Genomic DNA, 56,764 nt, shown 5'->3' on the forward strand with positions numbered 1-56,764 from the left:
GGTGCGCGTTTTGCAGCAAATGTTGCCGACGCTGCCTGCCGATATCACCCTGGTGCGCCCGAGCGATCTGCTCAATGAGCCGCAGGTCGATACGTCCACACCTAACGGCGGACAACAAACCGCCCCTGCGCCGCGAAATCCGTTCCGCGGCGTGAAAAGCTGTGCGCCGAAAAAACCGCTTGAGCCGGTCAATGCGACCCGCTTCTTTGCGGTCATCGGGGAAAGCGTAAGCCAAAGCACGCTGGTGAAATATGTTCAGCACCAGTGGCAGGGCTGGAGTAGTAACACTTCAGTGACAGGCAATTAAGGTAGAAAGATGCCGCAAAAATATAAAATCCTGCTCCTTGATACCGGTAAAGAATGGGGCGGAGGCACCAACAGTATGCTCGAACTGTTAAAGCGTATCGATCGCGATAAGTTCGACATTACCTGTTGTTTTTACAGCGACTACAGCCGGGCCGAAGGCCAGACGATTGGGCAGGTACTGAAAGGTATCGATATTCCTCTGATCGTCATCCCTCAGCGCAAACAGCCCGTCTGGGCGAAGGTGGCGAAAGAGCTGGGCCGTAGCCTGCTGTTTTTCTCGCGCAGCGCCCGGGTGGCGTTTACGCGCCGCATTGATACGCTGTGGCGCATTCAGCCTAACGTTCGCCGCATTGAGGCTCTCTTCAGGGAAGGGGGGTTTGATACGCTGTACATGAACAATCAGCCCGGCTCCAATGAAGAGGGATATCTGGCGGGCGCCAGACTGCAGGCGCGCGTCATTCAGCACTGCCGCATTGAACCCGTTCTGACCCCGCCTCTGGTTAAGCTGGTGAATGCCCATGCCGATAAAATTATCGCCGTCTCGCATGGCGTCGAGCGCGTTTTGCTGGAGCATGGCGTTCGCCCTGAGCTTTGTACAACCGTCAATAACGCGATCGATATCCACCAGCCCTTGCCCGACCGCCTTGCCATGCGCCATCGCCTGCACCTGGAAGATGACACCTTTGTGTTTGGCAGCATAGGGTCGCTGATCCCGCGTAAAGCGAATCACCATACGCTGGAAGCGCTGGCGACCTTTAGCCGCAAGCATCCTGAGGCGAAATGGAAGATGGTGCTGGTTGGCGAAGGCGCTGAGCGCCGCGCGCTTGCCGCACAGGCCAGCGAACTGGGTATTGAACGCAACGTGATTTTCACCGGTTTTCAGAATACGCCATTTGATTACCTCGCCACGTTTGACGCCTTTATTTTGGCCTCGAAGAGCGAAGGATTACCGCGCGTGGTACTTGAAGCCATGCTGCTCAAGATCCCGGTGATTGGCTCGCAGGTGACGGGGACGGCTGAACTGATTGACCACGGGTCGACAGGTTTGCTGTTCCCCTGGAGTGATGTTTCGCTGCTTGCTGAACATCTGGAGAATATCTGGCACGATGCTGGCCTGCGCGCCCGACTGGCTGCGGCTGCGCATGAGAACGTTTGCCAGGCCTATGCAATCGAAAGCTATGTTAACGGTGTCGAAGCCGTCCTTGGTGCGCAATAACCCAACGAGATGAACATGTTTAAATTCCTGAATGCTCGCTACCGCCATATCACCGGGCGACACAACATTCCCTACGCCTCCCTGCCTGTCAGCAGCAGCCATGTTACGGTGGATTCCATCGTGATCCCCTGCACCGGCGCAGATTTTGTTGAAGAGGCGTTACTGTCGGCCACCTTCGCCGAGCGTTATGCCACCGGCGTTAGCGAGATCGTTATCGTTAGCGATCAGCCAGAGTCCGCTTTTGGCGAACTTCCGCCAAAAACGCGCGTTGTCACGCTCACGCTTCCCGTGCGCGAAGCGCATTATCGCTACAAGCAAATCTACCTTAGCCGTCTGGTCAAGCTTAACGCCCCGCTGCAGGCGCGCGGTGAAGGCGTGTTAATGATCGACTCCGATCTTAATCTGCTTAAGATGCCTGAGATCAGCATGGCCGACATGCATATCTACTCCAGCTTCCGTCAGGGCAAGATGATCGCCAAACTCAACGGCGCACCCGCGGAGAAAGTACCGGCGTATTACAAAGAGACGGTGCGCCCGTATCTGGTCGATCACGTTAACGGCGCCTTCCTTGCCGCCACCAAAAAGACCTGGCGACGCATCTGCCCGCTGTGGTTGACGCTGTTCCAGGATACCTGGGAGCTGATGGATGATACGCAGCCGCCGACCGATCAGTTGCCGCTCGCCGCGCTGCTGGACATGCTGGATGTGAAAACGGTCAATCTGGGTGACTGGATGAACTGGCCGGTCTCCAAGAAGATCGGCGGGCAGGAAGCCGTTGTGCCAAAAGAGGTGATTGGCGCGCACGGTGGTTTCCCTCTCTCCGAATGGCAGAAGTATCTTGAATCGCCGGATAACAAACTGCTGTTCAAAGGCCAGGATTACACCCGCAAGGTGCGCTACCTGACGGACGAAGAGAAAAAGAAACAGTAAAAAAGGGGCCTGAGGCCCCTTTTCTCTTACTTATCCCAGCTCAGGATGACTTTACCGGACTGGCCGGAACGCATCGCGTCAAAGCCTTTCTGGAACTCATCGACAGAGAAGTGATGGGTGATAATCGGGGTCAGATCCAGTCCAGACTGGATCAGCGCCGCCATCTTGTACCAGGTTTCAAACATCTCACGGCCATAAATGCCTTTGATGAACAGCCCCTTGAAGATGACCTTGTTCCAGTCGATAGACATATCCGACGGCGGAATACCCAGCATCGCAATACGCCCGCCGTGGTTCATGGTATCGAGCATGGTGCGAAACGCCGGTGGTGCACCGGACATCTCCAGACCCACGTCAAAGCCTTCGGTCATGCCCAGCTCGGCCATCACGTCGTTCAGGTTCTCCTTAGAGACATCCACCGCGCGGGTGACGCCCATTTTACGCGCCAGCGACAAGCGATACTCATTCACGTCGGTGATCACAACGTTGCGTGCACCCACGTGTTTTGCCACCGCCGCCGCCATAATCCCGATCGGGCCAGCGCCGGATACCAGCACGTCCTCACCTACCAGGTCAAACGAGAGCGCCGTATGCACTGCGTTGCCGAACGGATCGAAGATGGAGGCCAGATCGTCAGAGATGTTGTCCGGGATTTTGAACGCGTTAAACGCCGGGATCACCAGGTATTCTGCAAAACAGCCGGGACGGTTGACGCCCACGCCCACGGTGTTGCGGCACAGGTGCGTGCGTCCACCGCGGCAGTTACGGCAGTGGCCACAGGTGATATGACCTTCGCCAGAGACGCGATCGCCAATTTTGAAGCCTTTAACTTCCTGGCCGATACCGACCACTTCACCAACGTATTCGTGCCCGACAACCATCGGGACAGGAATGGTATTCTGCGACCACTGATCCCAGTTGTAGATGTGAACGTCCGTACCGCAGATGGCGGTTTTACGAATTTTGATCAGCAGATCGTTATGACCGACTTCCGGCTCCGGCACGTCGGTCATCCAAATCCCTTCTTCCGCTTTCAGTTTGGATAACGCTTTCATCATACGTCCTCAGGCAATTACGCCCAGCTGTTTACCGATGCGGGTAAAGGCTTCCACCGCACGCTCAATTTGTTCAGGTGAATGCGCCGCAGACATCTGGGTGCGGATACGCGCCTGACCTTTTGGCACCACCGGGAAGAAGAACCCGGTGACGTAAATCCCCTCTTTTTGCAGCTCGCGGGCAAAGTTCTGCGCCACAACCGCATCGCCCAGCATCACCGGGATGATCGCGTGGTCTGCACCGGCCAGGGTGAAACCTGCCGCACTCATTTTTTCACGGAACAGACGGGCGTTGGACCACAGACGGTCGCGCAGTTCGGCGCCGGATTCCACCATCTCCAGCACCTTAATGGAGGCGGCGACAATCGCCGGGGCCAGGGAGTTGGAGAACAGATACGGGCGGGAGCGCTGGCGCAGCCACTCGACCACCTCTTTACGCGCAGCGGTATAGCCGCCGGACGCGCCGCCGAGCGCTTTGCCCAGCGTGCCGGTGATGATGTCCACGCGACCCATCACCTCACAGTATTCATGCGAGCCACGGCCATTCTCACCCACGAAGCCGACGGCGTGAGAATCATCGACCATCACCAGCGCGTCGTATTTGTCTGCCAGGTCGCACACGCCTTTCAGGTTGGCAATCACGCCGTCCATAGAGAACACGCCGTCGGTGGCAATCAGCACATGGCGGGCACCGGCTTCACGCGCCTCTTTCAGGCGCGCTTCCAGCTCGGCCATGTCGTTGTTAGCGTAGCGGAAGCGCTTCGCTTTACACAGGCGCACACCGTCGATGATGGAGGCGTGGTTCAGGGCGTCGGAGATAATCGCATCGTCTGCACCAAGCAGCGTCTCGAACAGGCCACCGTTGGCGTCGAAGCAGGAGGAGTAGAGGATCGCATCTTCCATTCCGAGGAAGTTCGCCAGCTTTTTCTCAAGCTGCTTGTGGCTGTCCTGCGTGCCGCAGATGAAGCGCACGGAGGCCATCCCAAAACCGTGGGTGTCCATGCCATTTTTGGCAGCAGCAATCAGCTCCGGGTGATTCGCCAGGCCTAAGTAGTTGTTCGCGCAAAAGTTGATCACGTGGCTGCCGTCGGCAACGGTGATGTCCGCCTGCTGCGCAGACGTGATAATACGTTCTTCTTTGAACAACCCTTCCGCACGTGCGGTGTCCAGGTCGCTGTTTAACTGTTTGTAAAAATCACCACGCATTGCAATTCTCCAGACTCGGCAAATTTCGGCACATATTACCCAAACCTATACTTGATGACGAGATGACGCAGTATCTCTTGTCGTTTTTGCAGCATAAATCACGCGTAACCTTTTTAGACATACACAAAATCATTCACGTTGCATCAAGGCGGCAAGAGAAAAAATCCCCGGAAGCATAGATAACTATGTGACCGGGGTTTCTGAACGCCGCCAACGCCGAGGCAGCGTGAAGGATGAAGTGTATGTCGGTGAATGGCTGAAGACAGGGCATTGTGATGATATGATAAGAACATTAGCGTCCGGGATTGTCCCCGGGCTCCACAATTCAAAGGTTACAGTTATGATCATCGTTACCGGCGGCGCGGGCTTTATCGGCAGCAATATTATTAAGGCCCTCAATGACAAAGGCATCACCGACATCCTGGTGGTGGACAACCTGAAAGACGGCACCAAGTTTGTGAACCTGGTGGATCTGAACATTGCTGACTACATGGATAAAGAAGATTTCCTTATCCAGATTATGGCAGGCGAAGAGTTAGGCGACATCGAAGCCATCTTCCACGAAGGCGCATGCTCCTCCACCACCGAGTGGGACGGCAAGTATATGATGGACAATAACTATCAGTACTCCAAAGAGCTGCTGCACTACTGCCTGGAGCGTGAAATCCCGTTCCTGTATGCATCATCTGCGGCTACCTACGGCGGACGCACGTCAGACTTTATCGAATCCCGTGAATATGAGCAGCCGCTGAACGTCTACGGCTACTCCAAGTTCCTGTTCGATGAATATGTCCGTCAGATCCTGCCAGAAGCGAACTCCCAGATTGTTGGCTTCCGCTACTTTAACGTCTACGGACCGCGCGAAAGCCACAAAGGCAGCATGGCGAGCGTCGCGTTCCACCTGAATACCCAGTTGAACAACGGCGAAAGCCCGAAACTGTTTGAAGGCAGCGACGGCTTCAAGCGTGACTTCGTCTACGTGGGCGACGTCGCGGCCGTGAACCTGTGGTTCTGGGAAAACGGCGTATCCGGCATCTTCAACCTGGGCACGGGCCGCGCCGAATCCTTCCAGGCCGTGGCCGACGCCGCGCTGGCCTGGCATAAGAAAGGCACCCTGGAGTACATTCCGTTCCCGGAAAAACTGAAAGGCCGCTATCAGGCATTCACCCAGGCCGATCTGACTAACCTGCGTGCTGCGGGCTACGATAAGCCGTTCAAGACCGTTGCCGAAGGCGTAACGGAGTATATGGCCTGGCTGAATCGCGACGCGTAAGAAGTAAGCATGAAGATACTGGTGATCGGCCCGTCCTGGGTGGGCGACATGATGATGTCGCAAAGTCTCTATCGCACGCTCAAGGCGCGCTATCCCCAGGCGATAATCGACGTGATGGCACCCGCGTGGTGCCGTCCGCTGTTATCGCGTATGCCGGAAGTGAATGAAGCGATCCCGATGCCGCTCGGCCACGGGGCGCTGGAAATCGGCGAACGCCGCAAGCTCGGTCATAGCCTGCGCGAAAAGCGCTATGACCGCGCCTGGGTGCTGCCTAACTCCTTCAAATCTGCCCTCGTGCCTTTCTTTGCGGGCATTCCGCACCGCACCGGCTGGCGCGGTGAAATGCGCTACGGCCTGCTGAACGACGCGCGCGTGCTGGATAAAGAAGCCTGGCCGCTGATGGTTGAGCGCTATGTGGCGCTGGCCTACGACAAGGGCGTGATGCGCAGCGCGAAAGACCTGCCGCAGCCGCTGCTTTGGCCGCAGTTGCAGGTCAGCGAGGGAGAGAAATCCCATACCTGTAACGCTTTTAACCTCTCTGCCGAACGGCCGATGATCGGCTTTTGCCCCGGCGCAGAATTTGGCCCGGCTAAACGCTGGCCGCACTATCACTACGCGGAGCTGGCAAAACAGCTGATCGACGAAGGCTTTCAGATCGTCCTGTTTGGTTCGACGAAAGACCACGAGGCGGGCAACGACATTCTCGCCACGCTCAGTACCGAACAGCAGGCATGGTGTCGCAACCTGGCCGGTGAAACACAGCTGGAACAGGCGGTGATCCTGCTGGCCGCCTGTAAAGCCGTGGTCACTAATGACTCCGGCCTGATGCACGTCGCCGCCGCGCTGAACCGCCCGCTGGTGGCGCTTTACGGCCCAAGCAGCCCGGACTTTACCCCGCCGTTGTCGCATAAAGCGCGGGTCATTCGCCTGATCGACGGCTACCATAAAGTGCGTAAAGGCGATGCGGCAGAAGGCTATCATCAGAGCCTGATCGACATCACGCCCGCGCGCGTCCTCGAAGAGCTTAACGACCTGCTGCTGAGCGAAGAAGGATAACGGATGCGGGTATTGATCGTTAAAACCTCATCAATGGGCGACGTGCTGCACACGCTGCCGTCCCTGACGGACGCCGCGCGCGCCATTCCCGGCATCCGCTTTGACTGGGTGGTGGAAGAGGGTTTCGCGCAAATCCCGACCTGGCATGACGCGGTTGACCGGGTGATCCCGGTTGCCATTCGCCGCTGGCGCAAGGCGTGGTTCTCCGCGCCGGTTAAGGCCGAGCGCAACGCCTTTCGCGACGCGGTGCAGGCTCAGCGCTACGACGCCATTATTGACGCGCAGGGGCTGGTGAAAAGCGCCGCGCTGGTCACGCGTCTGGCGCACGGCGTAAAGCACGGTATGGACTGGCAAACTGCCCGCGAGCCGCTGGCAAGCCTGTTCTATAACCGTCGCCATCATATCCCGAAGCAACAACACGCGGTGGAACGCACCCGGGAGCTGTTTGCTAAAAGCCTCGGCTACAGCAAGCCCGAAACGCAGGGCGATTACGCGATATCGCAGCATTTCCAGCGTGACGCGGATAACCGTGCGACGCCTTATGTGGTGTTCCTCCATGCCACAACGCGGGACGATAAACACTGGCCGGAATCGCACTGGCGAAGATTGATTGAATTAATGCAACCTACCGGCATCCATATTAAACTGCCCTGGGGTGCTGAACACGAGCGCCAACGTGCAGAGCGGTTAGCGGCAGGTTTTTCGCACGTAGAAGTGTTACCTAAGCTCACGCTGGCAAAGGTTGCTGCAGAGCTGGCAGGTGCAGAGGCTGTCGTGTCCGTTGATACGGGACTGAGCCACTTAACCGCAGCATTGGATCGCCCCAATATCACGCTATTCGGACCCACCGATCCCGGGCTGATTGGCGGCTACGGTAAAAACCAACATCAGATGGTCAGCCCTACTCAGCAGACGAGAGACATTACCGCAGATGCTATTTTTTCATTTTTACAGAGCAACCATCGGCTTTCCAACAGGGATATTTAACCCATGAGTTACGTATTTCTGCTGATTTTACTTTTCCCGGTGAAACTCATCCGGAAGCTGTTTCGCAAAGACACGGGTAAGAACCTGGTCATTCAGACAGCCAAAATCGGTGACTTTGTTAATGCCACGCCTCTTCTGGCGTACCTGCAAAAAAGCGATGTGTTGATCAGCCGAAGCGTGGCTGCGCTGGCGAAGCATGATGACACTATCGATCAGATTTTTTTTATTGAGCAACAAAAGCGTAATTTGTGGCGTAAGCTGTGCTTTGCCTGCAGGATCATGAATGACTATGACAATGTGTATCTCCTGCAGCCCAACAGCGTGAATCTCTTTTTCGCCGCCGCCTGTAATGCCAAAAATAAACAATTCTTAAGCACCTATACCCGCCGGTGGTACCACGGTATTTTCTATGCCACTGCCGACGGCACCGTTGAGCACGGCAAAAAGACGTTGTCGGTCACCAACTACCTGAAGCTGGCCGACCGTTCGCTAACGTGGCAAGATTCCCCGAAGCACGCCACAAAGCCTCTGTTTAAGCCCGCCGTTTATCCGGAAGTCCTTGATAAACCCGGCGTCATTCGTATAGGCATCAGTATTGCCGCAGGCAATAAAGCGAAAACGGTCCCGCCGGTCATCTGGAAGCGTATTGTTGATAAGCTCGCCGATCTGCCGTGCGAGTTTTATGTGTTTGGTGCACCCAGTGAGCAAGAGTGGCTGGACGATATTACGCGTGCGTACGGTGAAATCCCTAACTTCATCAACCTTATCGGCAAGATTTCCCTTGAAGAGCTGCCGTGGGCAATCTCCAAAATGGATTGCTACATCGCGTCTGATTCCGGGAATATCTATATCGCAGATGCAGTCGGCGTGCCGGTAGTGGTGTTGTTCGGGCCTTGCTGCCACTATGAACAGCGTCCGCTGGGCAATGTGTTACTGATTGGCAACGACGACAATATCAACTCCTACGTCTTTGAAACGCGCTACTATTTCAGCCAGCCAAAAGAAGAGTTGTTTGCGGTAACCGAAGAATCCCTGCACCAGCTCAAACTCTTTATTTCGACTCTACAGACTGCTCGCACAACCGAACATGCCATTGATGCTCAAGGAAATTAATTTTTATGGCTTTTCTCAGCATCATTATTGCAGCGCATAATACCGAAGATACACTGGATGCCACCCTACATAGCCTGCGGGATGCAATTGCGGATGAGGGCGATGAGGTAGAGGTTATTCTCTTTAATGACCATTCAGACGATGCCACGCAAGATATTATTGAGAAGTGGTTGCCAGAATTTCCGAATGCGATATCGCGGAAAGTTGAGTATCGCAACGTAGGTCGTGTTCGAGACGCTGCTGTCTCGCTATCATCCGGCGAATACATCACCATGCTCGACAGCGACGACCAGCTTAAGCCTCGCAGTATCAGCGATGCCGTGGCGTTCCTGAAAGCACAGCGTCCTGATATGGTGCTGACACGCCTGCTGGAAGTTCGTGATTTACGAAAAATCACCGCCAACTGGCAGGGGTTTTCACCTGTCGCCTTGTCTCAACAGGATGCGATAAAACGCTTTTTGCAGCATAAAGATTTCCAGGCCCACCTCATCGGCCAGTTCATTCACCGCAGGCTTTACCAAAGCAACCCCATTCCTGCGATGATCTGCTACGAAGATTTTGCCGTATTTCCTGGCATGCTGATGCAATCGAACAAAATATTTTATCAGCGGCAGGGGCACTATTATTACATCAAGCGTCGCGACAGTTTATCGAGCCAACTTAACGCCAGTAAAATCGCTACGCTTGTTGAATGCACGCTGCAGATGGAAAAAACGTTTCCGCAGCAATTTACTCATCTTATTCAATGTCATTGGTTTGACATCTACAGCAACCATCGAAAATTATTGTCAGAGCATCAATTACAACTTGTGAAACAGCGGGTGAAATCACTTTATTCCTTGTCATTTTTCCTGTCCAGCGACGTTCGTTTCAGTTACAAAAAAAGGGTTATTGAGGCATTATGGAAAAAATAAAGCTCCGATTTTATCAATTGACGGTTATATTAAGCCTCATATCTCTTATGCTGGCATTGGTCAGTTCCGGTAAGCAAAGGGAGTTTTTTTATATCGCTATTTACGCCAGTATCATTGGCTTAGCCTTAGAATATAAAAAAATCACTCTGCGACCCTTCTCAATTGCACTGCCCATTTTGCTCATCGGGTTGCTTAATTTTGTCTGGTATATGGTGTATGAGTACCATAGCGAAGGCCTCAACCTGTACAGTGATTATCTGGGTGCCAGCAAAAAACTTATGCTAGCGAGTATCCTGATTTTTTATATTGATCGGTTTAAGACCTACATCGATAAAGCGGACTTCCATAAATACTTTTTATACGCGTCTGCTACAGGCTTTGTGCTCGCCACCGGTTATGGATTGTGGCAAGCCACACAGGGTATGGCGCGCATTGAAATGGCAATTAACCGGGCAACAGTTTCAGCCTATGTCTACTCTGTACTCTCATTAGCCTTCGTCTACAGCCTTTATCTCCAGCAGAACGTAAAGCTGTACGTTGTGGCAGGCTTAACCATTTTAATCTCTTATTTCGTTATTCTTTTAACGGGTACGCGCGCGGCAATGGGGCTTTATTTGCTTCTTGCCATTGTACTCACGCTTTACCATTTTAGAAAAATCCATCTCAAGTCTACGCTCATCTTTTTATGCATTGTGGCGGGTATCGTCATCGTTAGCTACAAGCCCCTCATTTCGCCGAAATTAACGCAAACACAAATTGAAGTGGAAAAATATCAAAGGGGAATAGACGATACATCACTGGGTGCGCGTTTTTCTATGTGGACGGTAGGTATGCAAAATGGTCTTGCACATCCTCTGGGACAGTCGCTTGAAGATCGTCAGGTATGGACGCAGCGTTATGTGAAGGAAGGGCATCCGCATCTGGCCGCCGCGCTCATCTATATTAACGTTCACCTGCACAACGAATTTATCGAGAAATACTCGCTACAGGGCATTCCCGGCGTGGCTATCCTGCTGTTTTTCTTTGTTTCTGTTATGGTTTACGCGCTAAGAAACAGAAACGGCCTGCTGTTAACCACAATGCTTCTGTTACTGCTTTATGGCCTGACGGATGTCATATTGCTGAGTTCAGAAGCGTTGATTTTCTTTATGACGCTGTTCGCGTTAAGCACGCCGTTCTCGCAACCAAAGCACCCGTAACCATCATGCCCGCCTGGCGGGCATTATTGTGTTTTGTGCTGATAAAACTCAGCCAGCGTCATCCCCACGGTCTTATCCGATAACCAGGTAAAGAGCGTTTCTAAATCCTGATATAAACCTTCGATCGCCGCATCGTCTTTAAACGTTGGGCTTCCGCCCGGCATAAATTCAGACGAGTGAAGCATAAATTCCACGTAGTCATTTCCCTGAGACAAACATTGCTGCGCAACCTGAATCATCTGCGAGGCATTGCCACCCGAAGGACGCAGCCAGTTGACGGAAGGCGAGCGGTATTTTCCGCGAAGGCGATCGTAGCCCTGCTTAACGGTGTTCAGCCAGGCGGGATGTTTATACTGAATGCTCATCGGGACTTCGAGTAATGGGCTGTTACCCGGCCGGGCAATGTTCTCGACGTCCATGAAGTAGGCATGGTCAGGAAAAGCCTGATAGTTCGTTCCGCCCTTTCCTTGCGGGGCACCTTTTGCATTGCGCCAGTTCACGCGCGGCGTGACGGAACAATCCACCTGATAACCCAGCTCGATCAGCAATTGGGCGTAACGGCTATCGAACGCCCAGCGCCCGGCACGATGGCTGAGCATTTTGGTCTGAAATGTCTCTTCCAGCAGCTCAGTCATGAACAACACTTTTTCGCGCATGACCTCGTCCGGGAATTCAATCAGATACGGCTGCCAGCGCCAGTCATCCCCGGTGAGATCGTGCTCCGGCGGGCTATTCCACGCATGAAGGTGCATACCCACCTCCCCCGCGCCGCGGGCGATAACGTCTTTAGCAAACGCGATGAAAACCGGTTCAATCGCCATCTCATAGTTCGTCAACCAGACGGGCTTAAAGCCAAAACGCTCGCAGAGCGACTGGAACCGAGCCAGGTAGCGTGCGTTTTCCGTTTTAATAACCCGATGGTTTTGCCAGAGATTATCGCCTTCAGTATCAATCGTGATGATAAACGCTGGTTTTTTCATAATGAACCCGTGAGACAGATAAGTTAGCGCTATGTTACGCACGCCACAAAGCTGGAGTAAACCCTTGCAAAGAAATTCCTGACATTATGGAGAAAGAGTGCAACTCGTTACCAGGTCTATTAGAATTGCCAACAGTACAACGCTGATAAGATGATGATGAATAACTTACCTGACATGCCTGATTTGCGCATTTTACTTATCAAACTTCGCCATCATGGCGACATGTTACTCACCACACCCGTCATTGATTCGTTACGCCAGGCATGGCCGCAGGCACAGATTGACGTGCTGCTTTATGAAGAAACCCGCGATATGCTCGCCGCGCATCCGGCCATCGGTACCATCTATGGGATCGATCGTAAGTGGAAGCAGCTGGGAACATTGAAGCATCTTCAAAAAGAGTGGCAGCTACTTTGCGCGTTAAGAGCGCAACATTATCATCTGGTTATCAACCTTGCCGATCAGTGGCGCAGCGCGATTGTGACGCGTTTTACCGGCGCACCTGTTCGTATCGGGTTCGCCTTCAATAAACGCAATACTGCCTTCTGGCGCTTTTGCCATACTGCATTAGCCCCCGTCACAAATCACAACGCGTTACACACCGTCGAACAAAATCTCTCCATACTTTCACCGTTACCGGTGGTTCCCCAGCCGGCCGTCACCATGGCTTACCGTTCAGAAGACTGGGAGAACGCACGTCAAAAGCTCGCGCAAACGGGTGTGGGGGATGACTACATCGTGATTCAGCCTACGTCGCGCTGGTTCTTTAAATGCTGGGACGAAGGCAAAATGGCGCAAACCATTACGGCGCTTCAGCAGGATGGTCACACCGTCGTGCTGACTGCCGGGCCGGATAAAAAAGAGATGGCGATGATTGAGCGCATTCTTGCCGCCTCGCCGAAAACCGGCGTCGTCTCGCTGGCGGGCCAATTAACGCTGCGTCAGCTGGCCTCCCTCATCGATCATGCTCGATTATTTATTGGCGTGGATTCCGTGCCGATGCACATGGCCGCCGCGCTGCAAACACCGTGTGTCGCGCTTTTTGGCCCGTCCAAACTGACGTTCTGGTCGCCGTGGCAGGTAAAAGGGGAGGTGATATGGGCAGGCGATTACGGCCCGCTCCCCAACCCGGACGCCATTGATACCAACACCAAAGAACGCTACCTCGACGCCATTCCTGTGGAAGCCGTCGTCTCCGCGGCAAGGAGATACCTGTAATGAAACACCATCGTCTGGCGATTGTTCGCCAAAAATATCGCCCGGACGGCGGGGCGGAACGTTTCGTCTCCAGAGCCCTTACCGCGTTAAGCAACCAAAACCTTGAACTCAACGTCATCACACGCGAATGGCAGGGCGAGAAGCAGGACGACTGGCATATCCACATCTGCGACCCGCGCAAATGGGGCCGCATCAGCCGCGAACGCGGATTTGCTCATGCCGCGCGCGCGCTCTGGCAACAGCAACAGTTTGATATTGTTCAAAGCCATGAGCGCATTCCAGGCTGTGACATTTATCGCGCAGGCGATGGCGTGCATCGGCGCTGGCTGCTGCAGCGCGCGCGTATCCTGCCCGCCTGGCGTACACACATGCTCATGCATGACCGCTATCACCGCTATGTGATGAACGCCGAACGTGAAATGTATCAGGCACCCGAGTTGAAAGCCGTTATCTGTAATGCGGAGATGATCAAGCGCGAAATCGTCGAAGACTTTGATATTGACGCAAAAAAGATACATGTGATTTATAATTCAATTGATTCGTGCCGCTTCGTTCCAGTAGAAGAGGTACAACGTGCGGCATTGCGTCAGCAGTTTGGGGTGCCCGCTGACGCGACCGTGTTCTGCTTCGTGGGCTCGGGGTTTGAACGAAAAGGGTTAGCCAGCGCCATACGTGCTATTGCGGGAACCGCGGCATGGCTGATTGTGGTTGGACAGGATAAAGCAGAGCGTCGTTATCGCGACCTTGCCCGGTCATTAGGCTGTGAAGGGCAAATTCGCTTTCTGGGTATGCAAAAAGAGACGCTGCCATTTTACCAGCTATCCGATGGTTTACTGTTGCCAACGCTGTATGATCCCTTTCCTAACGTCATACTGGAAGCGATGGCCTGCGGTTTACCGGTCATTACGTCGACCAGCTGCGGTGGGGCAGAATTTATTGAGCAAGGCCAGAACGGCTTTTCCTGTGACGCACTTGATATCAGCACATTGAAGGAGGCGATAGCGGCCACCCCTTCACTGAACAACAATAACAACATGGGGCTTGCGGCGCGTGAACGCGTGAAAGAGGCGACTCCCGAAAAACTTTCAAGCCAGCTTATTTCGCTTTATCAAAAATTACTGGATTAATAATGCGCATCCTAATGATTATTGATGGTTTACCCGGTGGAGGCGCCGAAAAAACGGTTCTCACACTCTCCAGCGGACTGATAGAAATGGGGCACCAGGTCTCCCTTTTCTCTTTGCGGAACGTGTGCGACTACGCCATTCCGGAGGGCATCGATTTTCAGGTTATTCAGGATACGTGCACCAAACCCTGGCGCAAGCTGACGGAGATCCCACGCCGTTCACGGCTGCTGGGTCAGGCGGTTGAGCGAGCCGAGCGCAGCGGTAAATTTGATGTGATTTTCTCCCATCTGCACAAAACTGACCGAATCGTGGCGCATTGCAGTGCGTTAGAGCGCGATAAGGTCTGGTTCTGCGTTCACGGCATGTTCTCCTTCTCCTACCTGCGCCATCGAAGCGGCCTGTCACGCTGGTTCAAGCATTTTAAAATTCGTCATACCTATGAAAACCGCAACGTTGTCGCCGTTTCGGCTGCCGTACTGAAGGATTTGTCCCAGACGCTGGCCATCGATCTTCGCCGCCAGGCGGTCATCCATAATCCGTTCGATATCCCCGAAATTCAGCGTCTGGCAGACGCTCCCTTTGAGATGCAGGGGCAGGATTACATCATCCACGTTGGCCGCTTCCATGAGCACAAACGTCACGATCGCCTGTTGCGGGCGTTCGCACTGAGCGGCCTGGATACCACGCTGGTCATGATGGGAAATGGTTCCGAGGCGAAAATTCAAAAACTGCAGCAGCTTGCCAGCGAACTGGGCATTGCTAACAAGGTCCTGTTCCGCCCGTTCGAGTCCAATCCCTATCCCTGGATCCATGGGGCACGCCTGTTAGTGCTCAGTTCCGACTGCGAAGGTTTTGGTAATGTGCTGGTTGAAGCAATCATCTGCCAGACGCCGCCCGTGAGCACTAACTGCCCAGGCGGCCCCGCTGAAATTCTCACGGGAACTTTAGCGCGCGGGCTGACAGAGATGAATGACGAATCACTGGCAAAAACGCTGGCGGATATTTACACCACGCCGCCGGCTGTCGATCGCGAAACGATAGCATCGTTCGGCATCAACGCCATTTGCCAGCAATATATTGCTTTGGTCGACAATCAATAATAATCAGGTTTTTTATGCAAAATTCAGTGCCATTATTAAGCGTAGTGGTTGCCGTTTACAACGGTGAAGCTTTCCTGGATCAGTTCTTTACCTGCCTTACGGATCAGCGTATCGACGATATGGAAGTAATCATCGTCAACGATGGTTCCACCGACGGTTCGATGCAGATCGTCAATAAGTGGCGCGAAAAACTGCCGCAGATGCAGATGATTGATCAGGCAAATCAGGGGGTCTCTGTCGCCCGTAACACCGGTCTGGCCATTGCCACCGGGCAATATCTTTCCTTCCCTGATATTGATGATGTCTTCAAGCCCGGCATGTACCAGCACCTTCTTGAGATGGCCGTCACGCAGAACCTGGATGTCGCCACCTGTAACGGGAACTACGTCTGGGAAAATAATAAAAAGCCTTCGCGTCCTATCTTCCCGGAAGACAAACTGGCCTCAACGGGGGTGATGACCGGGGCGGCATGGCTGAAAAAAGCGCTCGATTCCCGCAAGTTTTTGCATGTCACCTGGCTCAATATCTATCGCCACGACTTTATCCGCCAGAACGGCTTTCGTTTTGAACCCGGCCTGCGCCACCAGGATATTCCGTGGACCACCGAAGTGCTGCTCGCGGCTGAGCGGGTTCAGTACACCAGTGAACGTTATTATGACTACTACATTCACTCCGCATCGGTGTCGCACACACCAGACAATGACGACACGCTGATCCGTTCCGCGCGCCATTACATGAAAATCCTTCAGATGCTTGATGCCATTAATCAGCGCTATCCGGATAAAATCAAAAATATCCCCGCCTGCCACTGGCAAATTGCCAAAGAGGGGCTTGGGATTATTCATACCTTCGATAACATGAAGGATGAAAAGAAAAAGTCGATGATTATTAAAGAATTCTTCGATACAGGCATCTGGAAGCTCATCTGGAAAAGTGCAAAAAGTCCGCGACTGCGCTGGCGCCTGGGCCGACGATATTTCCGTTTGAAGCGGTATGTGGCATAAGAGATAGCTTTACCTGGCTTAAATGCTTAGAATTTGCCCGCCGAAACTGAAAAAACGGATAATCGCTTGGAATTGTTGTATACCGCCCTGCTCTACATCATTCAGCCACTGGTGTGGCTGCGACTGTTGCTTCGTAGCCGTAAAGCGCCTGCGTACCGTAAACGCTGGGCTGAACGCTATGGCTATTGCCTTAATAAAGTGGCCCCGGACGGTATTTTGCTGCATTCCGTTTCTGTCGGTGAAACGCTGGCGGCGATCCCGCTGGTTCGCGCCCTGCGTCACCGCTACCCTTCCCTGCCGATCACCGTCACCACCATGACGCCGACCGGCTCCGAGCGCGCCCTGTCCGCGTTCGGGAAAGACGTGCATCACGTCTATCTGCCTTACGATCTCCCGTGCGCCATGAACCGTTTCCTTAATACCGTTCGCCCGAAGCTGGTGATCGTGATGGAAACCGAACTGTGGCCGAATATGATTTCCGCCCTGCATGCCCGTAAAATTCCGCTGGTGATTGCCAACGCGCGCTTGTCTGAACGTTCCGCGAAGGGTTACGGCAAGCTGGGTAAATTTATGCGTCGCCTGCTCAGCAAAATTACCCTGATTGCGGCACAGAACGATGAAGACGCGGCACGGTTCACGGCGCTTGGTCTGAAACGCAACCAGCTTGCCGTGACCGGCAGCCTGAAGTTCGATATTTCCGTTACGCCGGAGCTGGCGGCACGGGCGGTGACGCTGCGTCGCCAGTGGGCACCCCGTCGTCAGGTGTGGATTGCTACCAGCACCCACGACGGTGAAGAAGAGATTATCCTCCAGGCGCATCGCAAGCTGCTGGAGACCTTCCCTGATCTGCTGCTGATCCTGGTGCCGCGCCATCCGGAGCGTTTCAAAGATGCTCGCGAAATGGTACAGAAAGGCGGTTTCAGCTTCACCCTGCGCAGTACCGGTGAGATCCCTTCCGGCAGCACCCAGGTGGTGATTGGCGATACCATGGGCGAGCTTATGCTGCTGTACGGCATTGCCGATCTGGCGTTTGTCGGCGGCAGCCTGGTTGAGCGCGGAGGCCATAACCCTCTGGAGCCAGCGGCGCACGCCATTCCGGTACTGATGGGGCCACACACGTTCAACTTCAAAGATATCTGCGCGAAATTGCAGCAGGCCGATGGCTTAATTACCGTGACGGATGCGGACTCGGTGGTGAAAGAGGTTTCAACCCTGCTCACCGACGAAGACTACCGTCTGTGGTACGGCCGCCATGCTGTTGAGGTACTGCATCAGAATCAGGGCGCGTTGACCCGTTTGCTGCAGCTTCTGCAACCTTACCTGCCTCAGCGGAGCCACTGATGTCTGCGCGTCTGTCGGTCGTCACGATCGCCAAAAACGCTGCCGACCTGCTTCCGGACTACCTGGCCTCCGTTTCATGGGCGGATGAAATCATCCTGCTTGATTCCGGCAGCACCGATAACACGGTAGAAATGGCGCGTGCGGCAGGCGTAAAGGTCTATGTCGACACCGACTGGCAGGGCTACGGTATCCAGCGCCAGCGCGCGCAGGCCTGCGCCACCGGCGATTACGTGCTGATGATCGATACCGATGAGCGCATTACGCCCGCGCTTCAGCAGAGCATTCAGGCCATCCTGGCCGCCCCACAGCCTGGCGCGGTCTACAGCATTGCGCGTCGCAACTACTTCCTCGGGCGGTTTATGCGCCACAGCGGCTGGTATCCTGATCGCGTTATGCGCCTTTATGAGCGCACCCGTTATCAATACAACGACAACCTGGTGCATGAGTCTCTGGCCTGTGAGAACGCCCAGGTTATCCCGCTGACGGGCGATCTGCTGCACCTCACCTGCCGCGATTTCGCCAGCTTCCAGCGTAAGCAGCTGAGCTACGCCACCGCATGGGCGCAGGAGCGCCACCAGCGCGGCAAGACAGCCTCGTTGACGGGCATCTTCACCCACACGCTGGGCGCGTTTCTGAAAACGCTGCTGCTGCGTGGCGGCGTGCTGGATGGCAAACAGGGTTGGTTACTCGCGGTGGTAAATGCCCAGTATACTTTCAACAAATATACCGAGCTGTGGGCGCTCTGCCGCGGCTACTCTGAGAAAACGTGAGCCATGAGCACAAAAGCGATTTATCCGGGTACCTTCGATCCGATCACCAACGGTCATCTTGATATCATCACGCGTGCAGCAAGCATGTTTGATAAGGTGATTCTGGCCATTGCCGCCAGCCCCAGCAAAAAACCGATGTTCGATCTGAACGAGCGCGTTGCGCTTGCCACCGATGCGATTTCTCATCTGCCGAACGTGGAAGTCGTAGGGTTCAGTGACCTGATGGCCAACTTTGCCCGCGCCCAGCAGGCCAATATTCTGATCCGCGGATTGCGCGCGGTGGCGGATTTTGAGTATGAGATGCAGCTGGCGCATATGAACCGCCATCTGATGCCGGAGCTGGAAAGCGTATTCCTGATGCCGTCGAAGGAGTGGTCGTTTATCTCCTCCTCGCTGGTGAAGGAGGTCGCACGTCATCAGGGCGATGTGACTCACTTCCTGCCGGAAAACGTGCATCAGGCGTTAATGGAAAAGCTGAAGTAACCGTCGCCCGGTGGCGTGGCGCTTACCGGGCCTGATATACGCTTATTTCTGACACTGACGGCAATAGAACGTGGCGCGCTGGGCGTGCTTCGTTGCAATAATCGGTGTGCCACAGACTCTGCACGGCTCGCCTTTGCGGCCATAAACCTGCAACTCCTGCGCGAAATAGCCAGGCTTACCATCGCTCTGCAGGAAGTCCTTCAGCGTTGTTCCCCCCTGCTCAATGGAGCGCAGCAGCACCGCCTTAATCACCCTGACCAGCAGTTCGCACTCCTGCGCCGAGAGCGACGAGGCCAGCCGATCGGGATGGATCCCGGCAGCAAACAGCGATTCGCTGGCGTAAATATTCCCCACGCCCACCACCAGCTTGTTATCCATTAGCCAGGGCTTAATCGGCGCTTTCTTCTTCACACACTTTGCTCTCAGGTAATCAGCGTTAAACGCCTCAGAGAGTGGCTCCGGCCCCAGATGCGCCAGCGCGCTATGGCCTTCCAGCTCTTTGGTCCACAGCCATGCGCCAAAGCGGCGAGGGTCGGTGTAGCGCAGCACTTTGCCGTTGCTCATGACAAGGTCAACGTGATCGTGCTTTTCAGCAGGCAGCTCTTCGGTGAGGATCCGCAGGCTGCCGGACATCCCCAGGTGGATGATGATCCAGCCGTCAGGCAGCTCCAGCAGCAGGTATTTCGCGCGGCGCTGCACGCTGATGACGGGCTTATCGCTTAACGCGTGAATTTCATCGGAAACCGGCCAGCGAAGACGACCATTGCGGACAACAGCATGAAGAATGGTCGCACCAACCAGATGTGGTTCAATGCCGCGGCGGCTGGTCTCTACCTCAGGTAATTCAGGCATGGTTCCTCCGTTGGATGCAGAATGCAAAAAACCCCGCAGTTGCGGGGTTTTTCAATACAAGGAATCTAAAATTATTTGATTTTAGCTTCTTTGTACAGTACGTGCTGGCGTACAACTGGATCGAACTTTTTCAGTTCCAGTTTTTCCGGCTTAGTACGTTTGTTCTTCGTGGTGGTGTAGAAGTGACCAGTACCAGCAGAAGAAACCAGCTTGATTTTCTCACGAATACCTTTAGCCATGATTTATTTCCTCTTTAAGTACTTAGTACTTTTCGCCACGGGCACGCAGTTCGGACAGAACTGTATCGATGCCTTTCTTATCAATAACACGCATACCTTTAGCAGATACACGCAGGGTGACAAAACGCTTCTCGCTCTCAACCCAGAAACGGTGAGAGTGCAGGTTAGGCAGGAAACGGCGTTTAGTCGCGTTCAGTGCGTGGGAACGGTTGTTACCGGTCACCGGACGCTTGCCAGTAACTTGGCAGACTCGGGACATGTCTATTCTCCAAAAATCAAATTAGCTCGAGCTTCGTATGGGGTATCGGCGCCTCGTCAGGCTTTACAGCCCGGTCATCGCATAGTTCTAAGTGAACTCTCGATTGCCAGGCCCAAATGCCAAACCCGAGATTCTCAAAGGTGGCGTAGTATACGCTGACTCGGCGGTGTGCTCAAGTCCCGAGCAGACAAAGATCCCAATGGATCGCGTAAAATGGTCTAAATCCAACCATGTTCTGCAAAAGAGAGGTACTCTCCGCGGCCAATTATCAGATGGTCCAGCACACGAATGTCCATGATTTGACAGCACTTGATAATGCGTTTGGTGATTTCTTTGTCAGCTCTGCTTGGTTCTGCACAGCCAGAGGGGTGATTATGCGCGAGGATCACGCCGGCTGCATTCACTTTTATCGCTTCCCGCACGATTTCTCGGGGATGGACCTCAACGTGGCTTAATGTACCCGAAAACAGGTGGCAATGCTTCAGCACCCGGTTTTTGTTATCAAGAAAGATCGCCATAAAGATCTCGCGCTCGGCGTCTGCCAGCTGGCTTTGCAAAAACTCGCGGGTCATTTCAGGGGTCAGGAGCGGGTCTTCTTCCTGCATACGCACAATGTAGAAACGTCGGGCAAGTTCGGCAATCCCCCTTAACTGGGCAAATTTCGCCACGCCAATGCCATCAACCTCTTTAAACGCCGCCATGTCGGCGGTCAGCAGGCCATACAGCGAACCGAAGTGGTGGATCAACTCGCGCGCCAGGACATAGACCGACTTCCCCTGAGTGCCGGTTCGCAAGAACAGCGCCAGCAGCTCCGCATCGGTAAGCGACGTAATGCCATAGCGCAGCATTTTTTCACGCGGTAACAGCGATAATACCTCATCCATGCCCTGTCTCCTTAGGTTTAACACTATGCTGCCACAGCTCTCCCCCCTGCTCGACGCCCATTTTTCGTTCCTGCGTAGCGCCTCGCAAAGTGGATAACGGACAAAATCACCCCGTTTTTGGGATTGTGATAAAATGCCGGCTCTCTGGTGAAACCCAACAGGAAAGAATCATGATGAGCCTGGCCGGTAAAAAAATCGTTCTTGGCGTGAGCGGCGGCATTGCTGCCTATAAAGCGCCGGAGCTGGTGCGCCGTTTGCGCGAGCGCGGAGCCGACGTGCGGGTCGCGATAACCGAAGGCGGCAAAGCCTTTATTACTCCCCTGAGCCTGCAGGCCGTGTCGGGATACCCGGTGTCGGATAGCCTGCTCGATCCGGCGGCTGAAGCCGCGATGGGCCATATCGAGCTCGGCAAGTGGGCAGACCTGGTTATCCTCGCCCCTGCGACGGCAGACTTAATCGCCCGCGTCGCGGCCGGTATGGCGAACGATCTGGTCTCCACCATTTGCCTTGCCACACCGTCTCCCGTCGCCGTCGTGCCTGCGATGAATCAGCAGATGTACCGCAACGCTGCCACCCAGCATAACCTCGAGACGCTGGCCTCTCGCGGCCTGCTTGTCTGGGGGCCGGACAGCGGCAGCCAGGCCTGTGGGGATATCGGCCCCGGGCGCATGCTCGATCCGCTGACGATTGTCGATATGGCTGCCGCTCATTTTTCGCCTGTCAACGATCTGCAACATCTCAACATCATGATTACCGCGGGCCCAACGCGCGAGCCGCTGGACCCGGTGCGCTACATCACCAACCACAGCTCCGGCAAGATGGGCTTTGCGATTGCTGCTGCTGCGGCAAAACGCGGCGCGAACGTCACGCTCGTCAGTGGCCCGGTGTCTTTACCGACGCCACCCTTCGTGCAGCGCATTAACGTGACCACAGCCCTGGAAATGGAGGCTGCCGTTCAGGCGCACGCCCAGAATCAGCAGATTTTTATCGGCTGTGCCGCCGTCGCTGACTATCGTGCAGAGACCATCGCAGATAGCAAAATTAAGAAACAAGGCGATGAATTAACACTAAAAATGGTTAAAAACCCGGACATCGTGGCCGGCGTTGCCGCACTGAAAAACCATCGTCCTTACGTTGTTGGGTTTGCCGCCGAAACAAATAATGTGGAAGAATATGCCCGGCAAAAGCGTACCCGCAAAAACCTCGATTTGATTTGCGCGAATGATGTCTCGCTGTCCACGCAAGGATTTAACAGCGACAGCAACGCATTGCACCTTTTCTGGCAGGATGGAGATAAAGTCTTACCGCTTGAGCGCAAGGAACTCCTGGGCCAACAATTACTGGACGAGATCGTTACCCGTTATGATGAAAAAAATCGACGTTAAGATTCTGGACCCGCGCGTTGGCGAGCAATTTCCGCTGCCAACCTATGCCACCTCCGGCTCTGCCGGTCTTGACCTGCGCGCCTGTCTCGATGACGCCGTAGCGCTGGCACCGGGCGAGACCACCCTGCTCCCGACCGGTCTGGCGATTCACATTGCTGACCCGTCGCTGGCGGCGGTGATCCTGCCGCGCTCTGGTTTGGGCCACAAGCATGGTATTGTGCTGGGCAACCTGGTCGGCCTGATTGACTCTGACTACCAGGGCCAGCTGATGGTCTCCGTCTGGAACCGTGGCCAGGATAGCTTCACCATTGAACCCGGCGAGCGGATCGCGCAGATGGTGTTTGTACCTGTTGTGCAGGCCGAATTTAACCTGGTGGCTGATTTTGACGCCACCGACCGTGGCGAAGGCGGCTTCGGCCATTCAGGGCGTAAATAGTCGCCCGTTAGACACGCATCTCACAGCGCCATAATGCAATAACAAACCGCAAACGTCAGTTTGCGGTCGCTGTGTGGATGCCAGCCTGGCAAGTGCTTATTTTCAGGGGTATTTTGTAACATGGCAGAAAAACAAACCGCGAAAAGGAATCGTCGCGAAGAAATACTTCAGTCTCTGGCTCTGATGCTTGAATCCAGCGATGGCAGTCAACGCATTACCACAGCAAAACTGGCGGCCTCCGTGGGCGTGTCGGAAGCGGCGCTGTATCGCCATTTCCCGAGCAAGACCCGGATGTTCGACAGCCTGATTGAGTTTATTGAAGACAGCCTGATCACGCGTATCAACCTGATTCTGAAAGATGAGAAAGACACCAGCGCGCGTCTGCGTCTGATTGTGCAGTTGATTCTGGGCTTTGGCGAACGTAATCCTGGCCTGACCCGTATCCTGACCGGACACGCCCTGATGTTTGAGCAGGATCGTCTGCAGGGCCGCATCAATCAGCTTTTTGAGCGCATAGAGGCGCAGCTGCGCCAGGTCCTGCGTGAGAAGAAGATGCGTGAAGGCGAAGGGTACATCAACGATGAGACGCTACTGGCAAGCCAGATCCTGGCGTTTTGCGAAGGGATGCTCTCCCGCTTCGTGCGCAGTGAATTCAAATATCGCCCAACGGACGATTTTGACGCCCGCTGGCCGTTAGTGGCTTCGCAGTTGCAGTAACGATATCCGGCCTGCGTAACCCTTAGGCCCGGTAAGCGCTTGCGCCACCGGGCAAAAAATCACACGCCAAACGCTTCCCGATAGGCACGCACCGCCGCCAGATGGTCCGCCATCTCTGGCTTCTCTTCCAGATACGCAATCAGGTCTTTCAGCGTGATGATTGACGTCACTTTACAGCCGTAATCACGCTCCACTTCCTGAATAGCCGAGATCTCGCCGCGTCCGCGCTCCTGACGGTCCAGAGAGATCAGCACGCCCGCAAGCGTTGCGCCGTTCGCCTGGATAATCTCCATCGATTCACGGATCGCGGTGCCTGCCGTGATCACATCATCCACCAGCATCACGCGGCCCTGCAGCGCGCTGCCGACCAGGTTCCCGCCTTCACCGTGGGTTTTCGCCTCTTTACGGTTAAAGCAGTACGGCACGTCGCGATCGTGATGTTCTGCCAGGGCGACCGCCGTGGTGGTCGCAATTGGAATGCCTTTGTAGGCCGGGCCAAACAGCAGGTCAAAATCAATCTGTGAATCCACCAGAGCCTCGGCATAGAAACGGCCCAGCAGAGCCAGATCGCGCCCGGTATTAAACAGCCCGGCGTTGAAGAAATAGGGGCTTTTCCGCCCGGATTTCAGCGTAAACTCGCCAAACTTAAGTACCTGCTTGTTAAGCGCAAACTCAATAAACTGGCGCTGATATGGTTTCATGGATTCGCTCCTTTATTTTCTGTCTTACAGGCAAAAAAAAGGCGACTCATTGGTCGCCTTTAAAATCAATTTTCTAACGCCGCTTTCTGCGTCGTGACAATAGATTCGATTCCCCCTCGGGCCAGCGCCAGCAAGGAGAGAAGTTCTTCATGGGTGAACGGCTCGCCTTCTGCGGTGCCCTGCACCTCAATGATGCGTCCGTCTTCGGTCATCACCACGTTCATGTCAGTTTCCGCCGCGGAATCTTCAACGTATTCCAGATCGCACAGCGCTTCACCGTTAACGATACCTACGGAAACCGCCGCAACCATCCCTTTCATAGGGTTAGTTTTCAGTTTGCCGGCCGCAACCAGCTTGTTCAGCGCATCCGCCAGCGCAACACAGGCGCCGGTAATAGACGCCGTACGCGTGCCGCCATCGGCCTGAATCACATCGCAGTCCAGCGTGATGGTGAATTCGCCAAGCACTTTCAAATCAACGGCTGCACGCAGCGCGCGCGCGATCAGACGCTGGATCTCCATGGTACGTCCACCCTGTTTCCCCTTTGCCGCTTCACGGGCGTTACGGGTATGGGTCGCACGCGGCAGCATGCCGTATTCGGCGGTGATCCAGCCCTGGCCCTGGCCTTTCAGAAAGCGAGGAACGCCTTCTTCAATAGAGGCGGTGCACAGCACTTTGGTGTCACCAAACTCAACCAGCACGGAGCCTTCAGCGTGTTTTGTATAGTTACGGGTCAGGGTGACGGGACGCACCTGATTGGCGCTACGGCCTGATGGACGCATGATGAATTCTCCGGCTTGAAACGAATGTGGCTGCGCATTATACGGATAAAGGGCGCTTATTCCTATCCTGAGAAGCCCCCGAAAGCTATAATCCCCCCATCTCTCTTTTAAAAACGGGAATGTCTATGATCCGCAGTATGACCGCCTACGCCCGGCGTGAAATCAAGGGTAGCTGGGGTAGCGCTACCTGGGAAATGCGCTCGGTAAACCAGCGCTATCTGGAAACGTATTTCCGTATGCCGGAGCAGTTCCGCAGCCTGGAGCCAGTCGTGCGTGAGCGTATTCGTGCTCGTCTGACGCGCGGCAAAGTGGAATGCAACCTGCGTTTTGAACCCGATGCCAGCGCTCAGGGTGAGCTGATCCTTAACGAAAAACTGGCTCGCCAGCTGGTGAACGCAGCCAACTGGGTCAAGATGCAGAGCGACGAAGGCGAAATCAACCCGGTGGATATCCTGCGCTGGCCTGGCGTGATGGCTGCCGGTGAACAGGATCTGGACGCCATTACCGCTGAAATTCTCTCCGCCCTCGACGGCACGCTGGACGACTTTATCGTTGCCCGCGAAACTGAAGGCCAGGCGCTGAAAGCCATGATTGAGCAGCGTCTTGAAGGCGTAAGCGCCGAAGTGGCTAAAGTTCGCAGCCATATGCCTGAAGTGCTGCAATGGCAGCGCGAGCGTCTGGTGGCGAAACTTGAAGAAGCAGAAGTCCAGCTTGAAAACACCCGTCTGGAACAGGAGCTTGTCCTGATGGCGCAGCGTGTTGACGTTGCCGAAGAGCTGGACCGTCTTGGCGCGCACGTTAAAGAGACCTACAACATTCTGAAGAAGAAAGAAGCTGTGGGTCGTCGCCTCGACTTCATGATGCAGGAGTTCAACCGTGAGTCAAACACGCTGGCCTCTAAGTCGATTAATGCTGACGTGACCAACTCCGCGATTGAGCTGAAGGTGCTCATTGAGCAGATGCGCGAGCAGATCCAGAATATCGAGTAATGACTTTCGGGTGGTATCGTTCGATATCACCCATTATTTATTCTAATCCGTTTTTCTCTACCCCTTTCCCGCCTACCGCCATCTATAAGCCATTTTCATCAAAACCTGATTAGTTTTTATAGGGCAAAGCACATCACCTTAGAAAATCTCAATCGTGATCCTGCGCACAACTCGCTAACCTCTGGGCGCTCACACCGGAGGTTATATGCTGCTTCATATTCTTTATCTCATTGGTATCACCGCAGAGGCCATGACGGGCGCGCTTGCAGCCGGGCGCCGGCGCATGGACACCTTCGGCGTGATCATCATCGCCACTGCCACCGCGCTGGGTGGCGGCTCGGTACGTGACATTTTACTGGGCCACTATCCACTGGGTTGGGTAAAACACCCGGAGTACGTGGTTATCGTGGCCACCGCCGCGGTATTGACGACCATTGTGGCTCCCGTGATGTCCCACCTGCGCCGCCTGTTCCTGGTGCTGGATGCCATAGGGCTTATCGTCTTTTCCATTATCGGGGCGCAAATTGCGCTGGATATGGGGGAAGGCCCGATTATCGCCACCATTGCCGCCGTCGTGACCGGCGTGTTTGGCGGTGTGCTGCGCGATATGTTTTGCAAGCGTATCCCGCTCGTTTTTCAGAAGGAGCTATACGCCGGCATCTCCTTCGCGGCAGCCGTACTGTATATCGCTCTGCAGCATTACGTCTCCAACCATGACGTCGTGGTGATCTCCACCCTGCTTTTTGGCTTTACGGCACGCATGCTGGCGCTGCGCCTGAAGCTGGGGTTGCCCGTTTTCCACTACAAACACAACGTGCACTGATCTCAGAATCCGTTGATGCGCTGTTCGGCAAGCCATGCTGCCAGCGCCTCGACCTGGGGATGGTGTAACCACTCGACTATTTGCAGCGCTTTTTCTTTTCCGGTCACCGGCAGGTGTTGCCACTCTTCGGCGCGACGGCTGCGCATTGCCTGCCACGATGTGTCCCCGGCGGCATTCAGCGTGGCTTTGGTTACCGGAATACCCATCGCCGTGATCCAGCGGATAAAAGGTTGTTCACGAATCAGGTTAAAACGATGCCAAAGCGCTACACCGCGTGCGGCGGAAAATCCCGGCGTCGACTGGATCTGCGCCTGGTTTAAGCGCAGCCACGAAAAGATATGCTCAAAATGATGCGCCTGGTAAAGCGCACGCCAGCCAGCCTCCCCCAGACCTTTAACGTCCAGCCCCTGCGTCGAGCTTAGCCACGTTAACCGGCTAAAGAACTGGTCCATACATTCTGGCGAGGCATAAAAACAGGTCAGTGAATGAAACTGCGACGCCGGAGGGCGTGGTTTTTGCCGCTCAACCCCACGCCAGATCACCTTTTCAAACCGCGGGATGCCTTGCCCGGCCAGGCTAATCAGAATGTGATCGCCCGGCGCAATATCCAGCCGTTGCCATCGGTCCACCGACCCCAGGCTCACCCGCTGCACGCGTTTATCATCCAGTTGCACGGGCGCCAGTAATGCGACGACGGAAATTTTTCCCGTTCTGCCCACAGCAAACTGAATGTCCCGCACGTCGGCTACCTGCGAAACCGGGGTGTATTTCCAGGCGATGACCCAATTCCCCTCTCCGGGTAGCCAGCGGTCGCCGGCGGGTTCAACGGCCGAACGCACCACAACGCCGTCCGTGACAAAGGGCAGAGGCGAGGTAAGCCAGTGCGCGCGCTGTTTTTCGACCTCGTCTGCTGACTGGACAGGCAAGGTATAGCGGGCCGTTAAATCAAAGCCTGACTGCGATAACTGCGTAAGGTGATGCTGCATGGCTTTGGGTCCATCAGGCCAGGCCCAGATAAACACGCCGATCTGCTTCAGAAGCGAGGCATCCGCGTGTCGCATCATCGCCCCGGCAACTTTAGCCCGTGCGTTCATTCCGCCCATTTGCTGCTGGATGTGGTTATCACGCAGCAGAAACAGCTCGCCCTGCAGAACGCTGTTCGCCAGCGCGCCTTCGGTGGATTGAGGCACCAATGGCATTGCGCGTACCTGCGCGGTCCAGTCTTCACCTTTTACGCCATCCCCACGGCTGACGGCCTGACTTAATGTCCCGTTGCGGTACACCAGCGTTACCGCCACACCGTCCACTTTCGGCTGCACCCAGAGATCGCGTCGGGCGTACATCCACTGGCGAAGCGCCTCTTTACTGGCAACCTTCTGAACGCCCGTGTGGGCGATGGGATGTTTGACCGTTCCCTTCAGCACGGGAAGGGACGACTCCGCGGGTGCGTTACCAAAACATCGCTCCCACTGGGCCAGGCGGGCGGTGAGCTGGTCGTAAATCTCATCACTCACCTCGCTTGTCCCCTCTTTCCAGTAGGCCTCATCCCAGCGTGTTTTCTGCGCGCTCAACGCCGCAATCTCTTTCTCTGCCTTCCCCTGCGACCAGACGGGGCATACCGCCACGCTACAACCGCACCACAACAGCATCACACTGCTTATCCATCGCCACATTGCTACCCCTCCTTTGCATTGGGAGTGGTATAACCCGGCGCGCAAAACAACGCGATTAGCAACCTTTCACTTTGCGAGGCGTCATCCAGGCTTTCTTTTTGTTGCTGAAAACCAAAGATGAAACCTGAAAACGGCACGCAAAATTTAATAAACCATGGGAAAAAGTGTGACAAAGGCTACGTCACACAGCGCCGACGTGTATAATAAGCCCGTATGTAGGACTTCTTCGCTAACACATACAAAAGACTCTCATGGCTCAAGGCACGCTTTATATTGTTTCTGCCCCTAGTGGCGCGGGTAAATCCAGCCTTATTCAGGCACTGTTAAAAACCCAACCGTTGTACGACACACAGGTTTCTGTTTCTCACACCACGCGAGCACCGCGTCCGGGTGAGGTGCACGGTGAGCACTATTTCTTTGTGAATCACGACGAATTCAGAGCGATGATTGGCCGAGACGCGTTTCTTGAGCACGCTGAAGTTTTCGGTAACTACTACGGCACCTCGCGTGAAACCATTGAGCAGGTGCTGGCAACGGGCGTCAATGTGTTCCTGGATATCGACTGGCAGGGCGCGCAGCAGATCCGCAAGAAGATGCCGGACTCGCGCAGCATTTTTATACTGCCGCCGTCGAAAGATGAACTCGATCGCCGTCTGCGCGGTCGCGGTCAGGACAGCGAAGAGGTGATTGCAAAGCGTATGGCGCAGGCAGTTGCAGAAATGAGCCATTACGCGGAATATGATTACCTTATTGTGAATGATGATTTTGACGCCGCGCTGAGCGATCTCAAGACCATCCTTCGTGCAGAGCGTCTGCGTATGAGCCGCCAGAAGCAGCGACATGACGCATTAATCACCAAACTGTTGGCAGACTGAACCCACTTTCAGTATCATGCCCAGTCATTTCTTCACCTGTGGAGCATTTTAAGTATGGCACGCGTAACTGTTCAGGACGCTGTAGAGAAAATTGGTAACCGTTTTGACCTGGTACTGGTCGCCGCGCGTCGCGCTCGTCAGATGCAGGTAGGCGGTAAAGATCCGCTGGTACCGGAAGAAAACGATAAAACCACCGTAATTGCACTTCGCGAAATCGAAGAAGGTCTGATCAACAACCAGATCCTCGACGTGCGTGAGCGCCAGGAGCAGCAAGAGCAGGAAGCCGCAGAACTGCAGGCCGTAACCGCCATTGCTGAAGGTCGTCGTTAATTAAACCTGCGGGTCGCCCTTGTATCTGTTTGAAAGCCTGAATCAACTGATTCAAACCTACCTGCCTGAAGACCAGATTAAGCGTCTTCAGCAGGCGTATCTCGTTGCACGTGACGCTCACGAGGGCCAAACACGTTCAAGCGGTGAACCCTATATCACGCACCCGGTTGCGGTAGCCTGTATTCTGGCCGAGATGAAACTCGACTACGAAACGCTGATGGCTGCCCTGCTGCATGACGTGATCGAAGATACCCCTGCCACTTACCAGGATATGGAACAGCTGTTTGGCAAAAGCGTTGCCGAACTGGTGGAAGGGGTCTCTAAGCTTGATAAGCTGAACTTCCGCGATAAGAAAGAGGCGCAAGCCGAAAACTTCCGCAAGATGATTATGGCGATGGTGCAGGATATCCGCGTCATTCTCATCAAACTCGCTGACCGCACGCACAACATGCGCACGCTGGGCTCATTACGCCCGGACAAACGTCGCCGCATTGCCCGTGAAACCCTCGAAATTTACAGTCCGCTGGCGCACCGTTTAGGTATCCATCACATTAAAACCGAGCTGGAAGAGCTGGGTTTTGAAGCGTTGTACCCGAACCGCTATCGCGTAATTAAAGAGGTGGTGAAAGCCGCGCGCGGTAACCGTAAAGAGATGATCCAAAAAATCCTCTCTGAGATTGAAGGACGTTTACAGGAAGCGGGGATCCCCTGCCGCGTCAGCGGTCGCGAAAAACACCTGTACTCCATCTATTGCAAAATGGTGCTTAAAGAGCAGCGTTTTCACTCGATCATGGATATCTACGCGTTCCGCGTGATCGTCCAGGACTCGGACACCTGCTATCGCGTGCTGGGGCAGATGCACAGCCTGTATAAACCGCGTCCGGGGCGCGTGAAAGATTACATCGCCATTCCAAAAGCGAACGGCTATCAATCTTTGCACACCTCGATGATCGGGCCGCACGGTGTGCCTGTCGAAGTGCAGATCCGCACCGAAGATATGGACCAGATGGCGGAAATGGGTGTCGCGGCACACTGGGCCTATAAAGAGCACGGTGGCGAAAGCAGCACTACCGCACAGATCCGCGCCCAGCGCTGGATGCAAAGCCTGCTGGAACTGCAGCAGAGCGCGGGTAGCTCATTTGAATTCATTGAGAGCGTGAAATCCGATCTCTTCCCGGATGAGATTTACGTTTTCACACCAGAGGGGCGCATCGTCGAGCTGCCTGCTGGTGCCACACCGGTCGACTTTGCTTACGCCGTGCATACCGATATCGGCCATGCCTGCGTGGGCGCGCGCGTCGACAGACAGCCTTACCCGCTGTCGCAACCGCTCGCCAGCGGTCAAACGGTGGAAATTATTACCGCGCCGGGCGCCCGTCCGAATGCGGCCTGGCTGAACTTTGTCGTCAGCTCCAAGGCGCGCGCCAAAATTCGTCAGCTGCTGAAAAACCTCAAGCGCGATGACTCCGTAAGCCTGGGTCGTCGTCTGCTCAACCACGCGTTGGGCGGCAGCCGTAAGCTCGCGGAGATCCCGCCAGAGAACATCCAGCATGAACTGGAGCGCATGAAGCTCGCCTCGCTGGACGACCTGCTGGCCGAGATCGGCCTTGGTAACGCCATGAGCGTGGTGGTAGCGAAGAACCTGCAGCAGGGCGACACCGCCTCCGTGCCGCAGTCCACGACGCAAGGCCACGGTCATCTGCCGATTAAAGGCGCTGACGGCGTGCTCATTACCTTCGCGAAATGCTGTCGACCTATCCCCGGCGACCCGATCATTGCCCACGTCAGCCCGGGCAAAGGCCTGGTGATCCACCACGAATCCTGCCGTAACATCCGCGGCTATCAGAAAGAAGCGGAGAAGTTTATGGCGGTCGAATGGGATAAAGAGACGGCGCAGGAATTTATCACCGAAATTAAGGTGGATATGTTCAACCACCAGGGTGCTCTGGCAAACCTGACGGCTGCCATCAACACCGCCTCTTCCAACATTCAAAGCCTGAACACGGAAGAGAAAGATGGCCGCGTGTATAGCGCCTTTATTCGCCTGACCGCGCGCGACCGTGTGCATCTGGCGAACATTATGCGCAAAATCCGCGTGATGCCAGACGTTATCAAAGTCACTCGTAACAGAAACTAGGCTTATGAATTCAGTACGTTATGCACGTATCTGTGAAATGCTCGCCAGGCGCCAGCCTGACCTGACGGTCTGCATGGAGCAGGTCCATAAGCCTCACAATGTCTCCGCTATTGTCCGTACAGCAGACGCCGTCGGCGTGCACGAAGTCCACGCCGTCTGGCCGGGCGCGCGTATGCGTACGATGGTCTCGGCTGCCGCAGGCAGTAACAGCTGGGTCTCGGTTAAATCTCACCAGACAATAGGCGATGCCGTATCCCATCTTAAGGGCCGTGGCATGCAGGTGCTTGCGACCAACCTGTCCGATAAAGCCGTAGATTTTCGCGAGATCGACTACACCCGCCCGACCTGCATTCTGATGGGTCAGGAGAAAACCGGGATCAGCCAGGAAGCGCTGGATCTGGCGGATCGGGATATCATCATCCCGATGATCGGCATGGTACAGTCCCTCAACGTCTCCGTTGCCTCCGCGCTGATCCTGTATGAAGCACAGCGCCAGCGTCAGAACGCCGGAATGTACGCGCGCAGCAGCAGCATGCTGCCGGAAGAAGAACAGCAGCGACTGCTGTTTGAAGGGGGCTATCCGGTGCTGGCCCGCGTGGCGAAACAGAAAAAATTACCTTACCCCCACGTCAACGCGCAGGGCGAAATTGAAGCCGATGCCGAGTGGTGGTCTACCATGCAGTACGCAGGATAACCGATGAAAGGCCGCCTGCTGGATGCCATCCCGCTCAACAGCCTGACGGGCGTGGGCGCGGCGCAAAGCGGTAAGCTGGCAAAAATTGGCCTGCACACCGTGCAGGATCTCCTGCTTCACCTCCCCCTGCGGTATGAAGACCGCACCCAGCTGTACAAAATTGGCGATCTCCTGCCCGCAATTTACGCCACCGTTGAGGGCGAAGTGCTGAACTGCAACATCACGTTTGGCGGACGTCGAATGATGACCTGTCAAATCAGCGACGGCACCGGCATTCTCACCATGCGCTTTTTCAACTTCAACGCGGCGATGAAAAACAGCCTTGCTACCGGAAGGCGGGTGCTGGCTTATGGCGAAGCCAAACGCGGTAAATACGGCGCAGAGATGATCCACCCCGAATACCGCGTACAGGGCGACCTCAGCATGCCGGAGCTGCAGGAGACGCTCACACCGGTCTACCCAACGACCGAAGGGATCAAGCAAGCGACGCTGCGCAAGCTGACCGATCAGGCGCTTGAGCTGCTTAATACCTGTGCCATCGCCGAGTTACTGCCGCCGGAGCTGGCGCAGGGCATGATGAGCCTGCCGGAGGCGCTGCGTACCCTGCACCGTCCGCCACCGACGCTCCAGCTCATTGATTTAGAAAGCGGCACGCATCCCGCCCAGCGGCGGCTTATCCTTGAGGAATTACTGGCTCACAACCTGAGCATGCTGGCCCTGCGTGCGGGAGCGCAGCGCTTCCACGCCCAGCCGTTAAGCCAGCGTGATGAGCTCAAAGATAAGCTTCTGGCCTCGCTGCCGTTTAAGCCGACAGGCGCACAGGCGCGTGTCACCGCCGAAATTGAGCGCGATATGGCACTCGACGTGCCGATGATGCGTCTGGTTCAGGGCGACGTCGGTTCCGGTAAAACGCTGGTTGCCGCGCTGGCCGCATTGCGCGCCATTGCCCACGGCAAGCAGGTGGCACTGATGGCACCGACCGAACTGCTGGCCGAACAGCACGCCAATAACTTCCGCGCCTGGTTCGCCCCGCTTGGGGTTGAGGTGGGCTGGCTGGCCGGCAAGCAAAAGGGCAAAGCCCGTCTTGCGCAGCAGGAGGCGATTGCCAGCGGCCAGGTACAGATGATTGTTGGCACCCACGCCATCTTCCAGGAACAGGTCCAGTTTAACAGTCTGGCGCTGGTGATCATCGATGAACAGCACCGCTTTGGCGTGCATCAGCGTCTGGCGCTGTGGGAAAAGGGGCTGCAACAGGGCTACCATCCGCATCAGCTGATCATGACCGCCACGCCTATCCCGCGCACGCTGGCGATGACCGCCTACGCCGATCTCGATACCTCTACCATTGACGAGCTGCCGCCGGGCCGCACGCCGGTGACGACGGTAGCCATCCCGGACACGCGTCGCAGCGATATTATCGACCGCGTGCGCAACGCCTGCATGCAGGAAGGGCGTCAGGCCTACTGGGTGTGTACGCTGATCGAAGAGTCTGACCTGCTTGAAGCGCAGGCCGCAGAAGCCACCTGGGAAGAGCTTAAGCTGGCGCTACCGGAGCTGAATGTTGGTCTGGTGCACGGGCGTATGAAGCCCGCCGAGAAGCAGGCGGTCATGCAGGCCTTTAAACAGGGCGAGCTGCATCTTCTGATTGCCACAACGGTCATCGAAGTGGGCGTGGACGTGCCAAACGCCAGCCTGATGATCGTTGAAAACCCGGAACGCCTGGGTCTTGCGCAACTCCACCAGCTGCGCGGGCGCGTTGGCCGCGGCGCGGTGGCCTCCCACTGCGTTCTGCTTTATAAAGCGCCGCTGTCCAAAACCGCGCAGATGCGTCTGCAGGTCTTACGCGACAGCAACGATGGTTTCGTGATTGCGCAAAAAGACCTGGAAATCCGCGGGCCGGGCGAATTGCTGGGCACGCGTCAGACCGGCAACGCCGAGTTTAAGGTGGCGGATTTAATGCGCGATCAGGCCATGATCCCCGAAGTTCAGCGCCTCGCCCGCCATATTCATGAACGCTACCCCGAGCAGGCGGCCGCGCTTATCGAACGCTGGATGCCTGAAACCGAGCGCTACTCCAACGCCTGAAAACGCCACAGAATCCCCCTCAGAAAAATTTCTAAATGCAATCGTTTGCTTTTACCAACTGGTCAGATAAAATGCCCGCTTTTCCACCGTGGGATTGCCGCCGATGTCCGTTAACACCATAGAGTCTCCTGATGCGCAACCGATTGCGCAGAAGCAAAACAGTGAACTGATCTACCGCCTTGAGGACCGCCCGCCGCTGCCTCAAACGCTGTTCGCCGCGTGTCAGCACCTGCTGGCAATGTTCGTGGCGGTGATCACCCCTGCGTTATTGATTTGCCAGGCGCTCGGTTTACCGGCTCAGGATACTCAGCACATCATCAGCATGTCCCTGTTCGCCTCCGGTGTCGCCTCCATTATTCAAATTAAAGCGTGGGGTCCGGTAGGGTCCGGGCTGCTGTCGATTCAGGGCACCAGTTTTAACTTTGTGGCCCCGCTGATCATGGGCGGTACGGCACTGAAAACCGGCGGTGCGGACGTCCCGACGATGATGGCAGCACTGTTCGGCACGCTGATGCTGGCAAGCTGCACGGAGATGGTCATCTCCCGCGTGCTGCACCTGGCGCGCCGGGTGATCACGCCGCTGGTTTCCGGCGTGGTGGTGATGATTATCGGCCTGTCGCTGATTCAGGTTGGCCTGACGTCCATCGGCGGTGGCTATGCGGCGATGAACGACCACACCTTTGGCGCACCGAAAAACCTGCTGCTGGCAGGCATCGTGCTGGCGATTATCATTCTGCTCAACCGTCAGCGTAACCCGTATCTGCGCGTGGCATCGCTGGTGATTGCGATGGCGGCTGGCTACCTGATGGCGTGGGCGCTGGGCATGCTGCCGGAGAACACCGCCCCTGCCAATGCGGCGCTCATTACAGTCCCCACCCCGCTGTACTACGGCCTGGGCATTGACTGGGGTCTGCTGCTGCCGCTGATGCTGGTCTTTATGATCACCTCGCTCGAAACCATCGGCGACATTACGGCCACCTCCGACGTCTCCGAGCAGCCGGTCTCCGGCCCGCTGTACATGAAGCGTCTTAAAGGCGGCGTGCTGGCGAACGGCCTGAACTCGTTCGTCTCGGCGGTGTTCAACACCTTCCCGAACTCCTGCTTCGGCCAGAACAACGGCGTGATCCAGCTGACCGGCGTTGCCAGCCGCTACGTGGGTTTTGTGGTCGCCCTGATGCTGATCGTGCTCGGTCTGTTCCCGGCGGTAAGCGGCTTTGTGCAGCACATCCCTGAGCCAGTGCTTGGCGGCGCAACGCTGGTGATGTTCGGCACCATTGCGGCGTCCGGCGTGCGTATCGTCTCGCGCGAGCCGCTGAACCGCCGCGCAATTATGATTATCGCCCTGTCGCTGGCCGTCGGTCTTGGCGTCTCTCAGCAGCCGCTGATCCTGCAGTTTGCCCCTGACTGGGTGAAAAACCTGCTCTCTTCCGGCATCGCCGCCGGGGGGATCACCGCTATCGTTCTAAACCTTGTGTTCCCGCCTGAAAAGAACTGATCGCCATCACGGCAGGCTGTCAACGCCTGCCGTGACATCTCTTTACACCATTCCCGCCTTGAGGATTGCGCATAAATCGTGCATAACTCCTCTATGTGCGTTTCACGGGATGGAAGACCATGAAATTTATTGGAAAGCTACTTGTCTATCTTTTGGTGGCCCTGCTTATTGTAGTGCTGGCATTCTATTTTCTGCTTCAGACACGCTGGGGCGCGTCGCAGGCCAGCAGTTGGGTAACGGAAAATACCGCCTACGAACTCAATTTCGACCAGATGGATCACCGCTTTTCATCGCCTTCCCACATCGTTCTGAAAAACGTCACCTTCGGGCGCGATGGCAAACCCGCCACGCTGGTCGCCAAAACGGTCGATATTGGTCTGAGCAGCCGTCAAATTACCGATCCGCTGCATATGGACACTATTACCCTGTTTGACGGGACGTTGAACCTCTCCCCGCAGCCCGCGCCGCTGCCTTTCCAGGCAGACCGCCTGCAGCTGAACAACATGGCTTTTAACAGCCCGAATACCGAGTGGGATTTGAGCGCGCAAAAAGTGACGGGCGGCGTGAGCCCGTGGCAGCCCGAGGCGGGTAACGTGCTGGGCAAAAATGCGCAGATCCAGATGAGCGCGGGTTCGCTCACCCTGAACGGCGTCCCGGCGACCAACGTGCTAATTGAGGGCAAACTCAACGGCAAGGAGGTGGTGCTTAACACCATCGGTGCCGATATGGCGCGCGGCTCGCTCACCGGCTCGGCCCAGCGCAACGCCGATGGCGGCTGGGTTATTGATACCCTGCGCCTGAATGATATCCGCCTGCAGAGCGAAAAAACGCTCGCCGATTTCTTCGCGCCGCTCACCACCGTTCCGTCCCTGCAGATTGGTCGGCTGGAAGTGACCGACGCGCGTCTTCAGGGGCCGGACTGGGCGGTGACCGATCTTGATTTAAGCCTGCGCAACCTGACGCTCGCCAAAGGCGACTGGCAGAGCCAGGACGGGCGTCTGTCGATGAACGCCAGCGAATTTATCTACGGCTCGCTGCATCTGTTCGATCCTATTCTGAATACGGAGTTCTCCCCGCAGGGCATCGCGCTGCGTCAGTTCACCTCCCGCTGGGAAGGCGGTATGGTCCGCACGTCCGGCAACTGGCTGCGCGACGGTAAAGCGCTGGTCCTGGACGACGCCGCCATCGCCGGGCTGGAGTACACCCTGCCCGAAAACTGGAAAACGCTGTGGATGGAGCCATTGCCGGAGTGGCTGAACAGCGTGACGCTGAAAAAATTCGGCCTGAGCCGCAATCTGGTCATTGATATCGACCCGGCCTTCCCGTGGCAGATAACCTCGCTTGACGGTTACGGCGCAAACCTGCAGCTGGCTAAAGATCGCCAGTGGGGCGTGTGGGGCGGCAGCGCAACGCTCAACGGCGCGGCGGCCACCTTTAACCGTGTTGACGTGCGGCGTCCGTCTCTGGCGCTGAATGCGAACGCCGCGACGGTGAACATTACCGAGCTTAGCGCCTTCACGGAAAAAGGCATTCTGGAAGCGACGGCGACGGTTTCACAGCTGGCGCAGCGTCAAACCACCGTCAGCCTGAATGGCCGCGGCGTACCGCTCAATATCATCAACCAGTGGGGATGGCCCGCATTGCCAATCGCGGGCGACGGCAATATGCAGCTGACCGCCAGCGGCAGCATCCAGGCCCACGCGCCGCTGAAGCCAACGGTTAACGGGAAGCTGAGTGCGGTGAACATGGATAAACAGCAGGTGCAGCAGACGATGACAGGCGGAGTGGTATCAACACCTGTGCAATAAACAAGCCGGGTGGCGGCTGCGCCTTACCCGGCCTACAAAAATACTGCATCGTAGGCCCGGTAAGCGAAGCGCCACCGGGCATTTTTTCAGCTCAGAGGTGAACAACCACCTCATTTCCCTCGGCTTTCACCACCACGCCCCACTCGCTACCTGCGTGTGAACCGCCCTTCACGCTGCCCACCTTCTGCACGTTGCTGCAGCAGACGATGACAGGCGGAGTGGTCACCTGTGCAATAAATAAGCCGGGTGGCGGCTGCGCCTTACCCGACCTACAAAAATACTGCATCGTAGGCCCGGTAAGCGAAGCGCCACCGGGCATTTTTTCAGCTCAGAGGTGAACAACCACCTCATTTCCCTCGGCTTTCACCACCACGCCCCACTCGCTACCTGCGTGTGAACCGTCCTTCACGCTGCCCACCTTCAGCACGTTGCGCAAGCAGACTGACCAGTTCCGCGCCTCGCCAGCCCCTGTAATTGTAATGCTGTCGCCCTGACGTGACGCCTTAAGGGTAAACGCCACTGAGCCGTCCGCCGCAGGCACTTCGCTGACCGCCGTTGCACCATCGGCCAGGTTAAACAACTGGAAGGCCGTCCCCTCATTCCACGCATAGTCCGGCTTGCGATCGTTGTTGCCCAGCGCCAGCAGGGTGTTATCGCGCACATAGACCGGTAGGCTCAGGAAATCGTGCTGCTGCTTATGCCAGCGGCTGCCCTGAAGTTCATCGTTATGCCACAGGTGCGTCCAGCGCCCTTCCGGCAGATAAAACTGCACGTCACCCGCTTCGGAGAACACCGGCGCAACCATCACCCCATCCCCCAGCATGTACTGACGGTCAAGATAATCACACGCCGGATCGTCCGGGAACTCCAGCATCATTGCGCGCAGCATCGGCGTCCCGAATTCGCGGGCCAGCGCCGCCTGGCGATACAGGTACGGCATCATCCGGCATTTTAGCTGGGTGAAGTGGCGCACCACATCGCAAGATTCGTCATCGTACGCCCACGGCACACGATAGGATTTGCTGCCGTGCAGCCGGCTATGGCTCGAGAACAGCCCGAACGCGCACCAGCGTTTATAGACGTGCGCCGGAGCGGTGTTTTCGAACCCGCCGATATCGTGGCTCCAGAAACCAAAGCCGGACAGACCAATCGACAGCCCGCCGCGCAGGCTTTCCGCCATGGATTCATAGTTGGCGTAGCAATCGCCGCCCCAGTGAACCGGGAACTGTTGCGCACCGACGGACGCCGAGCGGGCAAACAGCACCGCCTCGTCTTCGCCCACTGTCTCTTTCAGCACGTTCCACACCAGTTCGTTGTAGATGTAGGCGTAGTGGTTGTGCATCTTCTGCGGATCGGCCCCGTCGAACCACTGCACATCTGTCGGGATACGCTCGCCGAAGTCGGTTTTAAAGCAATCCACGCCAATATCCACCAGGCCCTTGAGCTTGTCGGCATACCACCGGCAGGCTTCCGGGTTGGTAAAGTCGTAAATCGCCAGCCCCGGCTGCCATTTATCCCACTGCCACAGCGAACCGTCCGGGCGCTTGAGCAAATAGCCTTTCTCTTTCAGCTCTTTAAACACCGGCGACTTCTGGCCGATATAGGGGTTGATCCACACGCAGACCTTCAGCCCCTTCTCCTTCAGGCGGCGGATCATCCCTTCCGGGTCCGGGAAGGTCACCGGGTCCCACTCGAAGTCGCACCACTGGAAGGCCTTCATCCAGAAACAGTCGAAGTGGAAGACGTGCAGGGGCAGGTCGCGTTCGGCCATGCCGTCGATAAAGCTGTTAACCGTCGCTTCGTCGTAGTTGGTGGTAAATGAGGTGGTCAGCCACAGGCCAAACGACCACGCGGGCGGCAGCGCCGGACGGCCAGTAAACTGCGTGTAGCGGTTGAGCACCTCTTTCGGCGTCGGGCCGTCGATCACGAAATATTCCAGATATTCGCCTTCAACGCTGAACTGCACCTTAGAGACTTTCTCTGAGCCGATCTCAAACGACACGCTTTCCGGATGGTTCACCAGCACGCCGTAGCCGCGGTTGGTGAGGTAGAACGGGATGTTTTTGTAGGATTGCTCGGTGCTGGTGCCGCCATCGCGGTTCCAGGTTTCCACCGTCTGGCCGTTGCGCACCAGCGCGGTAAAACGCTCGCCCAGGCCGTAGACCGTTTCCCCTACCCCCAGGTCCAGGCGCTCGAACATGTAGTTGTGATCGGTGTTACCGTCCTGCACGTAGCCGTTATTTTTCAGCTGGCTGCCGGTAATCCGCTGTCCGTTGCGCAAGAAGTCCAGCGCCCAGAATTCCCCTTTGGTCACGCGCACGCTGATGCTGCCGCTTTTCAGCTCGGCAAACTCCGCGTTGTTTTCAATCTCGACCTTCACGTCGTTGAGAACGTTCAGCGGATAGTGCGGGCCGTTATCCAGCGCGCCCTGGAAATGCTCGATGCGCACCCCGACAATCCCCTCCTGCGGGGCAAACAGGCGAACAGTGAACATCAATGTATCGAGCTGCCAGGTGCGTTCGCGCACGTCGCGCGGTGCCACGTACACCACCAGGTCGTTGCCCTGCTGCTCCACATCGAACACCTGAACCGGATACGTCACGTTCAGGCCCGGTTGAATAAGCCAGTTTCCATCACTGATTTTCATCTTCTCGTCCTCTTAGTTCTGTAATTCTTTGCTGACCGGCAGGTTCTCAAATTCCTGCTGATTGCGGCGCGCGCCCTGCGCCAGCTCGCCCATGATTTTGATCAGGAATGGCGTTTTCAGCGTGTAATAGCGTTTGGCGATAATGGCGCTCAGCACGTAGCAGATGGCCGGAACCAGGGTAAACAGGCCAACAATGATGCTGATGGTCGCGCTGTTCTGGGTTTTGGCCGCCGCGTCATACCCGCCGCCTGCCAGCATCCAGCCGATCAATGCCCCGCCCAGCGCCAGGCCAAGCTTGAGCACGAACAAGGTGCCCGCGAAGCTGATACCGGTCAGGCGTTTGCCGTTAGTCCATTCGCCATAGTCGACGGTATCGGACATCATCACCCACTGGATTGGCGTCACCAGCTGGTGCAGCACGCCAATGACGAAGATGAAGGCGAACATCAGGACGGTGGCATGCATCGGCACGAAGAACATCGCCACGCTCACCACCGCCAGCGCGGCGTTGGTCCACCAGAAGATGCTGACCTTGCATTTCCAGTCGGTGAGCGGTTTCGCCAGCGCGGAGCCAATCAGGTTGCCGACGCAGTAGGTGGTGAGGAACGCGACGAACACTTCTGGCGAGCCCATGATCCAGGTGCAGTAGTACATCATCGCGCCGCCGCGTACGCAGACGGCGAGAATGTTGAGGATGGTGAGCACGCCCACGATGCGCCACTGGTCGTTGTGCCAGATGTCGCGCAGGTCTTCACGCATGGAGGTGGTGCTCGGCGGCACCTGGATACGCTCTTTGGTGGTGAAGAAGCAGAACGCCAGCATCAGAAACGCGACCACCGACAGCACGGCGATCCCGCCCTGGAAACCAAAAGCTTTGTCTTCCCCGCCAATCAGCTTCACCAGCGGCATCATCAGCACCGTGGAGAGCATCCCGCCCGCCGTCGCCAGCACAAAGCGCCAGGACTGCAGGGAGATACGCTGTGTCGGGTCGTTGGTGATCACCCCGCCCAACGCGCAGTAAGGAATATTCACCACGGTATAGAGCAGGGTCAGCAGGGTGTAGGTAACGGCGGCATAAATCATTTTGCCGTTCAGGCTGAGGTCTGGCGTGGTGTAGGCCAGCACGCAGACGATGCCAAACGGGATCGCGCCGAACAGTATCCACGGACGGAACTTGCCCCAGCGGCTGCGGGTGCGGTCGGCGATCAGCCCCATGCACGGGTCGGAGATGGCATCCAGGGCGCGCGCCAGCAGGAACATGGTGCCGACAAACCCGGCGGGGATACCAAAGATATCGGTGTAGAAAAACATCATATACAACATGACGTTATCAAAAATGATATGGCTGGCGGCATCGCCCATGCCGTAGCCAATCTTCTCTTTTACAGACAGTACTTCGCTCATATTTTTTTATCCTTCACGCTGTAGGGGGCGCTGAGACCGGTTACCGTGTTTTTAAACCATTGTTTCGAAGACGGGTATTCTGATTTCTGGTTAGCAAGTTATGTTTCTTGTTTTTTGTGATCGCGATAAAAGTTGACGAGCACGAAAAGCTAACCTGAGGATTTTCTTAGGAATTAACTGAAACAGGTGGGTTAAGGTCAAAAGAGCAGTGAAAAAAGCGCGTTGGGGGATGTGGTAAATGCCTGAAAGTAGCTATAATGCGCCCCGCCTCCATGTAGCAATCGAGGCGCGGAAGATCGTCATCTCCGGTGAGGTGGCTGGACTTCAAATCCAGTTGGGGGCGCCAGCGTTCCCGGGCAGGTTCGACTCCTGTGATCTTCCGCCAAAATTCAATTTATTTATAATTAATGTATTTTTTGCTCTATCAAATCAAAATAATAATCCAATCTATTTTTCAATAAGGTTTTATGCGGTTCTTCTGCTTTTTCAATTATCCTATAAGCCATAGTTTTTAATTTTTTTATCCACACATATTCTTCTATAAGGTTTTTATAATTCTGATCTCTTGAATATCGTTCAAGCAGAGATGAAAGCAATAGCCCATTACATTTCCAATCACTAATTAACATATGAGCAAAATATCCAACTGGTATTAAATGTAAAAAAGGGAAACCTCCATAATTTCCTTCTTTGAGATCATATTCGTACAGCCTTTTATATTCTGCATTTTCATGCGACATTTTATAAAGGAAATTTGGATAAGATTTCTTTATCGTTTTATTGAATCGATAGATAACAGCCGATTTAAGATATTGTTTAACTTCTTTAAATTCATTTTTATCGCTGCTTATCATCCCTAGATTATATTTTGAATGATGCGAATCATTGAAATAAGATATATCCGGTAATAATAAATCATCATTTTTTATGAATTCTATGTAGTTTGTGAAAAAAGGTACTACTTTAATTTCAGAGGTAAGAGAATTATCATTATTATCTTCTAAACTCAATGCTATACCGACTACATGTAGGATTACTTCAGGTTCTACTAATTCAAAATTTTTTAGCTGTAATTTTAAGCCGTCACGAGCTTTTAAGTAATTCGATCTTGTTAATTCATTCCACGCCCATAACTCACGCCAATAAAGAATATTATTTTTACAGGTAATTAGTGGATGCTGTGATAAATGAATTTTTATATTCTCAATATCAACTATACCCGTTTCAAAAATTTGCGCTATGTAACAATATGGAATTATGGGGTCAAACCAATCAACTGTCGAATATTTTTCTATGATATCCGCTCTTATATCATTGCTTTTAGATAATGAATAACTTAATGAATTTGTTGGCAAATTGGCCATCTCAAGAGCAGAGATATTTCCAGCCTTATACTCTATTCCTATAGCTAACATTGACATAAGTAATTTAACTAAGGGCATATTAGAATTACCGATATATATCTCTAAATTTGTAACCACTCTTTCAAAATCATTAAAAATGGAACGTATACTTCTAAAATTAACACTTAAAGAATCATTGATTAAATTTAATACATCCTTTATATTGTTTTTTATCGTTCCTTTTGCCAAAGGATTAATCATAGATTGAGTAAAAAAGTCAATAACATCGCTAATGGGCGGAATAAATGAAATAGTTTTACCAATTGTTTTTTCTTTTTTTAAAAGATAATCATTAAGTTGATCTTTTGAGATATCATTTTCACTTGCAACAATTAATACTTTACACCTTTCATGCTCAACAAAAGAATTAATATAACCTAATACACTTGCAATGGGTATTAAACACCTCTCTAAATCATCAAATATTATAATTCTATTCTTTACATCGATAAAAATATCTTTTATTAGCGTTTTGTCATTGTTATCTTTGGCTACATCTGTACCAACATATCCATTAATAGCTCGAGATGTTATTACGCCTAGCATTCTTACAGATTTTGAAGACAGCCTAGGGTATAAAAGAGAAAAAAATTGATCGGTGATCTCTGATATTGAAGCAACGCCATTAAGGGTAATATAAAGAGGATTAATTAATCTATTTGTCTCATTCAATATACTATTTTTTATAAAATATGTTTTACCACTTCCCCAAGAGCCATTGAGAAGAATAGCAAAATCAGTTGTAGTATTTTCAGAGAAATAATAATTTAAATAATCAATTACGTCTTTATTTAAAATATTGGATGTCATAACAGATAAACCTTAATCATGAGGCTTAATTCCTAATCGACAAAGTTCGTTCCTAGCTAGCGTTTTCAACCAATGTGCCAGACTCATACCCTCCTTCTTCGCCGCAGCCTCAAACTGAGCCTTTAACTCTGGCGTAATACGAATCTGAAAAGTCGGAGCCTTTCCGGATTTAGACTGATTTGGGTCGCGCTTAGCCGTTGACATGTACGTACCTACAAGAGCAAGATATCACCAACGAGGTACGTACCTTAGTATACGATAACCTCATTTCGAATCGCCCTCGCCAGGCACTCGCAATACCGGACGAGAGCTAACCTCACCAACTATCAAGGAGTTGATTATGGCTGATACGCATTCTACCCCAGACACCGACCAATCCGGAACCGAGCACTCGCTAATTGTGGGATACCGCCCGAATGTTTTGGACAAATCCACGCCGAAACTCATTCTTTCCGGCAAATGGCTGCGTGCCGCAGGATTTGATACCGGACAGCAAGTCACAGTTAAGGTGATGAAGGGGTGCATCGTTCTGGTGGCGTATAACGAGCAGGAGCAGAGGTTGCAGGATGATTATAAACGGACGAAGGCAAAGCTCAGTGAGATAGAAAACGCGCTTGCAGCCATTCAAACCCAGCTTCCTGGAAAGCACCTCGCAAAACCAAATACAAACCACCTGGCTTAGTGGTCGTTTCTGGCATACTACAGGGGGGTAGGCTTAATCGATAAAAAAGAAGGAAGCGACATGGCAGATAAAAACGTAATCCAATCCCCGGCGGGTGAATTTGTTATGTTTGCCAGTGAGGACGGTACGGTTCGCATCACATGTCGCTTTGAGAATGAAACGCTCTGGCTATCGCAAGCAGCCATAGCAGCTCTTTATCAAGTCACTCCTCAAGCCATTACTCAGCATATTAAAGCTATTTACGAAGAAGGTGAGCTTGAACAAAAAGCAACTTGTAAGGCTTACTTACAAGTTCAGCAAGAAGGCCAGCGGAAGGTCAATCGGAACACGCTTCACTATAGCCTGCCCGTCATCCTCGCCATCGGTTACCGCGTCCGTTCCACGCGAGGTACACAGTTCCGCCAGTGGGCCACCCAAACGCTTCAGGAATACCTGGTTAAAGGCTTCGTTATGGACGACGAGCGCCTGAAAAATCCGCCTGTCGGCTCTTCCACCGTACCCGACTATTTTGATGAAATGCTGGAACGTATTCGCGATATACGGGCCAGCGAACGCCGGGTCTATCTACGCGTGAGGGAGATTTTTGCATTAGCCGCTGATTATCAGCCATCCCTTAAAGAAACCACGCAATTCTTCCAAACCATCCAGAATAAACTGCATTTTGCCTGCACGGGCTACACCGCAGCTGAGTTGATTCACCACCGCGCAGATGCCAGCCAACCGCATATGGGGCTGACCAGCTATAAAGGCGAAGACGTCCGCAAAAGCGATGTCACCACCGCAAAAAATTATCTGTCTCAGGATGAGGTGAGCGAACTTAATCGCGTCGTGAATATGTGGTTGGATTTTGCCGAAGATCAGGCCAAACGCCGCAAGCAGGTATTTTTACGGGACTGGCAAACCAAGCTCGATCAGTTCCTGCAATTTAACGATCGAGACGTATTGGAAGGAGCAGGTAAAATCAGCAAGAAAGCGGCTGATGAAAAGGCGTGCTCAGAATATGTTGAGTTTGAAAAAAAGCAGCGCCTGTTGAAAGAAGCCGAAGGAGAGAAAGATATCATCGACTTATTAAAGTGGGAGAATAAGACAAAGTGCTAATCACAGTATCCCTGTCCAGCCGCATATGCAGCAACGGAAACGCATTGCCCTGCCCGTCCAGTTCTGAGCGCCCCACCTGCTCAAACCCCATATGCCGGTAAAACGCCACGCCCTGCGGGTTTTGCTCATTCACGTCCACTTCGTTTACGCCAAATTGTGCGATGGCGTATTTCAGCAATAATTTCCCCACGCCTTTTCCCCGGCTGGCGTCGTCGACAAACAGCATTTCAATCCGGTTTTCATCGACGCCTAAAAAGCCGTGAATTATGCCCGCGTCATCACGCGCGATGACAACCGTCAGGCCAGGCAGATAGGTGTTGAGCAATAACGGCCGCAGTGCCGCAATATCGCTTTCCTGTAAAAAATGGTGAGTGGCGCGAACGGCGGATTCCCAGATCGCGGTGAGACGTTCAAATTGTGAAGGGACGGCGGTTTCAATTTTCATGACGGGATTCTGTTCGGATAGCCCCGTTATTTCAAGTGCATCCTTCACGCGTTTAACTTTCACCCGCACGGTGTCGCTTTGCTCGGTTAAGACACCGGAGCGATATCAATGAAAAAACTTACCCTGCTGCTGCTTCTCCCGCTTTTGCTGAGCGGCTGCGCCGCCATTGTCGGCGATAACGAAGAAACCGTGACCATCAACAGCCAGCCGACGAACGCGTTCTTTATCATCGCCGATCAACGCGGTGCGATAGTCAAAACCGGCACCACGCCGCAGACCGTCACCCTTACGAAGTCGGACGGCAGCTACTTTGGCAAACGCGAGTACACGCTCACGCTCAAACAGGACGGCTACTACTCGCTTATCGTGCCGCTGGATACCCGCCTGAGCCACTGGTACACCCTGGGGAACGTGATATTCCTGGGCGTGCCCGGCTGGCTGATTGTCGATCCGTTCTTCGGCGGGATGTACACCTTCAAAAACGACACCGTTGACGGCGTACTGCGTCCCTGCCCGCCAGGTCCTTTCAACTACATGTGCTCATAACCCTGCGACGTGCGCCAGACGCCCGGCGTGCAGCCATACTCCGTCTGAAAATGGCGGATAAAGTGCGCGCAGTCGCTAAAGCCCATCCGCAGGCCAATGTCCGTTACGCTCTGCTGCGAATTTTTTAGCAGCCAGCAGGCATAACGAAGACGGGCACTGCGGATGAACTCTCGAGTCGTTTTACCAAACTCGGCATGAAACAGGCGATTAAGCTGCCGCTCGCTAAGCGCCACCTCACTGGCAAGCCCCGCAGGGGTAAGGGGCCGGGTGAGGTACTGTTCAATGAGCAGCACCACGCGACGCAAACGCGAATCAGGAATGAGAGCAAGGCTGGCTGGTCGGGGAGTGACATTCTCAAGCGGGGCAAGGGAGAGCTGCTGAGCGGCGGTCTTCGCCGTGTCATTACCGGCATGAAGCCGAATCAGCTCAGTGGCCAGGGTAATGGTCGAAATACCGCCCGGGCAGGTCAGGACATCCCCTTCATTAATAAAATCATAACCCTGCTCCGCATAAACCTGCGGAAAAGCGTGCTGGAATATCTCAAGATGGAAAGGATGAATGGAGGCTCGCCGCTCGTTCAGTAGCCCTTCCTGCGCCAGCACAAAACTGCCGGTGCCGATGCCAATCAGCGGGACGTTCATGTGATGCGCATGCGCAAGATACTCTCTGTCTCCCGGGTATCCTTGCGCCAGATACTTCAGGCCCCCTCCAATCACCGCGACATAATTAAAGTTCTCAGGCGGGGCATGCGCTGCATCGGGCCTGATACTCACCCCCACATTGCTGCACAGCGGGATATCGGGGTGCTCGCTGATGAGCGTAATGTCAAAAGCACGTGTCTTCTCACACTTTGCCCCATTCCGCAGCGCCTCCATCAACCCGGATAACGCCAGCAGCGAAAACCGGGGCCACAGCAGCAACCCGATATGCAGCCGTGTAGTGGGCGCAGCGATACTGCCCCCGGACGGTTCAACTATCATTTTCATTAACTTGCCAAATTTAGAGTAATTACATTATTGCAACACAACGGTTGTTTTTATTTTTCTAAGGTAATTCTTAGATACTAAATAAAGCATAAATGAGAATAAAGGATTTTATCGCATAATCTTTTCAAAATTATTCATTTTTGGTACTTCGACATACATATGTCGGTAATGTTCCTAAGGTAAAAATATAGTTATCATTCTGTTGTTCATTAATGCGGATATAAATACTTTTCCCGGGATAAACAAAAAATTGCGGTTCGTATTTCTCCAGCAGGCGATCCGCGACGTTATCTCCCGGGAACGTCAAATTATTTTCAGACGTCAGTAACCAGACATTGTCTTTCCGCGCCACGCGGAAGGATATTTTCCGGTCGATAATCGAATCAGGTTTGCTCTGCAGTCTGCCGTTCATGCTGAGCGTGCCGCTTTTGCCGTCAAACCGGTAATTCAGCCAGAGCGACACCTTCTCGTCCTTATGGTGCTGCACCAGGTTAGCCTGACAGGAAAAGGGTTTTATGGCATATCGCTGCCACAAAAAATAGCCCAGCACCACGGCGGCGGCGATAAATAAGAGTGCCAGCAGGGAGAGCATTTGACGATGACGGGTCATGCTAGCGGTCCTCAATAAAATAATCAGAGATGCAGCGGTTAGGCTCTTTCATTGACTTGTCACAGCGAATAACGGAAGCGCGCGGTAACAATTCATACCAGCTGATATAGATCCACGGGTAGTCTGCACATTCCGCTTTAAACTGATCGACATAGGCCAGCGCTTTGGCACGTTCACTCTGCGTCTGGATGCCCTTTGCCAGCCACACGTGGCAGGCCCCTATGGTGGTGGCAAAACGATAATCCTCGATGAAGCGGTTTTCCCGCGCGTTGCTGTGGCCGATGATGCCCACACTCATCAGCAAAACCAGCAGGATCATTAACATCCCTGCCAGCCAGCGAGTACGAGCAAGACGGCTGTCCCGTTCGGGCAGTGCGTTCTCGCCAGGCTCCTCATTAAGGCGCAAGTCGGCGGTATCCTGCTGCACCGCCGTTTCCGGCACCGCCATTTCAGGCGCAGGCGTGGCCGGCTCTTTAATCACAATCTGCGTGTCGCTTGCCAGCGTTAAGCCGATGCGGGGGATGGTGACGATAGGATCGACGTCAAAACCAATTTTTTTCAGCCCTTTGCGCAGAATCGAGATATTTTGGTAATAGGTATTCGGCGAAACCAGCATACCGCGGCGTTGCCAGACAATATCGAGAAAATCCTGCTGGGTGACAATCGACCCCGCTCTTTCAATTAATAACAACAGACAACGGCCCGCAGGCGAATTCAGCACGACAACACGATCCGGATTGTTGATATCGCGAAGCGTGCTGGCTGCAGGATGAAACTCAACAATATTATTTATTATGTAATGCTTGTGCATAGTGTCAGCGACGGTCCTCCTGAAACACTCTCATGATGTTATCGTTTTCTTGTTTACATAAAGAAAAAAGGTCTCCCTTCACGTCCAAATCAATGTGACTGATAAAATTAACGCTGTATATCTTAGCAAGTAGCGAAAATTCTTAATTTCTTATTTTCTCTTTAACTTCACTGAAGCGAGAGAAGTTCGCCATTTGCGTTAAAGCGCCTGCTGACGGGCTTCCCGGGGCCTTTATGGATTCTCTCTCATTTTTTGTGAAGTGGCGTTAATGCCTCAGAAACTTCTCACAAACCGCCTTTCGCCGGGCGAGCACGGCCGCGTTGAAATAGCGTTAACACACTATCTTGACATTGACAAAAATAGACAAACAACCAAATTGTACGCAATGGACATGCGTGTCTGAATCATTCAAAAGAGACACGTCTGATATTTTGTGAACTAGACGCAATATCAATAAGTTATAAGTAGAAATATCGCACTCACCTTGCCAGAGCATTCGTCTACAACAGGATAAATTCCCGCCATTTGTTATTCATTGTCAGCACGTTGCCGCCTGCTCTTACATTAGCAGACAAAAGGCTTACAAAACATTTATCAAAGCGTAAGTAGCATGAAAAAGCGCAGGTATGATTAATTGAAACAACACGCAGCACAGAACCAGTAAGAGGAAAACGGCGTTACCATTATCAATCTTAAAGATTAATATAAATTTAGATTAATTCAGGTTACCTCTTTTTTGGCCGACTTATACTAGCCCTACACAGCACAACGTGATTGCTTCGAAAGTACAGGCCGATATCAACATACTGGTTCGCCTCATTACAATTATAAATCGAGGGAATAACATGGCGAATGAACCCTATATAAAAAGACCGATTCATATTGCGTTGATGGGTGGCGATCATTATGCACGCCAGGGCATTACCGCGTTATTAATGAAGGTTAACCCAAAGGTGCAGGTAAAAATATCGACGGAAGATTATCAGCAGCTGAATACGACGTTAGCCACAACCCGCATAGATATTCTCTTTATGTCCGGGGCTGATAAATACCATACGGGATACGATTACTTACGCTATTTGAAAAGAATTAAAGCCGAGCATCCGGAAACAGTGATTTGTCTTTATTCCGCCCCCGCGAACTCCATGCTGTGGGTCAGAGGAGATATAGACGCCTATATGTCGCTTCAGGATCCGCTTTATCACTGGCGAACTAATTTAATGCGGTTGGTCGATAACCGCTATCGGCCAAAACAGAGATCAACGGCGTTATCGCTGACGCCGGGTGAATGGAGGGTATTGAAGGAGCTGCGTAAGGGTCTGGATATGCGCTACATCGCCGAAATGGAGAAGCTTTCTTACCGTCGTGTCAGCGCGTTAAAAAGCTCAGCGATAAAAAAACTTGGGCTCAGGAACAAGACAGATTTGCTGGTCTTTTTAACCAGTTAGACCTGCCAACTTCAGAGCAAATCTCGTAATAACAACACAATGGAATCAAGACAATGAAAGCTCAATTCACAAAAAAAACAGTGCTGGCAATCGCTGCTATGGCCTTACTGCCCGCGGGCAATGCCCTGGCCGCTGGCACCAGCGGCGGTACGGTTAACTTTAACGGTAGCGTCGTGACCTCCGCCTGCGCCATCAGCGCGGGTAGCGCCAACATTGACGTCGACATGGGTGAAGTCCGTACCGCAACCCTGGCGGCGGCGGGCAGCGAGGCCAGCACGGCAAAAGCCTTCTCCATCACCCTGGAAGATTGCGAAATCGCGGATACCTCTGCTTCAACGGAGGCGAACCCGATTGCCGCAACCACCATCGCCGTGACCTTTACCGGCACGCCGGACAGCGCCGATGTCCACAGTCTGGCGGTCGGGTCAAACGGCAGCGCTAACTCGGCTCAGAACGTTGCGATCCGTCTGTATGACGAAAGGGGCAACATCGTGCGTCTGGGAGAGGCAGCCGCCGCGGTGCCCCTGCGTGCCGGCCCTAACGTCCTTAACTTCAGCGCGAAGTACATCTCCCCGGAAGGTCATGCCACCGCAGGCGATGCCAGCGCAACGGCAACCTACACCGTGACCTATTCGTAATCATCAGGCCCGGTCTGCGGGCCGGGCCTGACACCGTTTTAAGGAGAAATACTATGCGCGTATTACCATGGATTTGTCTGGCAGGTTCGTTATGTGCAACGGCCGCCTATGCAGGCGGCGTCGGGCTTGGCGCAACGCGAATGGTCTACTCCAGCTCCACCACACAGTCCATGCTGCAGGTGAGAAACACCCATCCCGATGCCACCTTCCTGATCCAGTCCTGGATAGAAAGTGAAAACGGCGAACGCAGCCATGACTTCGTCATTACGCCACCGCTGTACGTGTTAAAACCGGCCAGCGAGAGCGTGGTGAAAATCATGTTTAACGGCAAATCCCTGCCTCAGGATCGCGAAACGCTCTACTGGATAACGGTAAAAGCGATCCCGCAGCAGATGAAAAACAGCTCGGGCAACTCCCTGCAGTTTGCCTCGGCCAACCGCATCAAAATTTTCTACCGCCCGGACGGGCTTAGGGAAGGCGCGGGCGAAGCGTGGAAATCCCTCCGCGGCAGTTTCCGCGCGGGCCAGGTCACCCTGACGAACCCTACGCCGTACTACCTCACCACCATCAATGTGAAGGTCGACGGCAAGCCGGTTAAGCCGGTCATGCTGCCTCCGAAGGGGAGCGTGACGCTGGCGGAAAGCTTTAGCCATGCAAACAGCGTGAGCTACCAGACCATTAACGATTACGGAGCATGGACGCCCGTGACCCGCTCGTCGTTATCCCCTTAATCAGCATCCCGAGGGCGTGACCACGTGAAAATAAAAACCTTGTGCGCCATGGCGATGTCCCTGGTCATTCGGCAAGCCATGGCTGTCGAAAGTGAGCTGCAATTTAACCCCGCGTTTCTCAACGGCGAGAGCGCGAACAGCGCCGATCTCGCCTGGGTCAACGCCGGGAGCGCGCTGCCGCCGGGGGAGTACAACCTTAACGTCTACATCAATAATGCCTACGCCTTCACCGGCGACGTGGCCTTCCGTGCGGATGAACAAGGGGCCGGCGATGCGCAGCCCTGCGTCACGCCGCAGCAAATTGATGCCCTGGGTATCGATCCTCATCAGGCGAAGGGCGGCGCATTGCCGCTCGCCCAGCGCTGCATTGTTTTGCAGAGCGTTTTTCCGGGCAGCCACGTTGACTACGATCAGAAGACGCTGACCCTGAGCTTTACCGTACCGCAGAGCATGATGCGCAACCTGCCGCGCGGCTACGTCAGCCCGGAAAGCTGGGAGCCGGGGATCACTGCCGCATGGCTGAACTACGTGCTGAATGGCTCAAATAATGAGTATCAGGGCGAGACGCGCACACGCGACAGCCAGCTTTTCGTCAGCCTCAACAGCGGCGTCAACCTTGGCGCGTGGCGGCTGCGTGATTTCACCACCTGGACCAAAGACGCTAACGAGCTGACCCACGTACAAACCTGGCTGCAGCGGGATATTCCCGCCCTGCGCGCCCAGTTTTATGCGGGCGAAACCTATACGTCGGCGCAGGTGTTTGATTCCGTGGGCGTTCGCGGTATTGCCCTGAAAACCGACGACAATATGCTGCCCGCCAGCCTGAGCGGCTACGCGCCCGAAGTGCGCGGTATCGCCCGCAGCAACGCCACCGTCACGGTGCGCCAGAACGGCAACATCATTTATCAAACGTCCGTCACGCCGGGGGCGTTTGTGCTGAAAGACCTCTATCCCACCTCGTCGGGCGGCGATCTGGCGGTCACCGTTCAGGAGAGCGACGGCAGCATTACGCAGTACACCCTGCCCTTTGCCAGCGTGCCAAACCTGGTGCGCAACGGGCAGATGAAATATGCCTTCGGCGCGGGAAAATATCGCCCGACCGGCAATCAGGATGCGCCGACCTTTGCGCAGGGCGAGCTGTTCTACGGCTGGCAGTACGGGCTGACCTTCTACGGCGGCGCGCAGTTTTCCGATCGTTACACCGGACTGGCGCTCGGTGCCGGGCAGAACCTTGGCCGTTTTGGGGCCTGGTCCGCCGATATCACGCATGCCCGCAGCCAGCTGGCTGACAACAAAACCTACACCGGCGATTCGGTGCGCCTGCGCTACAGCAAGCTGCTGAATGAGATGGGCACGCGCATCAACTTCTTCTCGCTGCGCTACTCGACGCAAGGGTTCTATACCCTGAGCGATACCACCTACAAAGGTATGGCGGGCGGCACTGCCCGGCAGGTCGTGGAAGATGACGGCACCCTAACCACCCACTATGACACCGTCTACAACCTGCATATGTCACGCAAAGCGAAGAACCAGCTGCTGCTGTCGCAGCCGATGGGAGAGTACGGCGCGCTGTCGCTGTCGTGGGATCAGCAGACGTACTGGAACACGCCGAAAACAACGCAGAGCCTGCAGCTGGCGTGGAACGCCACGTTTCGCAACGTCTCGCTCGGCGTGAGCCTGCAGCGCAGCACCAGCCTGTATGACAATCAAAAAGACACGCTGATGGCGGTGTCCCTGTCCCTGCCGTTTGGTAATCCGACGCTGGCGACCCGCGCCCGCGTCACCACCACGCAGGCGGGGTCTGGCGGCACCACCACCAGCCCGGGCGTCAGCGGTTATATGCCGGGTCAGGAAAACCTGTTTTACAGCGTGAACCAGCGCTACGGCACGCAGCAGAAATACGGCGGCGATGCGGCGCTCCAGTACGAAGGCCAGCGGGGGGATTACCACCTCGGCTACGCCTACGCGAAAAATTCGCGCAACCTCAGCTACGGCATGAGCGGTGGCGCAGTGTTGCATGAAGATGGTCTGACGCTAAGCCAGCCGCTGGGCAACACCAACATTCTGGTGAAAGCGCCGGGTGCCAGCGATGTCGCCGTGCTTAACCACAAAGGCATCAAAACCGACAGCCGGGGCTACGCGGTGATCCCCTACGCCACACCGTATCGGGTGAATCAGGTGGCGCTGGACGTCACCACCGTGGGCAATGACGTGGAGCTGGAAAACGCCATCGTCAATAAAACCCCCACCGACGGCGCGCTGGTGCGCGCAACCCTCACCACCCGCCGGGGGGCAAAAGCGATGCTCATCGTGCGCCACCGCAATGACGTGCTGCCTTTCGGCACGCTGGTATCGCTGGACGATGAAAACGTCAGCGGCATCGTCGGGGATGGCGGCAGCCTTTATCTCTCCGGGCTGACGCCAGAGGGTACCTTACGGGCGGAATGGGGGCGCGGCAGCGGCCAGCGTTGCACCATCCATTACCGGTTAGACGCGCAGAATTACAACGCGCGCACCGGCCTTTATTCACAGGAGGTGGTATGCCAGTAGCCTTTCGTCTTGCCAGCATCGCCCTGCTGATGGCGTTTACGGTTCCCGTTCGCGGTTACGACGTGCTGGTTTCCGTCACCGGGAATTTGATCGGCAACACCTGCGTTGTCGCGGCGGATTCACTCGAGAAAAACGTGCCGCTGGGCACCATTGGCATCAAGCAGTTCAGTAAAGCGGGCGCAGTCAGCAATATCAAAGCACCCTTCACGCTGACGCTTGAAGAGTGCGGCCCTACCTTTGCGGGGGTGAAAATTCGCTTTAGCGGAACGCCGGACGATGACGACCCGCAGCTCATCAAAATTGCGCAGGGCGGTGCTACCGGCGTGGCGGTACAAATTCTCGATAACGAGAGCGCCCTGATCCCGCTGAACACTCAAACAACCGCCTACGGCGCGGCGGGTGATGACAGCGTCAACATGACCTTTTATGCGCGGCTGGTGGCCACCGGCGCGCCCGTCAGTGCCGGCGAGGTGTCGGCAGTGGCGACCTGGACGACGGAGTATCAATAATGCGTATTTTTGTGCTGATCGGCTGGTTACTGACCTGCACCCCTGTTCTCGCGATGGAATGGAAATCGGATATCACGCTCTCTCCCCAGCCGATGACCTACAGCGGCCCCGCAGATTCGGTGGTACCGGGGAATATTATCGGCTCAACCTGGAGCGCGACCGCAGACGTTCAGCAGGTTTTCTGGTGCGGGTGGGTATTTACCTGTTCGAAAGGCACCCTGGAGCCAAGCAGCAGCGCCATCTCAAGCGGCATGACGGTCAACGTCGATGGGGTGAACTACACCATATTCGAAACCGGCGTGCCCGGCATAGGCTATATCATCGGGCTGAAAGATTTTAACGGCTCCAGTTACGTCCCGCTGCAAACCGGGATCACCCAAAGCTATCCTGCAGATGGCACCAACGGCTACGCCGCTGATTTAGGCTGGTCGGCAAAGGTCACCTTTATCAAAACCGGCACGGCGCTGAAATCCGGCGTTTATCAAATCCCGACCATCAACGCCGCGGTCCTGACCGCCTACAACAACGAAACCAAAACCGCGCAGGTGATTATCAGCCCCACCACCATCACAGTTACTGCCAGCGGCTGCACGGTAGAAACCAAAAGCGCGAACGTCAATCTGGGGACGATTGATATCCGCACGCTGCCCACCGTAGGCAGCACGTCGCCATCAGGCACCTTTAACATTGGCCTGACCTGTGATGCAAACGTGGCGGTTCACGCGGTGATGACCGATCAGACCACGCCCTCAAACACCTCGTCCGTTGTCACCTTAACCGGTGACTCCACGGCCTCAGGCGTGGGCGTGCAATTCTTCTACAACGGAACCGGGCCGCTGATGATGGGGCCGGACAGCTCCGGCGCGGGCACCACTAACCAGTTCGCTGTCCAGACGCTCACCTCGGCACAAACGCTGTCGCTGCCGTTTCAGGCGCACTACATCCGCACGGGCGAACTGGTGCCCGGCACCGCAAATGCGCTGGCGAGCATCACGTTTTCATAC

Annotated in this window: 56 protein-coding genes and 1 tRNA gene (2 of these 57 running past the window's edge); 38 read left to right on the forward strand and 19 right to left on the reverse strand. The window is 54.6% G+C overall.

Annotated features, from left to right (window positions below):
• The 3 genes in view from ACWKX3_RS14105 to ACWKX3_RS14115 are tightly spaced (at most 15 nt apart) and all read left to right on the forward strand, a layout consistent with a single transcriptional unit that may run on beyond the window.
• Nucleotides 1-307 carry the final stretch of a divergent polysaccharide deacetylase family protein gene (locus tag ACWKX3_RS14105; protein WP_088209006.1) on the forward strand. 641 nt of this gene lie to the left of the window's left edge, so 307 of the gene's 948 nt are visible here — the last part of the coding sequence; the start codon falls outside the window, past its left edge; it ends in the stop codon at nt 305-307.
• 9 nt (nt 308-316) lie between these two features.
• Nucleotides 317-1,522 (forward strand): glycosyltransferase, encoded by a 1,206-nt coding sequence (locus ACWKX3_RS14110; RefSeq protein WP_404600532.1) that lies wholly within the window; start codon nt 317-319, stop codon nt 1,520-1,522.
• A gap of 15 nt (nt 1,523-1,537) precedes the next feature.
• Nucleotides 1,538-2,452: a hypothetical protein gene (locus tag ACWKX3_RS14115; RefSeq protein ID WP_088209004.1), complete on the forward strand. Its 915-nt coding sequence runs from the start codon at nt 1,538-1,540 to the stop codon at nt 2,450-2,452.
• 26 nt (nt 2,453-2,478) lie between these two features.
• On the opposite strand, the gene tdh is transcribed toward ACWKX3_RS14115, so the two are convergent.
• Together tdh and kbl are read right to left on the reverse strand one after the other, a co-directional pair.
• Complete coding sequence (gene tdh, locus ACWKX3_RS14120) at nt 2,479-3,507, reverse strand: L-threonine 3-dehydrogenase (RefSeq protein ID WP_006177738.1); 1,029 nt, start codon at nt 3,505-3,507, stop codon at nt 2,479-2,481.
• A gap of 9 nt (nt 3,508-3,516) precedes the next feature.
• A complete protein-coding gene (kbl, locus tag ACWKX3_RS14125; protein WP_058610498.1) occupies nt 3,517-4,713 on the reverse strand; it encodes a glycine C-acetyltransferase in 1,197 nt (398 codons plus the stop codon).
• 340 nt (nt 4,714-5,053) lie between these two features.
• Between kbl and rfaD the strand changes: the two genes are divergently transcribed.
• Genes rfaD through ACWKX3_RS14155 form a run of 6 tightly spaced genes read left to right on the forward strand, consistent with a single transcriptional unit; the run spans nt 5,054 to nt 11,255 of the window.
• Entirely contained in the window at nt 5,054-5,986 is a 933-nt protein-coding gene (gene rfaD, locus ACWKX3_RS14130; protein WP_454541976.1) for an ADP-glyceromanno-heptose 6-epimerase, read from the forward strand.
• Nucleotides 5,987-5,995: 9 nt separating this feature from the next.
• A complete protein-coding gene (gene rfaF, locus ACWKX3_RS14135) occupies nt 5,996-7,042 on the forward strand; it encodes an ADP-heptose--LPS heptosyltransferase RfaF (RefSeq protein WP_101736779.1) in 1,047 nt (348 codons plus the stop codon).
• Nucleotides 7,043-7,045: 3 nt separating this feature from the next.
• Nucleotides 7,046-8,029, forward strand: a complete 984-nt coding sequence (gene rfaC / locus ACWKX3_RS14140; protein ID WP_153689135.1) for a lipopolysaccharide heptosyltransferase RfaC — start codon at nt 7,046-7,048, stop codon at nt 8,027-8,029.
• Nucleotides 8,030-8,032: 3 nt separating this feature from the next.
• Nucleotides 8,033-9,142 (forward strand): glycosyltransferase family 9 protein, encoded by a 1,110-nt coding sequence (locus ACWKX3_RS14145; protein ID WP_137273058.1) that lies wholly within the window; start codon nt 8,033-8,035, stop codon nt 9,140-9,142.
• Between the two features lie 5 nt (nt 9,143-9,147).
• Complete coding sequence (locus tag ACWKX3_RS14150; RefSeq protein WP_102891795.1) at nt 9,148-10,056, forward strand: glycosyltransferase family 2 protein; 909 nt, start codon at nt 9,148-9,150, stop codon at nt 10,054-10,056.
• Entirely contained in the window at nt 10,044-11,255 is a 1,212-nt protein-coding gene (locus ACWKX3_RS14155; protein ID WP_454541977.1) for an O-antigen ligase family protein, read from the forward strand. The genes ACWKX3_RS14150 and ACWKX3_RS14155 overlap by 13 nt, the downstream gene beginning before the upstream one ends.
• A gap of 23 nt (nt 11,256-11,278) precedes the next feature.
• On the opposite strand, the gene ACWKX3_RS14160 is transcribed toward ACWKX3_RS14155, so the two are convergent.
• Nucleotides 11,279-12,235 carry a polysaccharide deacetylase family protein gene (locus ACWKX3_RS14160; protein ID WP_454541978.1) on the reverse strand — a complete coding sequence of 319 codons (957 nt, stop codon included), beginning with the start codon at nt 12,233-12,235 and terminating at the stop codon, nt 11,279-11,281.
• Nucleotides 12,236-12,385: 150 nt separating this feature from the next.
• Between ACWKX3_RS14160 and rfaQ the strand changes: the two genes are divergently transcribed.
• From rfaQ to coaD, 7 genes are all read left to right on the forward strand, one after another.
• Entirely contained in the window at nt 12,386-13,453 is a 1,068-nt protein-coding gene (gene rfaQ, locus ACWKX3_RS14165; protein ID WP_088208997.1) for a putative lipopolysaccharide heptosyltransferase III, read from the forward strand.
• The gene (locus tag ACWKX3_RS14170; protein ID WP_400445865.1) at nt 13,453-14,580 is read left to right on the forward strand and encodes a glycosyltransferase family 4 protein; all 1,128 of its coding nucleotides are present in this window, start codon (nt 13,453-13,455) and stop codon (nt 14,578-14,580) included. The genes rfaQ and ACWKX3_RS14170 overlap by 1 nt, the downstream gene beginning before the upstream one ends.
• 2 nt (nt 14,581-14,582) lie before the next feature.
• Complete coding sequence (locus ACWKX3_RS14175; protein WP_400445862.1) at nt 14,583-15,680, forward strand: glycosyltransferase; 1,098 nt, start codon at nt 14,583-14,585, stop codon at nt 15,678-15,680.
• 14 nt (nt 15,681-15,694) lie between these two features.
• A complete protein-coding gene (locus tag ACWKX3_RS14180) occupies nt 15,695-16,684 on the forward strand; it encodes a glycosyltransferase (RefSeq protein ID WP_454541979.1) in 990 nt (329 codons plus the stop codon).
• Nucleotides 16,685-16,750: 66 nt separating this feature from the next.
• The gene (gene waaA / locus ACWKX3_RS14185) at nt 16,751-18,025 is read left to right on the forward strand and encodes a lipid IV(A) 3-deoxy-D-manno-octulosonic acid transferase (protein ID WP_454541980.1); all 1,275 of its coding nucleotides are present in this window, start codon (nt 16,751-16,753) and stop codon (nt 18,023-18,025) included.
• Nucleotides 18,025-18,795 carry a glycosyltransferase family 2 protein gene (locus ACWKX3_RS14190; RefSeq protein WP_137273051.1) on the forward strand — a complete coding sequence of 257 codons (771 nt, stop codon included), beginning with the start codon at nt 18,025-18,027 and terminating at the stop codon, nt 18,793-18,795. Before waaA ends, ACWKX3_RS14190 begins: the two co-directional genes overlap by 1 nt.
• 3 nt (nt 18,796-18,798) lie before the next feature.
• Entirely contained in the window at nt 18,799-19,278 is a 480-nt protein-coding gene (gene coaD / locus ACWKX3_RS14195; protein WP_006177722.1) for a pantetheine-phosphate adenylyltransferase, read from the forward strand.
• A gap of 42 nt (nt 19,279-19,320) precedes the next feature.
• On the opposite strand, the gene mutM is transcribed toward coaD, so the two are convergent.
• The 4 genes from mutM to radC all read right to left on the reverse strand — a co-directional run bounded on the left by mutM (nt 19,321) and on the right by radC (nt 21,512).
• Nucleotides 19,321-20,130 carry a bifunctional DNA-formamidopyrimidine glycosylase/DNA-(apurinic or apyrimidinic site) lyase gene (mutM, locus tag ACWKX3_RS14200; protein ID WP_454541981.1) on the reverse strand — a complete coding sequence of 270 codons (810 nt, stop codon included), beginning with the start codon at nt 20,128-20,130 and terminating at the stop codon, nt 19,321-19,323.
• 71 nt (nt 20,131-20,201) lie between these two features.
• Nucleotides 20,202-20,369, reverse strand: a complete 168-nt coding sequence (gene rpmG, locus ACWKX3_RS14205) for a 50S ribosomal protein L33 (RefSeq protein WP_003024094.1) — start codon at nt 20,367-20,369, stop codon at nt 20,202-20,204.
• 22 nt (nt 20,370-20,391) lie between these two features.
• Nucleotides 20,392-20,628 (reverse strand): 50S ribosomal protein L28, encoded by a 237-nt coding sequence (rpmB, locus tag ACWKX3_RS14210; protein WP_002436699.1) that lies wholly within the window; start codon nt 20,626-20,628, stop codon nt 20,392-20,394.
• 218 nt (nt 20,629-20,846) lie between these two features.
• The gene (gene radC, locus ACWKX3_RS14215) at nt 20,847-21,512 is read right to left on the reverse strand and encodes a RadC family protein (RefSeq protein ID WP_006177720.1); all 666 of its coding nucleotides are present in this window, start codon (nt 21,510-21,512) and stop codon (nt 20,847-20,849) included.
• Between the two features lie 173 nt (nt 21,513-21,685).
• Between radC and coaBC the strand changes: the two genes are divergently transcribed.
• From coaBC to slmA, 3 genes are all read left to right on the forward strand, one after another.
• The gene (coaBC, locus tag ACWKX3_RS14220) at nt 21,686-22,897 is read left to right on the forward strand and encodes a bifunctional phosphopantothenoylcysteine decarboxylase/phosphopantothenate--cysteine ligase CoaBC (protein WP_220711440.1); all 1,212 of its coding nucleotides are present in this window, start codon (nt 21,686-21,688) and stop codon (nt 22,895-22,897) included.
• Nucleotides 22,875-23,333 carry a dUTP diphosphatase gene (gene dut, locus ACWKX3_RS14225; RefSeq protein WP_006177718.1) on the forward strand — a complete coding sequence of 153 codons (459 nt, stop codon included), beginning with the start codon at nt 22,875-22,877 and terminating at the stop codon, nt 23,331-23,333. The genes coaBC and dut overlap by 23 nt, the downstream gene beginning before the upstream one ends.
• A 120-nt stretch (nt 23,334-23,453) precedes the next feature.
• Nucleotides 23,454-24,050, forward strand: coding sequence for a nucleoid occlusion factor SlmA (gene slmA, locus ACWKX3_RS14230; RefSeq protein WP_220710831.1), 597 nt, complete (start codon nt 23,454-23,456; stop codon nt 24,048-24,050).
• Nucleotides 24,051-24,109: 59 nt separating this feature from the next.
• Here slmA and pyrE read toward each other — a convergent pair whose 3' ends face one another.
• Nucleotides 24,110-24,751, reverse strand: a complete 642-nt coding sequence (pyrE, locus tag ACWKX3_RS14235) for an orotate phosphoribosyltransferase (protein ID WP_141114400.1) — start codon at nt 24,749-24,751, stop codon at nt 24,110-24,112.
• 65 nt (nt 24,752-24,816) lie between these two features.
• Nucleotides 24,817-25,533 (reverse strand): ribonuclease PH, encoded by a 717-nt coding sequence (gene rph / locus ACWKX3_RS14240; protein WP_006177715.1) that lies wholly within the window; start codon nt 25,531-25,533, stop codon nt 24,817-24,819.
• A 125-nt stretch (nt 25,534-25,658) separates the two neighbouring features.
• Between rph and ACWKX3_RS14245 the strand changes: the two genes are divergently transcribed.
• Both ACWKX3_RS14245 and ACWKX3_RS14250 read left to right on the forward strand, forming a co-directional pair.
• Entirely contained in the window at nt 25,659-26,522 is an 864-nt protein-coding gene (locus tag ACWKX3_RS14245; RefSeq protein WP_042321337.1) for a YicC/YloC family endoribonuclease, read from the forward strand.
• 205 nt (nt 26,523-26,727) lie between these two features.
• Nucleotides 26,728-27,345 carry a trimeric intracellular cation channel family protein gene (locus tag ACWKX3_RS14250; RefSeq protein WP_058610853.1) on the forward strand — a complete coding sequence of 206 codons (618 nt, stop codon included), beginning with the start codon at nt 26,728-26,730 and terminating at the stop codon, nt 27,343-27,345.
• A 2-nt stretch (nt 27,346-27,347) separates the two neighbouring features.
• Here ACWKX3_RS14250 and ligB read toward each other — a convergent pair whose 3' ends face one another.
• Nucleotides 27,348-29,018, reverse strand: coding sequence for an NAD-dependent DNA ligase LigB (gene ligB, locus ACWKX3_RS14255; protein ID WP_454541982.1), 1,671 nt, complete (start codon nt 29,016-29,018; stop codon nt 27,348-27,350).
• Between the two features lie 251 nt (nt 29,019-29,269).
• Between ligB and gmk the strand changes: the two genes are divergently transcribed.
• From gmk to ACWKX3_RS14290, 7 genes are all read left to right on the forward strand, one after another.
• On the forward strand, nt 29,270-29,893 hold the full coding sequence (gene gmk / locus ACWKX3_RS14260) for a guanylate kinase (RefSeq protein WP_006177710.1): 624 nt from the start codon (nt 29,270-29,272) through the stop codon (nt 29,891-29,893).
• A 54-nt stretch (nt 29,894-29,947) separates the two neighbouring features.
• On the forward strand, nt 29,948-30,223 hold the full coding sequence (rpoZ, locus tag ACWKX3_RS14265; protein WP_000135058.1) for a DNA-directed RNA polymerase subunit omega: 276 nt from the start codon (nt 29,948-29,950) through the stop codon (nt 30,221-30,223).
• A gap of 19 nt (nt 30,224-30,242) precedes the next feature.
• Nucleotides 30,243-32,360, forward strand: coding sequence for a bifunctional GTP diphosphokinase/guanosine-3',5'-bis pyrophosphate 3'-pyrophosphohydrolase (spoT, locus tag ACWKX3_RS14270; RefSeq protein ID WP_006177709.1), 2,118 nt, complete (start codon nt 30,243-30,245; stop codon nt 32,358-32,360).
• A gap of 4 nt (nt 32,361-32,364) precedes the next feature.
• Nucleotides 32,365-33,054: a tRNA (guanosine(18)-2'-O)-methyltransferase TrmH gene (trmH, locus tag ACWKX3_RS14275; RefSeq protein ID WP_058610855.1), complete on the forward strand. Its 690-nt coding sequence runs from the start codon at nt 32,365-32,367 to the stop codon at nt 33,052-33,054.
• 3 nt (nt 33,055-33,057) lie between these two features.
• The gene (gene recG / locus ACWKX3_RS14280) at nt 33,058-35,139 is read left to right on the forward strand and encodes an ATP-dependent DNA helicase RecG (protein ID WP_454541983.1); all 2,082 of its coding nucleotides are present in this window, start codon (nt 33,058-33,060) and stop codon (nt 35,137-35,139) included.
• A 103-nt stretch (nt 35,140-35,242) separates the two neighbouring features.
• Nucleotides 35,243-36,634, forward strand: a complete 1,392-nt coding sequence (locus ACWKX3_RS14285; protein ID WP_006177706.1) for a nucleobase:cation symporter-2 family protein — start codon at nt 35,243-35,245, stop codon at nt 36,632-36,634.
• A gap of 119 nt (nt 36,635-36,753) precedes the next feature.
• Nucleotides 36,754-38,442 (forward strand): AsmA family protein, encoded by a 1,689-nt coding sequence (locus tag ACWKX3_RS14290; RefSeq protein ID WP_454541984.1) that lies wholly within the window; start codon nt 36,754-36,756, stop codon nt 38,440-38,442.
• A 91-nt stretch (nt 38,443-38,533) separates the two neighbouring features.
• Here the strand turns inward: ACWKX3_RS14290 and ACWKX3_RS14295 are convergent, their stop codons facing one another.
• The 3 genes from ACWKX3_RS14295 to ACWKX3_RS14305 all read right to left on the reverse strand — a co-directional run bounded on the left by ACWKX3_RS14295 (nt 38,534) and on the right by ACWKX3_RS14305 (nt 42,493).
• A complete protein-coding gene (locus ACWKX3_RS14295) occupies nt 38,534-38,668 on the reverse strand; it encodes a hypothetical protein (RefSeq protein WP_454541985.1) in 135 nt (44 codons plus the stop codon).
• Nucleotides 38,669-38,770: 102 nt separating this feature from the next.
• Nucleotides 38,771-41,089: an alpha-xylosidase gene (gene yicI / locus ACWKX3_RS14300; protein ID WP_454541986.1), complete on the reverse strand. Its 2,319-nt coding sequence runs from the start codon at nt 41,087-41,089 to the stop codon at nt 38,771-38,773.
• Between the two features lie 12 nt (nt 41,090-41,101).
• Nucleotides 41,102-42,493, reverse strand: a complete 1,392-nt coding sequence (locus ACWKX3_RS14305) for a glycoside-pentoside-hexuronide family transporter (RefSeq protein WP_058610858.1) — start codon at nt 42,491-42,493, stop codon at nt 41,102-41,104.
• A 290-nt stretch (nt 42,494-42,783) separates the two neighbouring features.
• On the opposite strand from ACWKX3_RS14305, the gene ACWKX3_RS14310 reads away from it, so the two are divergent.
• Nucleotides 42,784-42,878, forward strand: a tRNA-Sec gene (locus ACWKX3_RS14310).
• Nucleotides 42,879-42,897: 19 nt separating this feature from the next.
• Here ACWKX3_RS14310 and ACWKX3_RS14315 read toward each other — a convergent pair.
• Together ACWKX3_RS14315 and ACWKX3_RS14320 are read right to left on the reverse strand one after the other, a co-directional pair.
• A complete protein-coding gene (locus ACWKX3_RS14315) occupies nt 42,898-44,706 on the reverse strand; it encodes a P-loop NTPase fold protein (protein WP_454541987.1) in 1,809 nt (602 codons plus the stop codon).
• Nucleotides 44,707-44,718: 12 nt separating this feature from the next.
• Nucleotides 44,719-44,910: a toxin-antitoxin system HicB family antitoxin gene (locus ACWKX3_RS14320; RefSeq protein WP_101736763.1), complete on the reverse strand. Its 192-nt coding sequence runs from the start codon at nt 44,908-44,910 to the stop codon at nt 44,719-44,721.
• Between the two features lie 136 nt (nt 44,911-45,046).
• Between ACWKX3_RS14320 and ACWKX3_RS14325 the strand changes: the two genes are divergently transcribed.
• Both ACWKX3_RS14325 and ACWKX3_RS14330 read left to right on the forward strand, forming a co-directional pair.
• Nucleotides 45,047-45,388, forward strand: coding sequence for a SymE family type I addiction module toxin (locus ACWKX3_RS14325; protein ID WP_454541988.1), 342 nt, complete (start codon nt 45,047-45,049; stop codon nt 45,386-45,388).
• A gap of 60 nt (nt 45,389-45,448) precedes the next feature.
• Nucleotides 45,449-46,486 carry a virulence RhuM family protein gene (locus ACWKX3_RS14330; protein WP_454541989.1) on the forward strand — a complete coding sequence of 346 codons (1,038 nt, stop codon included), beginning with the start codon at nt 45,449-45,451 and terminating at the stop codon, nt 46,484-46,486.
• On the opposite strand, the gene ACWKX3_RS14335 is transcribed toward ACWKX3_RS14330, so the two are convergent.
• The gene (locus ACWKX3_RS14335; RefSeq protein WP_454541990.1) at nt 46,446-46,931 is read right to left on the reverse strand and encodes a GNAT family N-acetyltransferase; all 486 of its coding nucleotides are present in this window, start codon (nt 46,929-46,931) and stop codon (nt 46,446-46,448) included. The two genes, ACWKX3_RS14330 and ACWKX3_RS14335, sit on opposite strands and share 41 nt — an antisense overlap.
• A 108-nt stretch (nt 46,932-47,039) precedes the next feature.
• On the opposite strand from ACWKX3_RS14335, the gene ACWKX3_RS14340 reads away from it, so the two are divergent.
• The gene (locus ACWKX3_RS14340) at nt 47,040-47,477 is read left to right on the forward strand and encodes a hypothetical protein (protein ID WP_101736760.1); all 438 of its coding nucleotides are present in this window, start codon (nt 47,040-47,042) and stop codon (nt 47,475-47,477) included.
• Here ACWKX3_RS14340 and ACWKX3_RS14345 read toward each other — a convergent pair.
• From ACWKX3_RS14345 to ACWKX3_RS14355, 3 genes are all read right to left on the reverse strand, one after another.
• On the reverse strand, nt 47,462-48,463 hold the full coding sequence (locus ACWKX3_RS14345; protein WP_400405735.1) for a GlxA family transcriptional regulator: 1,002 nt from the start codon (nt 48,461-48,463) through the stop codon (nt 47,462-47,464). The two genes, ACWKX3_RS14340 and ACWKX3_RS14345, sit on opposite strands and share 16 nt — an antisense overlap.
• Nucleotides 48,464-48,593: 130 nt before the next feature.
• The gene (locus ACWKX3_RS14350; RefSeq protein WP_006177687.1) at nt 48,594-49,055 is read right to left on the reverse strand and encodes a hypothetical protein; all 462 of its coding nucleotides are present in this window, start codon (nt 49,053-49,055) and stop codon (nt 48,594-48,596) included.
• A 19-nt stretch (nt 49,056-49,074) separates the two neighbouring features.
• Complete coding sequence (locus ACWKX3_RS14355) at nt 49,075-49,884, reverse strand: winged helix-turn-helix domain-containing protein (RefSeq protein ID WP_442779122.1); 810 nt, start codon at nt 49,882-49,884, stop codon at nt 49,075-49,077.
• Nucleotides 49,885-50,729: 845 nt separating this feature from the next.
• Here ACWKX3_RS14355 and ACWKX3_RS14360 point away from each other — a divergent pair.
• The 6 genes in view from ACWKX3_RS14360 to ACWKX3_RS14385 are tightly spaced (at most 53 nt apart) and all read left to right on the forward strand, a layout consistent with a single transcriptional unit that may run on beyond the window.
• Nucleotides 50,730-51,332 carry a LuxR C-terminal-related transcriptional regulator gene (locus ACWKX3_RS14360; protein WP_042321315.1) on the forward strand — a complete coding sequence of 201 codons (603 nt, stop codon included), beginning with the start codon at nt 50,730-50,732 and terminating at the stop codon, nt 51,330-51,332.
• 53 nt (nt 51,333-51,385) lie between these two features.
• Nucleotides 51,386-51,970 (forward strand): fimbrial protein, encoded by a 585-nt coding sequence (locus ACWKX3_RS14365; RefSeq protein WP_058609944.1) that lies wholly within the window; start codon nt 51,386-51,388, stop codon nt 51,968-51,970.
• Between the two features lie 53 nt (nt 51,971-52,023).
• Nucleotides 52,024-52,701, forward strand: a complete 678-nt coding sequence (locus ACWKX3_RS14370; RefSeq protein ID WP_042321313.1) for a fimbrial biogenesis chaperone — start codon at nt 52,024-52,026, stop codon at nt 52,699-52,701.
• Nucleotides 52,702-52,725: 24 nt separating this feature from the next.
• Nucleotides 52,726-55,251, forward strand: a complete 2,526-nt coding sequence (locus tag ACWKX3_RS14375; protein ID WP_454541991.1) for a fimbria/pilus outer membrane usher protein — start codon at nt 52,726-52,728, stop codon at nt 55,249-55,251.
• Entirely contained in the window at nt 55,242-55,760 is a 519-nt protein-coding gene (locus tag ACWKX3_RS14380; protein ID WP_454541992.1) for a fimbrial protein, read from the forward strand. Before ACWKX3_RS14375 ends, ACWKX3_RS14380 begins: the two co-directional genes overlap by 10 nt.
• Nucleotides 55,760-56,764, forward strand: the 5' portion of a protein-coding gene (locus ACWKX3_RS14385; protein WP_454541993.1) for a fimbrial protein. The gene runs 6 nt beyond the window's last position; only the first 1,005 of its 1,011 coding nucleotides appear in the window; the start codon lies at nt 55,760-55,762; the stop codon falls past the right edge of the window. Before ACWKX3_RS14380 ends, ACWKX3_RS14385 begins: the two co-directional genes overlap by 1 nt.

Source organism: Enterobacter sp. UPMP2052, from assembly GCF_053709675.1.

Coding starts and splice junctions, on each gene's coding strand:
- ACWKX3_RS14110 (WP_404600532.1), top strand. CDS start 317: ATGCCGCAAAAATATAAAATCCTGCTCCTTGATACCGGTAAAGAATGG.
- ACWKX3_RS14115 (WP_088209004.1), top strand. CDS start 1,538: ATGTTTAAATTCCTGAATGCTCGCTACCGCCATATCACCGGGCGACAC.
- tdh (WP_006177738.1), bottom strand. CDS start 3,507: ATGAAAGCGTTATCCAAACTGAAAGCGGAAGAAGGGATTTGGATGACC.
- kbl (WP_058610498.1), bottom strand. CDS start 4,713: ATGCGTGGTGATTTTTACAAACAGTTAAACAGCGACCTGGACACCGCA.
- rfaD (WP_454541976.1), top strand. CDS start 5,054: ATGATCATCGTTACCGGCGGCGCGGGCTTTATCGGCAGCAATATTATT.
- rfaF (WP_101736779.1), top strand. CDS start 5,996: ATGAAGATACTGGTGATCGGCCCGTCCTGGGTGGGCGACATGATGATG.
- rfaC (WP_153689135.1), top strand. CDS start 7,046: ATGCGGGTATTGATCGTTAAAACCTCATCAATGGGCGACGTGCTGCAC.
- ACWKX3_RS14145 (WP_137273058.1), top strand. CDS start 8,033: ATGAGTTACGTATTTCTGCTGATTTTACTTTTCCCGGTGAAACTCATC.
- ACWKX3_RS14150 (WP_102891795.1), top strand. CDS start 9,148: ATGGCTTTTCTCAGCATCATTATTGCAGCGCATAATACCGAAGATACA.
- ACWKX3_RS14155 (WP_454541977.1), top strand. CDS start 10,044: ATGGAAAAAATAAAGCTCCGATTTTATCAATTGACGGTTATATTAAGC.
- ACWKX3_RS14160 (WP_454541978.1), bottom strand. CDS start 12,235: ATGAAAAAACCAGCGTTTATCATCACGATTGATACTGAAGGCGATAAT.
- rfaQ (WP_088208997.1), top strand. CDS start 12,386: ATGATGATGAATAACTTACCTGACATGCCTGATTTGCGCATTTTACTT.
- ACWKX3_RS14170 (WP_400445865.1), top strand. CDS start 13,453: ATGAAACACCATCGTCTGGCGATTGTTCGCCAAAAATATCGCCCGGAC.
- ACWKX3_RS14175 (WP_400445862.1), top strand. CDS start 14,583: ATGCGCATCCTAATGATTATTGATGGTTTACCCGGTGGAGGCGCCGAA.
- ACWKX3_RS14180 (WP_454541979.1), top strand. CDS start 15,695: ATGCAAAATTCAGTGCCATTATTAAGCGTAGTGGTTGCCGTTTACAAC.
- ACWKX3_RS14190 (WP_137273051.1), top strand. CDS start 18,025: ATGTCTGCGCGTCTGTCGGTCGTCACGATCGCCAAAAACGCTGCCGAC.
- coaD (WP_006177722.1), top strand. CDS start 18,799: ATGAGCACAAAAGCGATTTATCCGGGTACCTTCGATCCGATCACCAAC.
- mutM (WP_454541981.1), bottom strand. CDS start 20,130: ATGCCTGAATTACCTGAGGTAGAGACCAGCCGCCGCGGCATTGAACCA.
- rpmG (WP_003024094.1), bottom strand. CDS start 20,369: ATGGCTAAAGGTATTCGTGAGAAAATCAAGCTGGTTTCTTCTGCTGGT.
- rpmB (WP_002436699.1), bottom strand. CDS start 20,628: ATGTCCCGAGTCTGCCAAGTTACTGGCAAGCGTCCGGTGACCGGTAAC.
- radC (WP_006177720.1), bottom strand. CDS start 21,512: ATGGATGAGGTATTATCGCTGTTACCGCGTGAAAAAATGCTGCGCTAT.
- coaBC (WP_220711440.1), top strand. CDS start 21,686: ATGAGCCTGGCCGGTAAAAAAATCGTTCTTGGCGTGAGCGGCGGCATT.
- dut (WP_006177718.1), top strand. CDS start 22,875: ATGATGAAAAAAATCGACGTTAAGATTCTGGACCCGCGCGTTGGCGAG.
- slmA (WP_220710831.1), top strand. CDS start 23,454: ATGGCAGAAAAACAAACCGCGAAAAGGAATCGTCGCGAAGAAATACTT.
- pyrE (WP_141114400.1), bottom strand. CDS start 24,751: ATGAAACCATATCAGCGCCAGTTTATTGAGTTTGCGCTTAACAAGCAG.
- rph (WP_006177715.1), bottom strand. CDS start 25,533: ATGCGTCCATCAGGCCGTAGCGCCAATCAGGTGCGTCCCGTCACCCTG.
- ACWKX3_RS14245 (WP_042321337.1), top strand. CDS start 25,659: ATGATCCGCAGTATGACCGCCTACGCCCGGCGTGAAATCAAGGGTAGC.
- ACWKX3_RS14250 (WP_058610853.1), top strand. CDS start 26,728: ATGCTGCTTCATATTCTTTATCTCATTGGTATCACCGCAGAGGCCATG.
- ligB (WP_454541982.1), bottom strand. CDS start 29,018: ATGTGGCGATGGATAAGCAGTGTGATGCTGTTGTGGTGCGGTTGTAGC.
- gmk (WP_006177710.1), top strand. CDS start 29,270: ATGGCTCAAGGCACGCTTTATATTGTTTCTGCCCCTAGTGGCGCGGGT.
- rpoZ (WP_000135058.1), top strand. CDS start 29,948: ATGGCACGCGTAACTGTTCAGGACGCTGTAGAGAAAATTGGTAACCGT.
- trmH (WP_058610855.1), top strand. CDS start 32,365: ATGAATTCAGTACGTTATGCACGTATCTGTGAAATGCTCGCCAGGCGC.
- recG (WP_454541983.1), top strand. CDS start 33,058: ATGAAAGGCCGCCTGCTGGATGCCATCCCGCTCAACAGCCTGACGGGC.
- ACWKX3_RS14285 (WP_006177706.1), top strand. CDS start 35,243: ATGTCCGTTAACACCATAGAGTCTCCTGATGCGCAACCGATTGCGCAG.
- ACWKX3_RS14290 (WP_454541984.1), top strand. CDS start 36,754: ATGAAATTTATTGGAAAGCTACTTGTCTATCTTTTGGTGGCCCTGCTT.
- yicI (WP_454541986.1), bottom strand. CDS start 41,089: ATGAAAATCAGTGATGGAAACTGGCTTATTCAACCGGGCCTGAACGTG.
- ACWKX3_RS14305 (WP_058610858.1), bottom strand. CDS start 42,493: ATGAGCGAAGTACTGTCTGTAAAAGAGAAGATTGGCTACGGCATGGGC.
- ACWKX3_RS14315 (WP_454541987.1), bottom strand. CDS start 44,706: ATGACATCCAATATTTTAAATAAAGACGTAATTGATTATTTAAATTAT.
- ACWKX3_RS14320 (WP_101736763.1), bottom strand. CDS start 44,910: ATGTCAACGGCTAAGCGCGACCCAAATCAGTCTAAATCCGGAAAGGCT.
- ACWKX3_RS14325 (WP_454541988.1), top strand. CDS start 45,047: ATGGCTGATACGCATTCTACCCCAGACACCGACCAATCCGGAACCGAG.
- ACWKX3_RS14330 (WP_454541989.1), top strand. CDS start 45,449: ATGGCAGATAAAAACGTAATCCAATCCCCGGCGGGTGAATTTGTTATG.
- ACWKX3_RS14335 (WP_454541990.1), bottom strand. CDS start 46,931: ATGAAAATTGAAACCGCCGTCCCTTCACAATTTGAACGTCTCACCGCG.
- ACWKX3_RS14340 (WP_101736760.1), top strand. CDS start 47,040: ATGAAAAAACTTACCCTGCTGCTGCTTCTCCCGCTTTTGCTGAGCGGC.
- ACWKX3_RS14345 (WP_400405735.1), bottom strand. CDS start 48,463: ATGAAAATGATAGTTGAACCGTCCGGGGGCAGTATCGCTGCGCCCACT.
- ACWKX3_RS14350 (WP_006177687.1), bottom strand. CDS start 49,055: ATGCTCTCCCTGCTGGCACTCTTATTTATCGCCGCCGCCGTGGTGCTG.
- ACWKX3_RS14355 (WP_442779122.1), bottom strand. CDS start 49,884: ATGCACAAGCATTACATAATAAATAATATTGTTGAGTTTCATCCTGCA.
- ACWKX3_RS14360 (WP_042321315.1), top strand. CDS start 50,730: ATGGCGAATGAACCCTATATAAAAAGACCGATTCATATTGCGTTGATG.
- ACWKX3_RS14365 (WP_058609944.1), top strand. CDS start 51,386: ATGAAAGCTCAATTCACAAAAAAAACAGTGCTGGCAATCGCTGCTATG.
- ACWKX3_RS14370 (WP_042321313.1), top strand. CDS start 52,024: ATGCGCGTATTACCATGGATTTGTCTGGCAGGTTCGTTATGTGCAACG.
- ACWKX3_RS14380 (WP_454541992.1), top strand. CDS start 55,242: ATGCCAGTAGCCTTTCGTCTTGCCAGCATCGCCCTGCTGATGGCGTTT.